Origin of the sequence: Chitinophaga sp. CCNWYY40, assembly GCF_037483205.1 — a bacterium.
Classification (GTDB): Bacteria; Bacteroidota; Bacteroidia; order Chitinophagales; family Chitinophagaceae; genus Chitinophaga; species Chitinophaga ginsengisegetis.
In genome coordinates this window covers 846,383-904,053 of record NZ_JBBHLF010000004.1, presented here as the reverse complement: position 1 = coordinate 904,053, position 57,671 = coordinate 846,383, and the positions used below count along the sequence as shown (strand labels likewise).

General features: G+C 45.4%; 50 protein-coding genes, 1 tRNA gene and 1 pseudogene (2 of these 52 running past the window's edge). 30 read left to right on the top strand and 22 right to left on the bottom strand.

The features are described from left to right. The 6 genes from V7S65_RS18405 to V7S65_RS18380 form a co-directional block, all read left to right on the top strand. Window positions 1-1,427, top strand: the 3' portion of a protein-coding gene (locus V7S65_RS18405) for an ABC transporter permease (RefSeq protein WP_336387505.1). It extends 958 nt beyond the left edge of the window; the window shows 1,427 of its 2,385 coding nt (coding positions 959-2,385); its start codon lies off the left edge, out of view; its stop codon occupies window positions 1,425-1,427. Window positions 1,428-1,491: 64 nt separating this feature from the next. Next, window positions 1,492-3,978, top strand: coding sequence for a glycoside hydrolase family 9 protein (locus tag V7S65_RS18400; RefSeq protein WP_336387504.1), 2,487 nt, complete (start codon window positions 1,492-1,494; stop codon window positions 3,976-3,978). 150 nt (window positions 3,979-4,128) lie between these two features. Continuing rightward, on the top strand, window positions 4,129-7,278 hold the full coding sequence (locus V7S65_RS18395) for a SusC/RagA family TonB-linked outer membrane protein (protein WP_336387503.1): 3,150 nt from the start codon (window positions 4,129-4,131) through the stop codon (window positions 7,276-7,278). A 19-nt stretch (window positions 7,279-7,297) separates the two neighbouring features. Next, window positions 7,298-8,608 (top strand): RagB/SusD family protein, encoded by a 1,311-nt coding sequence (locus V7S65_RS18390; protein WP_336387502.1) that lies wholly within the window; start codon window positions 7,298-7,300, stop codon window positions 8,606-8,608. A gap of 88 nt (window positions 8,609-8,696) precedes the next feature. After that, a complete protein-coding gene (locus V7S65_RS18385) occupies window positions 8,697-9,434 on the top strand; it encodes a protein phosphatase 2C domain-containing protein (RefSeq protein WP_336387501.1) in 738 nt (245 codons plus the stop codon). Window positions 9,435-9,533: 99 nt separating this feature from the next. After that, window positions 9,534-10,085: a ferritin gene (locus V7S65_RS18380; RefSeq protein WP_336387500.1), complete on the top strand. Its 552-nt coding sequence runs from the start codon at window positions 9,534-9,536 to the stop codon at window positions 10,083-10,085. 63 nt (window positions 10,086-10,148) lie between these two features. Here the strand turns inward: V7S65_RS18380 and V7S65_RS18375 are convergent, their stop codons facing one another. Together V7S65_RS18375 and V7S65_RS18370 are read right to left on the bottom strand one after the other, a co-directional pair. Then, window positions 10,149-10,784 carry a response regulator transcription factor gene (locus V7S65_RS18375; RefSeq protein WP_336387499.1) on the bottom strand — a complete coding sequence of 212 codons (636 nt, stop codon included), beginning with the start codon at window positions 10,782-10,784 and terminating at the stop codon, window positions 10,149-10,151. Next, on the bottom strand, window positions 10,765-12,720 hold the full coding sequence (locus V7S65_RS18370; RefSeq protein ID WP_336387498.1) for a sensor histidine kinase: 1,956 nt from the start codon (window positions 12,718-12,720) through the stop codon (window positions 10,765-10,767). The genes V7S65_RS18375 and V7S65_RS18370 overlap by 20 nt, the downstream gene beginning before the upstream one ends. Before the next feature lie 187 nt (window positions 12,721-12,907). Between V7S65_RS18370 and V7S65_RS18365 the strand changes: the two genes are divergently transcribed. The 3 genes from V7S65_RS18365 to gap all read left to right on the top strand — a co-directional run bounded on the left by V7S65_RS18365 (window position 12,908) and on the right by gap (window position 15,528). Continuing rightward, window positions 12,908-13,300: a hypothetical protein gene (locus V7S65_RS18365; RefSeq protein ID WP_336387497.1), complete on the top strand. Its 393-nt coding sequence runs from the start codon at window positions 12,908-12,910 to the stop codon at window positions 13,298-13,300. A 198-nt stretch (window positions 13,301-13,498) separates the two neighbouring features. Then, window positions 13,499-14,503 carry a GlxA family transcriptional regulator gene (locus V7S65_RS18360; protein WP_336387496.1) on the top strand — a complete coding sequence of 335 codons (1,005 nt, stop codon included), beginning with the start codon at window positions 13,499-13,501 and terminating at the stop codon, window positions 14,501-14,503. 20 nt (window positions 14,504-14,523) lie between these two features. Then, entirely contained in the window at window positions 14,524-15,528 is a 1,005-nt protein-coding gene (gap, locus tag V7S65_RS18355; protein WP_336387495.1) for a type I glyceraldehyde-3-phosphate dehydrogenase, read from the top strand. Between the two features lie 62 nt (window positions 15,529-15,590). On the opposite strand, the gene V7S65_RS18350 is transcribed toward gap, so the two are convergent. After that, complete coding sequence (locus V7S65_RS18350; protein ID WP_336387494.1) at window positions 15,591-16,001, bottom strand: SRPBCC family protein; 411 nt, start codon at window positions 15,999-16,001, stop codon at window positions 15,591-15,593. A gap of 115 nt (window positions 16,002-16,116) precedes the next feature. Between V7S65_RS18350 and V7S65_RS18345 the strand changes: the two genes are divergently transcribed. The 4 genes from V7S65_RS18345 to V7S65_RS18330 all read left to right on the top strand — a co-directional run bounded on the left by V7S65_RS18345 (window position 16,117) and on the right by V7S65_RS18330 (window position 21,665). Then, the gene (locus tag V7S65_RS18345; RefSeq protein ID WP_336387493.1) at window positions 16,117-17,757 is read left to right on the top strand and encodes a peptide MFS transporter; all 1,641 of its coding nucleotides are present in this window, start codon (window positions 16,117-16,119) and stop codon (window positions 17,755-17,757) included. Window positions 17,758-17,881: 124 nt separating this feature from the next. Beyond that, a complete protein-coding gene (locus V7S65_RS18340; RefSeq protein WP_336387492.1) occupies window positions 17,882-20,509 on the top strand; it encodes a sigma-54-dependent Fis family transcriptional regulator in 2,628 nt (875 codons plus the stop codon). 159 nt (window positions 20,510-20,668) lie between these two features. Then, on the top strand, window positions 20,669-21,424 hold the full coding sequence (locus V7S65_RS18335; RefSeq protein ID WP_336387491.1) for an SDR family oxidoreductase: 756 nt from the start codon (window positions 20,669-20,671) through the stop codon (window positions 21,422-21,424). 55 nt (window positions 21,425-21,479) lie between these two features. Next, window positions 21,480-21,665: a hypothetical protein gene (locus tag V7S65_RS18330; RefSeq protein ID WP_336387490.1), complete on the top strand. Its 186-nt coding sequence runs from the start codon at window positions 21,480-21,482 to the stop codon at window positions 21,663-21,665. Window positions 21,666-22,127: 462 nt separating this feature from the next. Here the strand turns inward: V7S65_RS18330 and V7S65_RS18325 are convergent, their stop codons facing one another. Further along, window positions 22,128-22,592 (bottom strand): hypothetical protein, encoded by a 465-nt coding sequence (locus tag V7S65_RS18325; RefSeq protein WP_133256106.1) that lies wholly within the window; start codon window positions 22,590-22,592, stop codon window positions 22,128-22,130. A gap of 246 nt (window positions 22,593-22,838) precedes the next feature. Between V7S65_RS18325 and V7S65_RS18320 the strand changes: the two genes are divergently transcribed. Then, on the top strand, window positions 22,839-23,885 hold the full coding sequence (locus tag V7S65_RS18320) for an SDR family oxidoreductase (protein ID WP_336387489.1): 1,047 nt from the start codon (window positions 22,839-22,841) through the stop codon (window positions 23,883-23,885). 16 nt (window positions 23,886-23,901) lie between these two features. Continuing rightward, window positions 23,902-24,735: a helix-turn-helix domain-containing protein gene (locus tag V7S65_RS18315; RefSeq protein ID WP_336387488.1), complete on the top strand. Its 834-nt coding sequence runs from the start codon at window positions 23,902-23,904 to the stop codon at window positions 24,733-24,735. 673 nt (window positions 24,736-25,408) lie between these two features. On the opposite strand, the gene V7S65_RS18310 is transcribed toward V7S65_RS18315, so the two are convergent. Further along, the gene (locus V7S65_RS18310) at window positions 25,409-26,458 is read right to left on the bottom strand and encodes a hypothetical protein (protein ID WP_336387487.1); all 1,050 of its coding nucleotides are present in this window, start codon (window positions 26,456-26,458) and stop codon (window positions 25,409-25,411) included. 124 nt (window positions 26,459-26,582) lie between these two features. Beyond that, window positions 26,583-26,906, bottom strand: coding sequence for a nuclear transport factor 2 family protein (locus V7S65_RS18305; RefSeq protein ID WP_336387486.1), 324 nt, complete (start codon window positions 26,904-26,906; stop codon window positions 26,583-26,585). 138 nt (window positions 26,907-27,044) lie between these two features. Between V7S65_RS18305 and V7S65_RS18300 the strand changes: the two genes are divergently transcribed. Beyond that, the gene (locus V7S65_RS18300; protein WP_111576840.1) at window positions 27,045-27,425 is read left to right on the top strand and encodes a winged helix-turn-helix transcriptional regulator; all 381 of its coding nucleotides are present in this window, start codon (window positions 27,045-27,047) and stop codon (window positions 27,423-27,425) included. Window positions 27,426-27,501: 76 nt separating this feature from the next. Here V7S65_RS18300 and V7S65_RS18295 read toward each other — a convergent pair whose 3' ends face one another. Together V7S65_RS18295 and V7S65_RS32245 are read right to left on the bottom strand one after the other, a co-directional pair. Further along, on the bottom strand, window positions 27,502-27,648 hold the full coding sequence (locus V7S65_RS18295; protein WP_336387485.1) for an SDR family oxidoreductase: 147 nt from the start codon (window positions 27,646-27,648) through the stop codon (window positions 27,502-27,504). 79 nt (window positions 27,649-27,727) lie between these two features. Beyond that, a pseudogene (locus tag V7S65_RS32245) lies at window positions 27,728-27,907 on the bottom strand (SDR family NAD(P)-dependent oxidoreductase); the annotation flags it as partial. Window positions 27,908-28,218: 311 nt separating this feature from the next. Here V7S65_RS32245 and V7S65_RS18290 point away from each other — a divergent pair. Then, window positions 28,219-29,127 (top strand): alpha/beta fold hydrolase, encoded by a 909-nt coding sequence (locus V7S65_RS18290; protein WP_336387484.1) that lies wholly within the window; start codon window positions 28,219-28,221, stop codon window positions 29,125-29,127. Window positions 29,128-29,248: 121 nt separating this feature from the next. Then, window positions 29,249-30,121 carry a helix-turn-helix domain-containing protein gene (locus V7S65_RS18285; protein WP_336387483.1) on the top strand — a complete coding sequence of 291 codons (873 nt, stop codon included), beginning with the start codon at window positions 29,249-29,251 and terminating at the stop codon, window positions 30,119-30,121. A gap of 665 nt (window positions 30,122-30,786) precedes the next feature. On the opposite strand, the gene V7S65_RS18280 is transcribed toward V7S65_RS18285, so the two are convergent. Beyond that, window positions 30,787-31,014: a hypothetical protein gene (locus tag V7S65_RS18280; protein WP_336387482.1), complete on the bottom strand. Its 228-nt coding sequence runs from the start codon at window positions 31,012-31,014 to the stop codon at window positions 30,787-30,789. Between the two features lie 213 nt (window positions 31,015-31,227). Between V7S65_RS18280 and V7S65_RS18275 the strand changes: the two genes are divergently transcribed. Together V7S65_RS18275 and V7S65_RS18270 are read left to right on the top strand one after the other, a co-directional pair. Further along, window positions 31,228-32,379 carry an AAA family ATPase gene (locus V7S65_RS18275; RefSeq protein ID WP_336387481.1) on the top strand — a complete coding sequence of 384 codons (1,152 nt, stop codon included), beginning with the start codon at window positions 31,228-31,230 and terminating at the stop codon, window positions 32,377-32,379. Beyond that, a complete protein-coding gene (locus V7S65_RS18270) occupies window positions 32,369-32,794 on the top strand; it encodes a hypothetical protein (RefSeq protein WP_336387480.1) in 426 nt (141 codons plus the stop codon). The genes V7S65_RS18275 and V7S65_RS18270 overlap by 11 nt, the downstream gene beginning before the upstream one ends. Before the next feature lie 278 nt (window positions 32,795-33,072). On the opposite strand, the gene V7S65_RS18265 is transcribed toward V7S65_RS18270, so the two are convergent. After that, window positions 33,073-33,146, bottom strand: a tRNA-Lys gene (locus tag V7S65_RS18265). A gap of 158 nt (window positions 33,147-33,304) precedes the next feature. Here V7S65_RS18265 and V7S65_RS18260 point away from each other — a divergent pair. After that, entirely contained in the window at window positions 33,305-34,483 is a 1,179-nt protein-coding gene (locus V7S65_RS18260) for a thiolase family protein (RefSeq protein ID WP_079469495.1), read from the top strand. A gap of 57 nt (window positions 34,484-34,540) precedes the next feature. Here V7S65_RS18260 and V7S65_RS18255 read toward each other — a convergent pair whose 3' ends face one another. Further along, window positions 34,541-34,825 (bottom strand): helix-turn-helix transcriptional regulator, encoded by a 285-nt coding sequence (locus V7S65_RS18255; RefSeq protein ID WP_336387479.1) that lies wholly within the window; start codon window positions 34,823-34,825, stop codon window positions 34,541-34,543. 630 nt (window positions 34,826-35,455) lie between these two features. Here V7S65_RS18255 and V7S65_RS18250 point away from each other — a divergent pair. From V7S65_RS18250 to V7S65_RS18235, 4 genes are all read left to right on the top strand, one after another. After that, complete coding sequence (locus tag V7S65_RS18250; protein WP_111576789.1) at window positions 35,456-37,090, top strand: DUF1800 domain-containing protein; 1,635 nt, start codon at window positions 35,456-35,458, stop codon at window positions 37,088-37,090. Window positions 37,091-37,108: 18 nt separating this feature from the next. Then, window positions 37,109-38,692 carry a DUF1501 domain-containing protein gene (locus V7S65_RS18245; RefSeq protein WP_111576788.1) on the top strand — a complete coding sequence of 528 codons (1,584 nt, stop codon included), beginning with the start codon at window positions 37,109-37,111 and terminating at the stop codon, window positions 38,690-38,692. Between the two features lie 43 nt (window positions 38,693-38,735). Beyond that, window positions 38,736-39,092, top strand: coding sequence for a hypothetical protein (locus V7S65_RS18240; protein ID WP_336387478.1), 357 nt, complete (start codon window positions 38,736-38,738; stop codon window positions 39,090-39,092). A gap of 74 nt (window positions 39,093-39,166) precedes the next feature. Next, window positions 39,167-41,623 carry a TonB-dependent receptor gene (locus V7S65_RS18235; RefSeq protein WP_336387477.1) on the top strand — a complete coding sequence of 819 codons (2,457 nt, stop codon included), beginning with the start codon at window positions 39,167-39,169 and terminating at the stop codon, window positions 41,621-41,623. A 14-nt stretch (window positions 41,624-41,637) separates the two neighbouring features. Here the strand turns inward: V7S65_RS18235 and V7S65_RS18230 are convergent, their stop codons facing one another. From V7S65_RS18230 to V7S65_RS18220, 3 genes are all read right to left on the bottom strand, one after another. Further along, on the bottom strand, window positions 41,638-42,111 hold the full coding sequence (locus V7S65_RS18230; RefSeq protein ID WP_336387476.1) for a hypothetical protein: 474 nt from the start codon (window positions 42,109-42,111) through the stop codon (window positions 41,638-41,640). Window positions 42,112-42,545: 434 nt separating this feature from the next. Continuing rightward, complete coding sequence (locus V7S65_RS18225) at window positions 42,546-42,983, bottom strand: DUF983 domain-containing protein (protein ID WP_079469488.1); 438 nt, start codon at window positions 42,981-42,983, stop codon at window positions 42,546-42,548. Window positions 42,984-43,028: 45 nt separating this feature from the next. Further along, entirely contained in the window at window positions 43,029-44,804 is a 1,776-nt protein-coding gene (locus V7S65_RS18220) for an ABC transporter ATP-binding protein (RefSeq protein ID WP_111576783.1), read from the bottom strand. Window positions 44,805-44,954: 150 nt separating this feature from the next. Between V7S65_RS18220 and V7S65_RS18215 the strand changes: the two genes are divergently transcribed. After that, window positions 44,955-47,081: an elongation factor G gene (locus V7S65_RS18215; RefSeq protein WP_111576782.1), complete on the top strand. Its 2,127-nt coding sequence runs from the start codon at window positions 44,955-44,957 to the stop codon at window positions 47,079-47,081. Between the two features lie 65 nt (window positions 47,082-47,146). Here V7S65_RS18215 and V7S65_RS18210 read toward each other — a convergent pair whose 3' ends face one another. The 8 genes from V7S65_RS18210 to ubiE all read right to left on the bottom strand — a co-directional run bounded on the left by V7S65_RS18210 (window position 47,147) and on the right by ubiE (window position 54,746). Beyond that, on the bottom strand, window positions 47,147-48,685 hold the full coding sequence (locus tag V7S65_RS18210; protein ID WP_079470058.1) for a YifB family Mg chelatase-like AAA ATPase: 1,539 nt from the start codon (window positions 48,683-48,685) through the stop codon (window positions 47,147-47,149). Window positions 48,686-48,770: 85 nt separating this feature from the next. Then, a complete protein-coding gene (locus V7S65_RS18205) occupies window positions 48,771-50,099 on the bottom strand; it encodes a MutS-related protein (protein WP_079469485.1) in 1,329 nt (442 codons plus the stop codon). Window positions 50,100-50,224: 125 nt separating this feature from the next. After that, window positions 50,225-51,568, bottom strand: coding sequence for a dihydroorotase (locus tag V7S65_RS18200; RefSeq protein ID WP_336387475.1), 1,344 nt, complete (start codon window positions 51,566-51,568; stop codon window positions 50,225-50,227). Window positions 51,569-51,638: 70 nt separating this feature from the next. Next, window positions 51,639-52,100, bottom strand: coding sequence for a hypothetical protein (locus tag V7S65_RS18195; protein ID WP_111576779.1), 462 nt, complete (start codon window positions 52,098-52,100; stop codon window positions 51,639-51,641). A 10-nt stretch (window positions 52,101-52,110) separates the two neighbouring features. Continuing rightward, window positions 52,111-52,518, bottom strand: coding sequence for a helix-turn-helix domain-containing protein (locus V7S65_RS18190; protein WP_111576778.1), 408 nt, complete (start codon window positions 52,516-52,518; stop codon window positions 52,111-52,113). A gap of 9 nt (window positions 52,519-52,527) precedes the next feature. Beyond that, the gene (locus tag V7S65_RS18185; protein WP_336387474.1) at window positions 52,528-53,022 is read right to left on the bottom strand and encodes a hypothetical protein; all 495 of its coding nucleotides are present in this window, start codon (window positions 53,020-53,022) and stop codon (window positions 52,528-52,530) included. A gap of 306 nt (window positions 53,023-53,328) precedes the next feature. Then, on the bottom strand, window positions 53,329-54,027 hold the full coding sequence (porT, locus tag V7S65_RS18180; RefSeq protein ID WP_079469483.1) for a type IX secretion/gliding motility protein PorT/SprT: 699 nt from the start codon (window positions 54,025-54,027) through the stop codon (window positions 53,329-53,331). Next, window positions 54,000-54,746 carry a bifunctional demethylmenaquinone methyltransferase/2-methoxy-6-polyprenyl-1,4-benzoquinol methylase UbiE gene (ubiE, locus tag V7S65_RS18175; RefSeq protein WP_079469482.1) on the bottom strand — a complete coding sequence of 249 codons (747 nt, stop codon included), beginning with the start codon at window positions 54,744-54,746 and terminating at the stop codon, window positions 54,000-54,002. Before ubiE ends, porT begins: the two co-directional genes overlap by 28 nt. Window positions 54,747-54,832: 86 nt before the next feature. Between ubiE and yihA the strand changes: the two genes are divergently transcribed. The 4 genes from yihA to V7S65_RS18155 form a co-directional block, all read left to right on the top strand. Further along, the gene (gene yihA / locus V7S65_RS18170; RefSeq protein WP_079470057.1) at window positions 54,833-55,441 is read left to right on the top strand and encodes a ribosome biogenesis GTP-binding protein YihA/YsxC; all 609 of its coding nucleotides are present in this window, start codon (window positions 54,833-54,835) and stop codon (window positions 55,439-55,441) included. 117 nt (window positions 55,442-55,558) lie between these two features. Further along, on the top strand, window positions 55,559-56,146 hold the full coding sequence (locus V7S65_RS18165; RefSeq protein WP_079469481.1) for an RNA polymerase sigma factor: 588 nt from the start codon (window positions 55,559-55,561) through the stop codon (window positions 56,144-56,146). A 73-nt stretch (window positions 56,147-56,219) separates the two neighbouring features. Beyond that, window positions 56,220-57,200 carry a FecR family protein gene (locus tag V7S65_RS18160; protein ID WP_336387473.1) on the top strand — a complete coding sequence of 327 codons (981 nt, stop codon included), beginning with the start codon at window positions 56,220-56,222 and terminating at the stop codon, window positions 57,198-57,200. 19 nt (window positions 57,201-57,219) lie between these two features. Then, a protein-coding gene (locus V7S65_RS18155) for a SusC/RagA family TonB-linked outer membrane protein (protein ID WP_336387472.1) crosses the window boundary here: on the top strand, window positions 57,220-57,671 show its 5' portion. It continues 2,899 nt past the right edge of the window; only the first 452 of its 3,351 coding nucleotides appear in the window; the start codon lies at window positions 57,220-57,222; the stop codon falls past the right edge of the window.

Sequence of the window (57,671 nt, the reverse complement as noted above, 5' to 3'; positions counted from 1 at the left end):
GCATCCGTAAGGCCATTGGTTCCATGCGCCGGCAGCTGATCTGGCAGTTCCTGAGCGAATCTGTGCTGGTGGCATTCTTTTCTTTTGTGTTATCCATATTGATTGTATTAATAGTGCTGCCCTGGTTTAACCAGGTAGCCAATAAACATATTGGCATCTTATGGGGCAGCCCGGTGTTCTGGCTGATTGGCCTCGGGTTTAGTTTGTTCACCGGCTTACTGGCAGGCAGCTACCCGGCGCTTTATCTATCTTCCTTTCAGCCGCTGAAAGTATTGAAAGGCACTTTCCGCGCCGGCCGTTTCGCCGCCGTGCCGCGCAAAGCGCTGATCGTAGTACAGTTCACCGTATCCATTATTTTAATCATCGGCACCATTGTTATTTACCGGCAGATCCAGTTTGCGAAAAACCGCCCGGTAGGATATACCCGCAGCGGCCTGCTTTCCATACAAATGACCACCCCGGAAATATACCGCAACTATAAAGTGATCAAGAATGAATTGTTAGGCTCTGGCCTGGTTACCGCCGTATCGGAGTCGCAGGGGCCGCTCACAGACATATGGGCCAGCGCGGGCAATTATAAATGGAGAGGGCAGCGATCTGACCAGGAAACAGGTTTTGTTGTGATTGGCGGCAGAATGGATTATGGAAAAGCGGTAGACTGGCAGTTTATTGCAGGCCGTGATTTCTCAGAGCAGTTTGCTTCTGATTCAATGGGACTTATTTTGAATGAAGCGGCTGCGAAGTACATGGGATTTGATAACCCGGTGGGTGAAATTATCCGCAAGGATAGCCTGGATTATCACGTGCTTGGCGTGGTGCATAATATGATCATGGCCTCGCCTTATGAGGAAGTAAGACCGGCTATTTATTACCTGTTGAGTGAACCCGGCAATTTTGTAAACATCCGGATCAACCCGGACGTGACCACTGGTAAAGCGATGGCTGCTATCCAGAGCGTGATGCAGAAATATAATCCGGCTGCACCTTTTGAATATAAATTTGCCGACGAAGAATATGCAAAGAAATTCAGTGAAGAAGAACGCATCGGGCAGCTCTCTACCTTCTTTGCGGTGCTGGCTATCATGATCAGCTGTTTAGGTCTATTTGGCCTCGCTTCTTATCTCGCGGAACAACGTACCAAAGAAATAGGCATCCGCAAAGTAATGGGCGCCTCCGTATACCAGTTGTGGAAAATGTTGTCGAAAGATTTCGTGATCCTGGTCACCATTTCCTGCTGTATTGCGATTCCCATAGCATGGTATTGCTTAAACAAATGGTTGTTACAATACGAATACCACACCACCATTGTATGGCAGATATTTGCCTTTACCATGATGGGCGCCCTGCTGATAGCGCTGCTCACCGTAAGCTACCAGGCTGCAAAAGCAGCACTGGCTAACCCGGTGAAGAGCCTGCGGGCAGAATAATTTTTCTTTTCCCTGTGCGGTAAAAAAGGTATTTTTATTGAATATCCTCAACCCGCATTGAATAATGAAAAACATCCGGCTGTTTGCTGCATACCTGTTATTCTTACTGTGCATAGCTGCCGGCAGCTATGCACAGGCGCCTGCTGCATGGATACGTATCAACCAGCTCGGATATCTTCCCGGTGGGGTTAAAGTAGCAGTATGGGGCAGCAAAGGAATTACACAACCCCGCACGTTTCAACTGGTGTCAGCAGCTACCGGTAAAGTTGTTTTTACAGGAAGTACAGGTACGCCTTTCGGCGCCTACGGCCCATTTGATCAAACCTGCCGGCTGGACTTTTCCGCTTATTCATCTCCCGGAAAATATTACCTGAAAACAGACAGCATCACTTCTCCTGCTTTTCGTATAGGCGATAACGTATATGCAGGCACACCCGGTTTTTTGTTGCGTTACATGCGGCAGCAGCGAAGCGGGTTTAATCCGACACTTAAAGATTCCTGTCATACGCACGACGGCTACACCATGTACGGCCCCATGCCCGACAGTACGCATATCGACGTGGTTGGCGGCTGGCATGATGCCACCGATTACCTCCAGTATGTAACTACTTCCGCCAATGCAGCCTTTCACCTGCTGGCAGCTTACCGCGATTTTCCGGGTGTTTTTGAAGATCGATATTCGGCCAATGGCCTTCCCGGTAGCAATCATATCAGCGATGTGCTGGATGAAGCAAAATGGGGCCTCGACTGGCTGTTGAAAATGCATCCGTCGGATAACGTGATGTTTAACCAGGTAGCCGACGACCGCGATCATCACGGGCTCCGCTTACCCGGTGAAGATAATTTTTATGGCAAAGGCTTTGAACGCCCCGTATATTTTTGCACCGGGAAACCGCAGGGACTCGGTAAATACAAAAACAAAAGCACCGGTGTAGCATCTACGGCAGGAAAGTTTTCCAGCGCTTTCGCACTCGGATATGATTTACTGAAAACAGCAGCGCCGGCATATGCACAGTTATTGAAAACGCGGGCACTATCCGCCTGGCAGATGGGACAAAAACAACCCGGCGTATGTCAAACGGCATCTGTATTATCGCCCTACATTTATGCAGAAGACAACTGGACCGATGACATGGAACTGGCTGCTGCACAACTGTACCACATCACCAAAGAAACGCAATACCGCCAGGCCGCCGCAGGCTATGCCGCGCAGGAAAAAGTAACGCCGTGGCTGGGCGCCGATACCGCCAACCATTACCAGTGGTATCCGTTCATCAACCTCGGGCATTATGCGTTGGCGCAGCAAAGCACCGGCGCAGAAAGGGAACGGCTTACCGGTTATTATGAAACCGGTATCCAACAGGTGTGGAATAAAGCGAAGCATAACGCATTTTATCGCGGTATACCATTTATCTGGTGCAGTAATAACCTGACCGCCGCTTTTGCCATCCAGTGTTACTGGTACCGGCAACTCAGCAATAAAAATACTTTTGCAGCACTGGAACAGGCAAACATCGACTGGCTCTTTGGCTGTAATCCCTGGGGCACCAGCATGGTTTACGGGCTGCCGGCAGATGGAGATACACCCACAGATCCACATGCCGCCTTTTCCGCTATTGGTCACTACCCGGTAGATGGCGGACTGGTAGACGGACCTGTATATACCAACATCTACAAAAATCTCATCGGCATCCGCTTGTCAAACCCGGATGAATACGCCGCGTTTCAAAGCGACCTCGCCGTGTATCACGACGATATGGGCGATTACAGCACCAATGAGCCTACAATGGATGGTACGGCCTCCCTGGTATACCTGCTGGCCGCCAAAGCGCAGGAAGGGGCCGGAAAGCGGCAATATGATCATGGAGGATTAATCCGGGGAGATAGTAGTAAAAAACAACTGACACTTGTTTTTACAGGAGATGAATATGCGGACGGCGCACAAGTAATCCGCCATACATTGCAACAACAGCACGTAAAAGCCGCATTCTTTTTTACCGGTAAGTTTTATCAGCAACCCGCTCACCAGGCGCTCATCCGGCAGCTGAAAGCAGACGGGCATTACTTAGGTGCGCACGGTGATCAGCACCTGTTGTATTGCGACTGGCAAAACAGGGATAGTTTGCTGGTTACAAAAAAACAGTTCCTCGACGATCTGCAGGCCAACTATACAAAAATGGCGGCAGCAGGGATTTCAAAAGAAGCTGCTCCCTGGTTTTTGCCTGCGTATGAATGGTATAACGACAGCATCGTGGCATGGACTACCACAGCGGGGTTACAGCTGATTAACTTTACACCCGGCACCCGTTCCAATGCTGATTATACTTATCCGGCGCTGGGAAAACAATACCGTACCTCGGCGGAAATTTATCAGTCCATTCTGCAATATGAAGCCTCCCGCCCCGCCGGTTTGAACGGCTTCCTGTTGCTGACGCATATAGGCACTGATCCCCGCAGAACGGATAAATTTTATCGCCGGCTGGGTACATTGATCATCACGCTGAAGCAGCGCGGATATCATTTCAATACATTGGAACAGGTGCTGCAATAACAATCATGGTCCTTTTGGTGACCTGCCAATTTTTAGCGAACTTAAACGGATGAATGTGAATAAAAACAAAGACAACCAAAATTAAGACGGGTAGTTAGTATACTACCCATGACTGTAATCGACCAAACTTAAACCCGCTAAATTTTTTCTATGAGCTTGTTTCTATTGAAGATGGCTAAAGGCCGGTCCTTTTTGCTATTCCTGTTCATGAACGTGCTGGCCATTGCTACCTATGCGCAGGTGAAAATTTCAGGCCAGGTAACGGATAACCAGCAATCCCCTATTCCCGGAATCACGGTGGTGGTGAAGAATACAAAACTGGGCGCCCAAACAGATGTTGATGGACGTTATACCATCAGTGGCAACCTGCAGCCGGGTAATTACACACTGGGGTATTCAGGTATTGGTTTTGCCGCCGGTGAGCGGGTGCTGGTAGTAAGTGCCGGCACCAACACCTACACGCAAAATATTCAGCTGTCTGCAGAAGTATCCAAACTGGATGAGATCGTGGTAACGGGTACCTCCGAAGGTACCACACGCCGGCAGTTGGGTAACTACATCAGCACCGTAAAAGCGGATGAGCTGAGCAAAAGCGGCTCGGGTAACGTGCTGGGAGCCCTGCAAGGCAAAACTGCCGGTGCACAGATTTCCCAGAACTCCGGGGACCCTGCGGGCGGCATCTCTGTAAAACTCCGTGGTATCAGTACGATATCGGGTTCTACAGAACCTCTGTATATCATCGACGGAGTAATCATTGATAACTCTACTACGCGCGTAACCAATGCCGATCCGAGCTACGGTGTTGGCGGAGCAGCCGATCCGGCCGGTGGTGCAGGAAACAAATTTGTAGGTAACGTAGGACAAAGCCGTATTTCTGATATTAACCCGGCAGATATTGAACGCATAGAAGTGCTGAACGGCGCAGCTGCCGCAGCTATCTATGGTTCCCGCGCCAACGCCGGCGTGGTACAGATTTTCACCAAAAGAGGCAGCGCCGGTGCGCCGGTGGTTAATTTCTCCACCACTTTTTCGGTGAACCAGCTACGCAAAAAACTGGATGTGAACCGCGCCCCGGTAAAGTTTGGCGGCTCCCCGGACGACTCTACGCAAAATATCCTGTCGCCTGCTATAGTGAGTACTACACCCGTAAACAGGTACGACTACCAGGATTATATTTTCCGTACCGGCGTAGGAACGGATAATAATATATCCGTAGCCGGTGGAAAAGACAAAACAAAATACTACGCATCCGGCAGTTACTTTTATAACCAGGGAATTATCAATAAAACAGATTTCAGCCGGTTCAGTTTCCGCTTGAACCTGGACCAGGAGCTGGCCAGCTGGGTGAGCTTCAGTGCCAGTCTAAACTATGTTTACAGCAAAGCAAATGAAAAACCCGATGGTAACACGTTCTATTCTCCCATGAATGGCGTAACCATCATCGGTAACTACTACGATATACAAAAACGGAATGCCTTAGGTCAGCTGATGAAAGTGGGAGAACGCGGCCGCGTAAACCCCGTGTCTATCATGGAAGACTTTAAACAGCAGCAACATGTAGGCAGGGTGATTGCCGGCGCCGGCATCAAGCTGCGCCCAATCAAAAATCTTACGGTTGATTACCGGCTGGGTATCGACAACTATAACCAGGAAGGTACCACCTTCATGCCTGCATTCGCCTATTTTGTAAGTCCTGGTTTTTTTGGCGGCGGCCCAGACCTGGACCCTGCACAGAATGGTTATGCCAGCGCAGGTAATAACAATTCCTTTTTGATCAACCACGACCTCAATGCTACCTACAACTGGGATATCAGCGATAAACTCAGTTCGGTAACACAGGTAGGTTACTCTGTACAGTATCAGAAAATGCACTACACCCTGGAACAGGGAAGAGGGCTGCCTCCTTTTGTACAAACAGCAGACAAAGCCACTACTATTATTCCCGGCGCGGATCAACGCACCGAGCTATCTATTTCCGGGGAATATATCCAACAGAATTTTAAATACCGTAATCAGCTGTTTATTACAGGCGCCCTGCGCGTGGATGGATCCTCCGTATTTGGGGTAGATGAAAGGAACCAGCTGTACGCCAAACTGAGTGGCAGCTATGTGATATCCGGTACAGATTTCTGGGAAAAATCGTCCGTATCCAAATGGTGGAACCTGCTGAAACTGAGAGCAGCCTATGGTGAATCCGGCAACCTTACCGGTATCCCGGCATACGGCCGTTACAATACCTATGATGCTACTGCTTTCATAGGAGCTGCTGCTTTCCAGTCGCCTTCTACTTATACAAATCCCGATGTGAAGCCTGAAAAGCAGAAGGAACTGGAAGTAGGTACGGACCTGGCATTCTGGGATAATCGTGTAGGCCTCTCCGTTAACTACTACAAAAAGCGCGTGGAAAACCTGTTGATCAGCCGTGCAGTTGCTCCCACCAAAGGCTACTCCTTTTACCAGGATAATATCGGTACCCTGGAGAACACCGGTGTGGAAGTAGTGCTGAATGTAATGCCGGTGAAGACCAAAAATTTCAACTGGAACCTGACTGCTATCTATAACCGTAACCGCAATAAAGCGGTGGATATAGGACAGTCGCTGATCCTCTATAACACCGTGGGCGGCGCTCCTGTGGGTATTGCCAACGGAGAGCCGATCGGCTTTTTCTATGGTACCTTCTTCGCCAGGGATGAAAATGGTAACCAGCTGAAAACGCCTGCCGGCATACCGGTTACAGAAGCAGGTAAACAAAATACGCCACTAACGTATACGGTTGCACGTGATCCGGCTACCGGTTTACCGCCAGCAGGTACTACGGCATTGAATAAAAAAATAGGTGATCCCAACCCCGATTGGACAGGTACCCTTACCAATGATTTCCAGTATAAAAAACTGGGTCTGCATATACAGATAGATGCTGTGCAGGGTGGAGATGTATTCAACGCCGACTGGCGGACCAGGCAAGGTGTGGATAACGGAAAAGTAGCTGAACAGGAAGATCTCGGATTGCTCCCCCGTGGTTTTATTGCGGGTAATTACAACATACAGGAATGGAGAATTGATGACGGCTCCTTTGTGAAGCTGCGGGAAGTAGCCTTTAGCTATAGCTTTGGTAAGCTGAAAGGACTCAGCGATTTAACGGTAAGCCTGGGTGGCAGGAACCTGATCTCCTGGGACAACTACAAAGGATACGATCCGGAATTAAATGCGGCCGGACAAAGTACCGTATTGCGTGGAATTGATTTTGGCGCCGTGCCGGTGCCCCGGAGTTATAACCTGTCTGTCCGCGCAAAATTTTAATCACACAAAAAGAGCTATCATGAAACGACATATGCAATATAGTATCCTCGCCATCGCTTTGTTCTGCACCTTCACCTTCACCGGGTGTAAGAAAGATTACCAGGATCCATCGGGGCCTTCATCAGAAGGGGCTTACAGCTCTCCCGCCACATTGGCGAATGTAGCAGTAGGTTTGCAAACCTGGTATACAAAGGATCGTACAGGATTGTTATATACCACGGTAACTTCCGGTAGTTTGCTGGTTGGAGAAACCTTTGTTACTAATCCGGGTAATACAGATGAAGCGCAGCTTGGCGCAGGCGGAAGTAAAGTGCTCACCACCAACGTGGTGGTTACCGGTATGTGGAACGTATCCAATAAGATCCGGTATGAAGCTGATAGTGTTATACGCCGTACCGGCGCCATTGTTACAGATAAAAGCTTTGCCAGCGGCCTCATTGCTTATACTACTATTTTTAAAGCCCTCGCTCTCGGAGTACAGGCCAACTTTTGGGAACAGGTACCGGAAAATACCAGTACGCCTGTTCTTTCATCCGGCGGAGTGAAGTTTGTTCCCGGAAAGCAGGGTTATGTAATGGCAGCCGCCGCACTGGACAATGCCATCAGTACAGTAACGGCCACGCCTATAGGAAATAGCTTTTTAGCCAATATCCCGGATAGCGTGGATATCGTAAATACCCTGTATGCGCTGAAAGCCCGGTATGCACTGTATGCCGGCGATTACCCAGGCGCCATCGCCGCCGCCGACAAAGTGAACCTGAATGTACGCTCCACACTTTCCTTTAATCCGCAGATCACCAATCCCATCTTTACATTGGTAACGGCTACCAACAACATCTATAACGTGGTAGATTCCACGATGGGATTACCAGTGCCTATACAACCGGATCTGGCCGATCAGCGGGTACCATTTTATATCGCCCGGCCTGTTAAACCTAAGTTTAATATCAGCGGTTTCTTCAGAAGTACCCAAACTTCAGTGCCTATCTACCTGCCGGGAGAAATGCTGCTGATTAAAGCAGAAGCATATGCCCGTCAGCATGATATCCTGAATGGTCTGATTTTCCTGAACAAGGTGGTTACCAAGAAAGCATCTGAAGATGCATTTGGTATTGGTGCAGCATTGCCACCAGTAGCTGCAGCTACCGAAGCGGAGTTGCTGACGTTGATCTATAAACATCGCAGAATAGAATTGTTTATGGGTGCCCAGGAACTGGCAGATAGCCGCAGGTTCGGACGCCCCGTATCAGAACGGAAGCGGAGCTATTTCCCATATCCGTTTGTAGAACGGAATGATAACCCGAACACACCGGATGATCCCGCATTTTAATAACGCAATATTCAGGTTGCCGCGACCCCGCGGCAGCCTGAATATCGTTTTGAAATAGTAGGTAAAGTTGCTATCTTGATGTTTAAGTATGGAAATATACACTACCCTCCAGATAGGCGCCTATCATGTTAACCATTGCGAAGATTATCTCTTCTTCGATCATATTGATAGTAATAAAATTATCTGTGCAGTAATGGATGGCTGCACAATGGGAAAGGATAGTTATCTTATTTCTTCGCTGACAGGTAAGCTGCTGAGAAAGATTTGTAAGTCGCTAAGCTACAAATTCTTTTATTCCAAAGAACATCCCGAAATGCCACTGGATGATTATCTTAAAATCATCTTACAGGAATTATTCTCAGAATTAAAAATCCTCAAAAATCAACTGCAACTGGAAAGAGAAGAGTTGCTGACTACGTTAATTATTTTGCTGGCAGATACCAGCGCAGATAAAGGTGTAGTGCTGGTGGTGGGAGATGGAGTAGTTAACATTAACGGCGCCATGATTACTTTTGACCAGGATAATAAACCAGATTACCTGGGCTATCATCTGTCGGAAGATTTTGATCATTGGTATGAATCTCAGTTGCAGAAAATATTTCTTCATGAATTGATTGATGTCAGTATTGCTACTGATGGTATAGAAACCTTCACCAGGGTGGCGGCGCCTGAAAACTCCGAGGTGATAAACCCCGTAGATTTCCTGTTAAATGATCAGACAGGGAGGGGGAATGAAGAAATGCTGAATAGAAAATTGAAATTGATAGAGCATAAGTTTGGGTTGAATCATACAGATGATCTGGCAGTGATAAGGATGATAAGGTGAAGTGAAGCAAACACAGGAGCAGCCCCACACCGTTATGGTGTAGTTTTTGATTTGGCCTTTCATTGTTAGCGAACTGCACTCATCCTAAAAACTACTATCATGAACAAGAACAGGCTTTCAGCCAGCTTACAGGCCGGACTCAACAATCAAATGACACAGGAAGCACTGGCAGCGCAGATCTATTTATCTTATGGCGCCTGGGCTGCAAGTGAAGGATATAGTGGAATTGCCAATTTCCTCTTCCGTCACGCCAACGAAGAGCGTAATCATATGATGAAATTCCTGGAATATATCCTGGAAAGAGGAGGAAAAGTGGAGATAACTGCTATTCCGCAGCCACCGGCAAATCCTGTCAGTGTACAAAATTGTTTCGAACAGGTATTTCAGCAGGAAATTAATAATACAGCAGGAATTTATAAGCTGGTGAAGATGAGCTTTGATGAAGGCGACTGGGCATCGTGGAATTTCCTGCAATGGTTTGTGAAAGAACAAACGGAAGAAGAAACGCTGGCATTGAATCTGTTGGATAAGATCAAAGTGGCGGGTGGTGAAAAGGCTACCGGTGAAGCATTATATGCCCTGGATCGTGACCTGGAAAAAGAACCCGATGAGGCGGAGCTGGCAGAAACAAAAACGGTAGAGAATCCGTAGTGCGCTTCCAGGAGGTGTTACAGGTGTGATGTAGGCAGACCTATAGTTAGTTTGTTAATTCAATCAGAGCAGCCCCTGGTGGCTTGCGGAGCTGATAAGCCCTGCAACGTTTTTTACCTGGAATTTCTGAAGCAGATTTTTACGATGATTTTCAACGGTGAACTTGCTTAGAAAAAGCATTTCAGCAATGCGCCTGGTGGTGATGCCGGAAGCAATAAGTTTCAGGATTTCCAGTTCCCTGGCGGTCAGTACCGGGGCGTCTTTTGTATCCTTTAATCCCGGCCGGGCGATAATTTCTTTTATGGCATGGCTAAATACGATCTGGTGTTGAAGGGCGTCGTGGATGCAGCGCACCAGTTCTTCCACAGAGGCGTTTTTTAGCAGGTAACCACTTGCGCCGTTTTCAAGCATTTTCATAATGGCGCTGCGTTGATCATGGTTGCTCAACGCCAGCACAATGGTATCGGGCGCTGTTGTTTTGATTTCCTTACACAGGTCCATCCCGTTTCCGTCCGGAAGGATAATGTCAAGCAGTACCACATGAACCGGGTTGGCATTGAAAAATTGGAGGAAGTCCCCGGTGTTGGTAAACGTACCTGCAATTTCAAATGCCTCTTCCCTGGAAAGAACATTGACCAGCCCCTGAAGCACCACCGGGTGATCATCAAGAATGGCCAGCTTATATTTCTGTTGTAACATACACTTCAATATTTATGGAAGTACCAGGTTGGTTCCCCCTGGAAAGGATCTCTATTTTACCATTCAGATAGGCCACCCGGGTTTTAATATTGATAAAGCCCATGCCCTGATTTTCATGCAGGACATCTTTATTGAAACCGGTACCATCATCTTCAACAGTAATAAAAAATCTGTTATCCCGCTGGTTGCACTGTAGCAGGATGCTTTTTGCTCCGGCATGTTTTACTGCATTGGTCAGTAACTCCTGTGCAATGCGATAAATGATCACCTGTTCTCCCTGCGGGATGTTTGGTTGAATCCCGAAGCACAGGAAACGAACGGTTGTTTTTTCGGATTCAAATGTATCGCAAAGATCTTTCAGTGCAGCTTCAAGCCCGAGTCGTAACAACATTTCGGGCATCATATTATGCGCAATCCGTCTTAGCTCTGTTACGGAGGTATCCATCTGGCCGATTATCCCTTCCAGTTCCGGGCGGTTACCGGTACTTCCACTGCCGGCAATTCTGGAAAGATTGATTTTGGTGGAAGCCAGTAAGCCTCCCAGGCTGTCGTGAAGATCCCGCGCTACCCGTTTGCGTTCTTCTTCCTGGCCTTGCAGCATGGCGTGTGAAACCTTGATCTGTTCCTGCTGGAGGGCTGTTCTCTTTTTATTTTTATAAAAGAAGTAACCCAGCAGTAAGATTATAAATAGAAGTACACTTACCAATCCCAGCAACCAGCTTAACAAGATGGTTCGTTTTAATGCGAAGTTCGCCTTGTCGTTGGATGCATTCAGTTCCGTAATTTTCCGCTGATGTTCCGCATTCCTGAATTTTATTTCCAGCGCATTGATTTTTGTTTCCAGGTTACTTTGTGCAACGCTGTCACTCAGGTAACTATAACGTTTCAACCATTGGTAGGCTTCCGGAATATTCTTCATGTCTTCATTGGTTGCTACCAGTCCATAATATAGTAAAAGCCTGTTAGCTGAAGTATTCATAAATGGCAGTTTACTGTACAGGTCGAGGGCTACACGACGGGCTTCCGGCAGATCCTTCTTATTGTATAACGCATAAAATTTTTGCAGCAGCAAACGTTGTTCGGGATATGGTTGATGCAGTTTCCGGGCTAAAGCAATACCTTTCTCTGAAACCGCAAGGGACTGGTCAAATTTTTCCGCGATGGTAAGCCGCATACTTTCGCCTGCATAGTAATCCAGCCACTCGTCTGCTTCGGGGTAAGGAGTCAGTAACACCCGCATACTATCAAGGTACAAGGCGGCTTTTGCGGAGTCGCCCGACAGTGAATAGTTCTCTGACAAGGTATGATAAGCGGTAGCCAGGTACCGGGTATTTCCTTTTTCGTTTCTTAATGTTTCAATTGCCAGCTGCAGGTATGTTTTTGCTTTGGCATATTCTTTCAGGTTTTTAAATCCGTAGGCAAGATCCAGGTAGTTCTTCCCCAGGTAGCGTTGATCGCCTGACTTTTGTGCCAATGGTATTGCCTGGGTTACAAGGAGGTTCACATAGGTTTCCGGATCATCTTTTTCAAAGTGGAATACCCGTGCGTAATCATGCCAGCACATGGAACGGAAAAGCAATGCTTCTTTGCCCGGGAATTTCTTCAGGATATTTTCTGCGTGCATAAAAACCTTAGCGGCCGAATCGGGTGCTGTTGGGGCCAGTTTCCGGGCTTCGTAGAAAAGGGATACGCCCTGCAGAAATGGATGACCTTTGCTGAATCCTTTACCCAGCTGCACATATTTTTTAGACAGCAGCGTGTCTTTATCTTCCCATTCGTCTGCCAGGAGAAAGCTCACACGCGCTTTGACACTATCATTTGTTGCTTGTTCAAGAACACGGGCGAGACTGTCCTTATCATATCTCCCGGGAGCCTGCTGCGCATAACTCCGGGTTGCCGACAGTATAAGAATAAGTACGAGTGTAAGTAGCTTCATAACAATTTGCAAGTTGTTACATATAATCGTAATAATAAAGATACATCAAGAGAATGACTGAAAACAGCTATATGCAAAATGACCATTTTACGGCATTGGCTGCCCTTGTTTTCATAAGTAATTTTGTTCCACGTACTGGCATAAAAGCCGGGTTAATTCAGCGTAGACCATTTTCAAACTATAGCATATGTACAGAAAATTATCCATTGCGAGTATCCTGTTTGCAGCAATGCTTACTGCATCCTGTTCCAAAGATAAGGATGATGATGATAACAACCCTCCCGCTACGCACAAAGTAGTGTTTAAAGCAGAAGCTTCCGGAGGTGGAACTATCGACAGAGCCTCTTACGGGGTAGATGGCGACGCCCATAGCGCTATCAATCTTAGCGGTACTTCCTGGACCAGCCCTGAGCTAACGGCTCCTGCAGGCGCATACAACGCCAATATCGTTGTAAATGGAGTGGGCACTGGTAGCACTTCCAGGCTGAAAGTAGGCATTTATGTAGATGGAGAACTAAAAAAAGAAGAATCAGCCAATCCAGGTGTGGCATTAAGCGTTATGCTCACCTACAAATTTTAATGCGGCAAAAACGGTTTTATTCAAACCTGGCTATTGCGGAAAAGATACCCTGAAAAAGGGCCGGCCAAAAAGTAAATAGTGCTTTTTGGCCGGCCCTTTTTTATTATCCGGCAACATTCAAATGGCCGGAACTGTATAATTTATGGCATTTGTGCCATCGTTAATACCCCTTACCTTTATGGCGTTTAAACATCCTTTATGCCAGGGAAGCAAAGAAGACTCATTGTTATAGTGCCTTCACCAGGTATTTTCCTGCTGGATATTGCGGGGCCTGTGGATGTATTCACGGTAGTAAACAAGATACTCAAAGAAGAGATTGCCAACGGTAAAGAAGAATATGAAATCATGATGGCATCTCCTACCAACAACCGGAAGATTAAAACAAAGAGTGAGATTGAATTTGATTGTGCGGTAACGGTTGCAGAGATCAACAGACCGGTAGATACATTGATTGTGGCAGGTTTTTCCATGCAGCAATTCCAGCCAGGTCATCCTTTCTTTCAATTGCTGAAAGATATTTACCCGAAAGTACGGCGCATTGCCTCCGTCTGTGTAGGGACTTATGCATTGGCAGAAGCGGGTATCCTGAACGGGAAAAAAGCGACTACGCACTGGGAATTCAGCCGGCAATTACAGGAAAGATATCCCACCATAAAGGTGGATAGTAATCCTTTTTATATCCGTGATGGCAATGTATATACTTCCGGTGGCGTAAGCTCTGGTATAGACCTGGCGCTGGCATTGGTAGAAGAAGATGTAGGAAGGGATCTTGCATTGAAAGCGGCGCGTAAACTTGTACTTCATCTGAAGCGTATCGGGTATCAGTCGCAATTCAGTTCCCTGTTGCAGGTATACAGCCTGGAGAATTCCATTGCAGGTAAACTGCATCCCTGGATGCTCCGTCATCTGCAGGACGATTTACAGGTAGAACATCTGGCTGCCCGCAGCAATATGAGTATACGCAATTTCAACCGTGTTTTTGTGAAAGAAACAGGCGTCACCCCTGCGAGATTCGTGGAGAAATTGCGCATAGAAGTGGCGAGGAAATACCTGGAAGATAGTGATCTGAGTATGGAACAGATTGCAGAGAAGTGCGGGTTGGGTGGATTAGTATCCATGCGGCGGACTTTCCTGCGGCATATGATGATATCTCCGAGTGAGTATCGCAGATCTTTCAGAACATCCTTACAAACAATTGAATAATTACTTAAAAATATATCACGATGAAAGTAGCTATTAATGGATTCGGGCGTATCGGCAGAATGACACTCAGGGCGCTTCAGCACAAAGCAGGCGTGGAGGTAGTCGCCATCAATGATCTGACAGACATCCAACTGTTGGCACACCTGTTTAAATATGATACTTCGCATGGGAAGTTTCCGGGCACCGTCACACAAAAAGATCAGCATATCATCGTAAATGGGCATCCTATACAACTGTTGACAGAAAAATCGCCTGAAAAGCTTCCGTGGAAAGAGTTGGGCATTGATGTAGTGATTGAATCCACCGGGCGCTTTACGCAACGGGAACTGGCACAGCAGCATATCACGGCCGGTGCAAAGAAAGTGCTGATTACTGCTCCCGCAACCGGTAACGTGAAAACAATTGTGGCTGGCGTGAATGATGACCAGATTACAGAGGACGATGAAATTCTTTCCACTGCATCCTGTACAACAAATTGTATTGCGCCGTTGTTATTTTTACTGGAAAAGGAATATGGTATTACATCCGGTTTTATGACGACCATACACGCGTTTACAATGGACCAGATGCTGCAGGATGGACCACATAAGGATTTCAGGAGAGCACGTGCGGCTACGCAGTCTATCATTCCAACTACAACCGGCGCAGCTAAAGCGATCGGCGATGTATTACCCGGAATGAAAGGAAAGCTGGATGGCTTCTCTTACCGGGTACCGGTGATAGATGGTTCTATCGCGGAGTTGTCGCTGAACCTGGAGCAAACTGCTTCGGCAGAAGAGATCAATCAATTATTCAAACACTACGCAGATAACAGTCTTAAAGGAGTGCTGGAGTATACAGAGGAACCATTGGTATCAGCAGATATATTGGGAAACACCCACTCATCTGTTATTGATGGTACCTTGACCCGTACCATCGGAAACCTGGTGAAGGTAGTGGCCTGGTATGATAATGAGGTAGGTATCTCAAACCGTTTGGCGGAGCTGACGGTAGCATTGGCGACCACCAAACCTGTTGTTGTTTAAATTGTACTTTACAATAAAGGGTTGATCAAAAAGTAAAATTTGGTCAACCTTATTTTTTAAACTTATAATTTCTCGGCTACATACTTTACTAATTGCAGTGCAGCATCCCAACCTTCGTTTGCTTCTTTAAACAGGTAATCCGTTATTTCATAATTGATTTCTTCTGTAGCGGAAAGAATGGTGCTGTCTCCATTTTTTATAAACTCATACGTTATTACAGAAAGTAGCCTGTCCTTATCTTTGAGGTCAAATAAACTATGCTTCAATAATTTTCCCGGCTCTAATTCGATAATTTTCCCGTTCGTATAAACACTGCTCTCCTTTCCTTTCCATCCAAATGAGCTGCCAACTTTCCAATCAGAAACATATTCACCACCCATTTGTTTTGTTATTGTAGGATCTGTAAAAACGCTCCATACTTTTTTTGTGGAGGCGTTTATGTCAATCGTTTTTTTAATAACTGGTTTGTCCATATGTGGTAACTGTTTTTTAGTAGCAATTAGCTTATTTTAGCGGTTTGGCGCTAACGGGTGATATCGTTTTACTGCGCTAAAATAATCTTATATCACAGATATATCATTGGCCTATATGGAAAAATCACGTAATCATCCTGCAGCACTGCCTTTCCTGTTTCTCTCCGAAATGTGGGAACGATTTGGCTTTTATCTGATTCTTGGTATTTTCCAGTTGTACCTGACAGACACCTCAAAAGGCGGCTGGGGAATGGACCGTGCCACCGCAGCAGATATCTTCGGCACCTTCATCGCTTTCGTGTACCTGACACCATTCCTGGGCGGACTGATAGCCGACCGCAAACTTGGTTACAGTAAGTCGATTATTATCGGCGGCATCCTGATGGGGATAGGATATATCGGTTTGTCGGTGCATAACCTGACCGTTTTCTACCTGTCGCTTGCACTGATTTGTGTTGGCAATGGATTCTTTAAACCCAATATCTCCACGTTACTGGGGAATGTATATAACGATGAGAAGTACCGCAGCCGTAAAGACACCGGGTATAATATTTTTTACATGGGTATTAACATCGGTGCTTTTATCTGTAACTTTTTTGCTGCCTTCCTGCGAAATACAGTAGGCTGGGGCGCGGCGTTCATCGCGGCCGGCGTAGGCATGTTCCTGGGAGTACTGATTTTCGTTATTGGGATGAAACATTACCGGCATGCGGATGTACGCAAACCCGAACAGGAAGGGGATATGCCGTTGAGCAGGATTTTCTCCGTAGTATTCCTGCCGGCAATTGGAGTAGGATTGGGCGCCTGGTTTATTCCCGGCAACGTCTTCGGATCTGATTCCACTGACGCGTTCATCTTTGCCTGTATCCCGATATTGTTCTTTTTTGTATCGCTGCTGATGAAAGCTGATGCGAAGGATCGTAAGCCTATATCCGCACTGTTGGCTATTTTTGCCGTATCCATTGTGTTTTGGGCTGTGTTTAAACAGAATGGTACTGCACTGACTACCTGGGCGCAATATTATACCGACCGGGAAATTCCTGCCGCCATCGAGCAACCTGCCCAGCGTCTTTACCTGGTGGAAACGGTGCAGAACAAACCGGATTCAGTAACCGCCTATGATGATGAATTCAGGGTAGTGCGGGATGCGGCAGGAAAGCCGGCGAAAGTATGGGATAAAGTAGCCTACTTCAAGAATGTGGCGCCGGAGAAAATGCCGGCGGAAGGAAAAAGTATCAGCTTGTATAATACGGAGCTGTTTCAATCCGTCAATCCCTTTTTTGTGATCACGCTAACGCCTTTGATTGTAGTATTCTTTGCATTGCTGCGGAAGCGGAACAGGGAGCCTTCCACACCATCGAAAATTGCATGGGGATTGCTGATATCGGCGGCGTCAACACTGATGATGGTGGGCGCGGTATATGTGTGCAGCAATGGCGCTGTAAAGGCATCGCCGTGGTGGCTGATAGGGAGTTACGGTATCATAACGGTAGGGGAATTATTCCTGAGCCCGATGGGGTTATCGCTGGTGTCCAAACTGAGCCCGGCGCGTATTACTTCGCTGATGATGGGGGGCTGGTTCCTGGCTACGTCGATTGGTAATAAACTCTCAGGCATCCTGGCCACTTTATGGGACACGTATGATAACAAGGCGAACTATTTCCTGGTGAATTTTCTGCTGCTGGGAGGAGCGGCCGCCGTGATATTTATGATGTTACGCTGGCTGAACAGGATTTTCAAAGAGTATGTGAAGTAGATAATATGTAAAAGTCCCAACCATGTTTATTGTCTGTTTAACAATAATTATCGTGGTTTTTTTAGTATCTTCTGTCAGAATTTATTTCACATCTTTTGGCGGGTAAATATTTGGTTTTTTCTATATGAAAAGAACTATTAAAAATGAGTCAGGGCTTCATGCTCCGACGAAGACAATACTTGAACAGGAAAGAAAAGTATTGCTGGATCTCGGCAACGATATTACCAAAGTGAGAGAGAAGAATGATCTTATCACACTCTTTAAAAACAGGATTAAAGGATTATTCTACTTCACTCATACTATTATTACTTTAGTAGACCATAAAGACGAAACCTACTATGCGTTTCTGCTGGATAATGAAGGATCTCCTATCAGAACTCATCCACGGTACCAGGAAATGGTAGCAGCCCGGTTTTCATTGAACGCTCCCTTTATACAGGCTGTATTGACATCAGACGAACCGGTTTCTTATATCCTGGAAGATATCATGGACGAGCCCCAAAGTCCACCTTTCCTTCGCGTGAATTATGAAGGAGGCGTGCGGGAAATCCTGATGACAAAGCTGATGAAAGAAGGGAAGCCAATGGGCTTTATTCACATGTACTCCGACCGGACAGACAGCTTTAATCCTGAGTTCAGGGGCGTAATGAAAGGTATTGCACCACAGCTGTCGGGCGCCGTTTCCAATATCATTAAAAACGAAGAATTACTGAATAAAGAGAAAGAGAAATCTTTTCTCCTCGATTTTAGCAGTAACATAGCAGCCGTAAGAACAAAGGAAGATCTCATGAGTGCTGTTCGCACCGCGCTGCATAAACTGGATCAGAAAAGTGGCTTCGTGATCAGGTGTATCAATGAAGATAAAACTACAATGAGTGCATATGTGTATGATCTTGGAGCTGCTGCTGATGAGAAGTCACTCTCCGTTCTCGTGAAAGCAAAATACCCTATTAATGATGGTTTGCAAAACCGGGTACTCAACAGTTCCATTCCTTTATTATTCAATGTAGAAAGAGAAATACAAAGAGGGATCACATCGGCCTATTTGCAATACTGGAAGAAAATGGGTTTCGAAAATTTTGTAGGTATACGACTGCGCAACGGAGAAACCAATCTGGGAATTTTACTGCTCGACATTGAAGAAATCAAAATAGAACTACTACAGGGAATTTGTGCACAGATCTCTATCGCCCTGGCTAATATTATGGCTAATGAGCAGATTAGCAAAAAACAGGAAGAACAGGCATTTCTGTTGGACTTCAGTAGCGCGCTCACTAAAATGCGTACGAAAGATGAGCTGCAGGCGGCCATCTTCGAGGTGTTGGATAAGATCATGAATACACAGCTTGCCATGATACGCGTATTGGAAGATGATGGCGTGCATTTGAGCGTATTTATGTTTGATCGCCGGTTATTTGGAAAGGCCCATGCCGATTTTGATAAATTAGCCGCCAACAAAATTAAAATAGATGAAACCTATACCGCGCAGGTACTGGCAAGCAAAGAAGGAATAGTATTTAATGTAGATGAAGAATTAAGAAACGGCAATGACTATGCAAAACTCTGGAAAACCACCGGGCTGAGAAATATGTATGGCTTGCCGTTGCGTATGGGCGATAAGATTATCGGCACCATTTGGCTGTTGGCAGATTTCCTGGGACCCTTATTACTAAAAGGTATTTGTTCGCAGATTACTGTTGCAGTGGCAAATATATTAGCCAATGAAAAATTACTGGCTTATAAAAAGCAACTGGAAATAGAAAATGATTATTTGAAAGAACAGATCAAAACGATTTACAACTTCTCTGAAATCATTGGTAGCGGCGAATCTATGCAGGAAGTATACCGCCTGATGGGACTTGTGGCTGAATCCAACACCACGGTGCTGATATTGGGAGAAACAGGTACTGGTAAAGAACTGATAGCAAGGGCTATTCACAATGCATCGCCACGAAAAGAAAACCTGATGGTGAAAGTGAATTGTGCGGCGCTGCCTGCCAACCTTATCGAAAGTGAACTATTTGGTCATGAACGGGGTGCATTTACCGGTGCAACAGATCGTCGTATCGGTAAATTTGAAATGGCAGATAACAGCACTTTATTCCTTGATGAAATAGGAGAGTTGCCACTGGAAGCACAGGCTAAGCTGCTGCGTGTAATTCAGGAACGTGAACTGGAACGTGTGGGTGGGAAACAGGTAATTAAAATCAATGTGCGCCTTGTTGCGGCTACCAACCGTAACCTGGAAGAAGAGGTGAAAGCTGGCCGTTTCCGCGCCGATCTGTATTTCAGGTTAAATGTATTTCCTATTATCCTCCCGCCTCTGCGGGACAGGTTGGAAGATATAGAAGCACTCACTCATTTCTTTGTAAAGAAATATAGCAGGAGCACCGGGCGCACTATCAGGAAGATAGCACCCAGGGTTATACAGCAATTACGTAGCTATACCTGGCCCGGTAATGTGAGGGAATTGGAACATCTTATTGAAAGAAGCATACTATTGGCTACAGACAGTACGTTGAGTGATGTTTTTATACCACGTAATGCTGACGCAGATAAACAGGAGCAGGCTTTCCTGCTGAACCGTTCCCTGGAAGAAGTGGAGCGTGGTTATATTATTGAAACGCTGAAACGCTGTGGAGGCAAGATTTCCGGCACTGGCAGCGCTGCCGAAGTATTACAAATTCCCGGAAACACATTACATTCTAAAATGAAAAAACTGGGAATTACAAAGAGCGACTATTTCTCATGATGAAAATCCCTTAATAAAGTGAGAAGCTTGATGGTTTCATTAAATACAGTGAAAAATCGATAACCCTGTTTTTATTATTTGGTTGATTTTTAATGATTTGCGAAAGATGGCATTTGGTTGGCCTGATAGATAGCATCACTAAAAACAAAAATCAAATTTATGAAAATCGTAGTAATCGGAGGCACCGGTCTCATTGGAACCAAAGTAGTAAATCAACTTCGTCAGGCGGGCCACCAGGTTATCGCTGCATCTCCTGCAACGGGTATCAACACGCTCACCGGCGAAGGACTGGCGGAAGCCATGAAGGAAACGGATATTGTTATTGACCTTGCCAACTCTCCTTCATTTGAAGATAAAGCAGTAATGGAATTTTTCCAGACAGCGGGTCATAACCTGTTAGCTGCAGAAATCAATGCAGGTGTAAAACATCATGTGGCGTTATCTATTGTAGGCGTCGATATTATGCAAAACATTGGTTACATGCGTGCGAAAAAAGTTCAGGAAGAACTGATTGAGCAGTCAGGCGTACCTTATACTATTGTTCGCAGCACGCAATTCCTTGAATTTATTGCCGGTATTGCCAACCAGGCTACTGATGGCAATGAAGTGCATCTTTCAGATGTATTGTTCCAACCTATCGCTTCTGATGATGTGGCAAAATTTGTAGCTAAATATGCACTGGCTGCTCCGTTGAATGGCAGGGTAGAAATTGCCGGACCTGAACGGTTTGAAATGTACAGAATTGTTGAGCGTTATCTGCAGCTGGCCAACGACCCACGCACGGTAGTACCAAATGGTAAACCCGCATACTTCGGCGGTGAAGTTACGCACAGCGCCCTGGTACCTGCCGGAGAAGCGGAGCAGGGTGCTATTAACTTCGAAAGCTGGTGGGCAACCCAGGCTGTAAAGGCTTAACTGCTCCCCGGGACCCGCCTGGAATCTATTGTCTGAAAAAATTAAATCTATCGTCATGAACCTTTTCTTTTCACATCCGTCTACAAAAGATCCTAAAAACGGATATCCTGAAGATATGCAGGTAGTCGCCAATGAAACACCGCATAATACCAGTGAGGGCGGTGAGTTCCTCGATGACGCAATCCGTTTGGAAGAAGATCCTTTGAGCAGCCAGGATGAAAACGCAGGACTTGAAGAATAGTAGTAACGGCGCTTTAAAGCAGCAATATGAAAAACAGCATAGCCGTCACCTAACCTCATTTGACGCCTACTTTGCGCAGGACTTACCAGCTGAAGAACGAAAGGTAATCTTCAAAACCCAGTCATGTGCCTATGGTGTCACAACCCAAACAGGTAGCTGATTTCATCACTACTGCCGCTCAAAAATTAAAATTTAAACAAAAGAAATTGCAAAAGGCTGTCCTATTGTAAATACGGGGCTGTTGCAGAGGTACGTAGAGCCGTGCCTGCGGCTTGAGGATGGATTATTGAGGGATGTTTTCGGCCATAGGCTATTTGTTCATCCCAAAATAAAAAGCTGCCTGAATCACAAGATTCAGGCAGCTTTTTATTTTTCCGTGTGGCCCTTGGTACAAATGCCGAATCAAGCGCAATCTGCTATCCTGCGCATATCTGTAAACCAGGATATCTTTTTGTTAAAGTATTATACATTCCCAATAATCTTCTTCCAGTGTGCCAACTGTGCCGGCGCTTTGGCAGTTACTTCTTTCAAAAACTGTTCGGCAACTTTCTGATAACCTTTTTTCAGATCAGACAGGGGAAAGGTTTTGTTATGCCATTTTTTGATGCCGCCACCATCTGAGATAGCCGAATCAACAATGGAAAAGGCTATCTCGTTCGGTTTGATCAATACAAATTGAAAGGCCGGTTGCCCCTGTTCTCCCTCATCATAGGTGTATTCAGTATCTTTTCCTGATTCGAAGTTGCGGACTATCGTGCCCAACACGTTGAACCACGCATTCAGGCACACATCTTCCTCTCCAAAATAGCCCATAGCAGGTACCACTTTCTCGTCGATTACGATCTGTAAGTGGCCGTGTACATGCGAGAAATGATCGGTGTTTGAAACGGGCTTACAGATGCCCAATCCCATTCTTAATTGTCCCATAGCGGTAAAAATAAATATTTATCCCGATCCTCAAAACAGAAAGTGATCCCGGCGAGGATCCCAAAAACTTAGGAGCTCCCACCCAACGCACAGGCGCGCATACCAATTTTTAGTTTTGACGGTGGATTTTTCACATACTATTGTACCGTACGAGGGCAACCTGGCCTTTTAAACAAAGCATATTGCGCCTTTTAAACAAAACAGGCTATTCTTTATTAACCGAATTTTGTTTCATCAAAATAAAAGATGATGAACATGAATTCAAATAATGAAAAATTAGTGTTGGTTACCGGAGGCTCGGGTTTTATTGCAGTGCACTGCATCCTTCAACTATTAAATGCGGGCTTCATGGTGAGGGCGACTTTGCGTTCCCTGAGCCGTGAATCCGACGTACGGTTGATGCTAAAAAATGGCGGTGCAGAAGCCGGTGACCGTCTTACCTTTATCGAGGCCGATCTTTCTTCCGATGCGCATTGGCCAGAAGCCATGAACGGTTGTACCTACGTATTGCATGTAGCATCGCCTACCCCAAAACTTGATTACAAACATGAGGATGAAATGATCATCCCGGCACGGGAAGGCGTGCTGCAGGTACTGCGTACCGCAAGAGATGCCGGTGTTAAACGCGTAGTATTAACCTCAGCCATAGGTGCGGTTGTTTATGGACATCCCAACCAAACAGCACCCTTTGATGAGGCGACCTGGACAGATACGGCCAATGCACCGGCTTATCAGAAATCCAAAACCCTGGCGGAAAAAGCGGCATGGGAGTTTATCGAAAAGGAAGGGAATGGGCTGGAACTTGCCGCCATTAACCCTGTAACAGTTATGGGGCCGGTGCTGGGGCCGGATTATTCTCATTCCATACACCTGATCAAAAATCTTCTGACTGGTAAGATGCCTGGCTGTCCGAAGATCAATTCCGGTTTTGTAGATGTACGTGATGTAGCCGATCTGCATCTGCGTGCGATGGAACATCCTGCTGCAAATGGCCAGCGTTTTATTGCCACTGCCGGAGAAAGTATCTGGTTGGTGGCTGTAGCGAGAATACTCAAGGAGCACTTGGGCACTGCTGCCGGCAAGGTAAAGGTTAAAGAGCTGCCTAATTTCTTACTTCGTATTGCAGCACTAAAGGACCCGATGGTCAGATCAATGATCCCGCTGCTGGGCAGGGTGATGAATGTCACCAGCGCCAAGGCGGTGCGCCTGTTAGGCTGGTCGCCCCGTTCTACTGAGGAGGCCGTGCTGGCTTCGGCGCAAAGCCTGATCCGATTACAACTGCTTAACCAATAATGTTAACTTTGCAGAGATGGAAGTAGCCGAAGTATTTATCGCCTGCAAGAAAGAAGCCCACTACAGCCGTGAACTCGTCCTGGCGCAACCAGCGTTGGTACATGTCGTTTCCGGTGAAATGCGTGTCGTGACCGCGGAACGCAGCTATCATTTCTTTGCAGGTGATACCGTACTGTTGCCCCGTAACCAGCTTGGCAGGATGAGTAAACTTCCATTGGACGGGGAGCCCTGCATCGCTATATCAGTGCTGTTTCGCAAGGAAAGACTCCAGCATTACTATGCAACTAATGAACATAAGTCAAAAGCGCCGCATAGCAATGAACTTAAAAAATTCGGAGCGCACCCCTTATTAAAAAGCCTCTTCAATTCGCTGCAGCCTTATTTTGAAATGGCCGATGCTTTACCTGAAGACATCGCCGCTTTTAAGATCGAAGAAGCGGTTCGTATCCTTCGTGCCATTGATCCGGATGTAGACGAATTGCTCGGCCAGTTTGAAGAACCAGGTAAACTGGACCTGACCGAATTCATGGAGCAGAATTATATGTTCAACCTACCGCTGGAAAAATTCGGTTACCTGACCGGCAGAAGCCTGACCACTTTTAAAAAAGATTTTAAGCGCATTTTTAAAAATACCCCGGGCAGGTGGCTAACGCAGAAAAGATTGGAGCTGGCCCATTACCAGATTTTCGAGCAGAAACGAAAGCCATCAGACGTTTACATAGAAAGCGGTTTTGAAGACCTTTCACACTTTTCCTTTGCCTTTAAAAAGCATTTTGGTTACAACCCAACCCATTCAGGGATCGGTTTACGAAATAAATCATTTACTCATGAAGACAAAGGGCATAACTAATCAGTAACAACACCATGACTGATAATTTCCTGTATTTACTTAAAACCCATCACAATGTGGTCAAGTATAACATTAGATGAACTATCAGACATGATTTTACAGTTTGAAACATCGGCTCTAATGCAATCTGGTATAATGATATTGAGGATGGATTCAATATTTCTAAATATGATCAGATAGGATTAATTAAAGAATATATATGCAACCAGGATGATTTGAAGTATCCGCTTAATAATCTTCTGAATCTTATAAAATCCGGAGGACAGAAATAAATATAAAACATACCAATTTTTCAATTGATATCGTGCAAAAATGAAAGGCGAGTACAAAAAATATTAATCAAATTTTTCGAAAGCCCATTAATATTTTTATACAGGCTCGAGAAAGAACAAATTGTAGCATTCTTCAGAGGATTTCAATCAGCCGCAGGAGATGATTTTGATTTGACCAATCAAATATCTACCAAACTTAGCACAGAATTCCAAATCGCCAAAAGTAACCCAGGATGGCCTGGTCAGGTTCAAGAATATGCTGATATAAAAGGCGTCGATTTCTTTAATGCAATAGTGGCCATATGTTTAGTTGCCATTTCATATCTACCACTGCGCTATTTGATGGAAAACCCAAAAATAGTATTTTGAATTATAGCAAATGCACCTAATGCGGCAGAGGATTATCCGTTGAATCCTCTGCCGCCGGGTTTAACATGCCTTTCATATAAAACAGACGAGCCAGCCTTAGCATAAAAATATTTCATGAGAGAAATCCGCGAACTGACAGTGGCAGATTTCATTGGCTCATAGATGAAGATCTCTTTCTGGTCTTCATGGATTATTATCCTGAAGGGCTGTTTCAGCCTTTTGGTAAAATGGGTAACGGTAAGGTATTCTGCAAGGTCTTCGTGCCAACTGGAGGTAGCGTACAGCGAGACGAAAGGCCCTTTTGCGGCCGATTGATAGATCTGTCGTGCAAGTACCATTGGCAGTAATCTGCCCCCGCCACGGAAGCGGCTCTGCGACGTGAGGGAATCGGTATAGCTGGGACATATACTGGTCCTGTCCACCCAGATGTTCCGGGTAAAGCTTTTTAGGTTTACCGCCATTCCAGAAGTTCCCTTGTTTTGATCCATGGCCAATATACCAAGGGAGCCATCTACCACATGCGTCGCTTCGTGCAATAGTACATAGAGTATTGCATCAAGCTTGCCTGCTTCAATGGCTATCCGAAACCCTGGAAAGTCTTTTGTAAAATAGCTCATTTCCTTTTCGGTAAGCCACTGGGATACATCCTGTTTTAGAATCTCTGCCCTGAAAGTGATGGTGAAAACAGGGAACTGGTCCTCGGGGTTTACCGTTGCAGTCAGCGCTGTATTGGGCATATTGTCCAGAAAACTGATACCCAATAGGTGTTCTTTTAGAATATGTTGGTGAAGAGGTGGAAGCATCTGAAAGGCCCTCACCACTTTAAGGCTGTCGGTTTTGCTGAGTCTGTGGAGGGTCGGGGACATGCCTGCATCGCGAAATTTTTGGATTATTTCAGGTGGGGTGTTACCGATCCGTTTGGCCAATGGTTTGGATGGATCAAGCCCGTATTTCTTTTGGACAACTGTTTCCTGCTGACTTGAATCAAGGCTTGTCGATTGTCCCTTGGTGATCAAGGGAGAAATGAAAGCTGCGCTGGATAGCATCAGTATTGTGATGTAGGTATTTATTTTAATTGACATCTGGGCAGGGGTTAAAAACAAAAATAGTAATGCTGCTGGATATGGACAATTCATATTGCAGCATTACTATGGACTGATCGGTTCGTGATTTTTGTTTTGGCAGGTTATTGACCTGAGTTAGTGTCTATCCGGTAATCTTCAGCGATCCGACCAGGCCGTGCTGAAACGTGAAATTAAAGCGCAGGACTGTCGGGCTACCGGGAAATGTTCCCGAAACCTCGGCTTCAAGTACCGAGCCATTGTCACTGTTTTTATAGCTGATCGGTTTTAGCACGCTCTGATATTCCTCATTTGATTTTTCGATCCAGTTTTGGATTGCCTCTTTTCCCGTGTGCGTCTTTCCCTCGTCGAATACTACGGCATTTTCTGAAAAGAGGGAAGCATAGGCTGCGCCATCGTGGCTGTTCTGTGCTTCAACCAGGTCGGTTATTAATTTTGGTAAGTTCATGATATTTATTTTTAGATTAACTTATTGATGTACAAATTTCGGTCGTACCTGCATAACCTGCAATAAGGGTATTACGATTCGGATAGGGAATAATTTATCCCTATTGATTGTCAGGGAGCCTACGCGTATCTTTGATACATGTATGAGAAAAAAACTTTTCCCAACCTCAACTGCGGACTGGACCTGGTCGGTGAGGTGCTTTACGGCAAGTGGAAGATCAGGCTATTGTGGTTCATCAACGAAGGCTACGTGCGTCCGAGCGAACTGCAAAGGAAGATACCAGATGCAAGCCGCCGGGTCATCAACATCCAGTTAAAGGAACTAGAGGAGCATGAGCTTGTGACCAGGATGATCTACCCGGTAATGCCTCCAAAAGTCGAGTATACACTCACCGATTTCGGCAAAACTCTGATACCCGTGCTTACCTCCATCGGACTGTGGGGAGATGAGCATCAGGACAGGTTAAAGCAGGTAATATTAAAGGGATATCCAGACCATGTTCAATCAAATGCGGTTTAATTGAAAGACCATGTGATTTAGGTTATTTCAGCGCGTATTTCATTCCCGGCAGCAGTCTGGGGTGGAAAATCAATATTTATATGGTAGGTATGGTGCCTCCGTCGGTCACAAATTCTGTTCCGCTCAGATAACCGGCCCTTGGGGATACCAGGAAGCCAACCAGTTCGGCAACTTCTTCCGGCATAGCTGCACGTCCATAGGGAATGCCCCCAAGTGAGTCCATCACGCTTTAGGTAGCTTGTAATATCCCGGTTCTCAGAAATTCGCTCCATCATTCTCTTGGAACTATCGGTCATGATCCAGCCCGGAGAAACCGTCAGCACCCTGACCTCTTTCGGGGCAACTTCGTTAGACAGACTTTTACTGTAGTTGATCAGTTCCGCCTTAGCCGCTGCATAGGGAAGCGTGCTGTCGTATAATGGCAGTTTGCCCTGGATGGAATACAAATTCAGCGATGCAACAGCAACACACAAGTACGGCATTACGATTCGGATAGGGGCTGATTTATCCCTATGCAATTCGTATTTCCAATATTGCGAAAATTGAATTGGCGCCACATATTTGCCCAAACATTTGGACAAAGGTGGACAGATGGAGTATTGCCGATCTGCTATAAATACAAGGGTTGATCGATTGAGAACTGCGGAAATGGAATGTAAATCTTAATTATGGGAAAAATGTACAAGACAGTTATTCGTATGTCCATTCTTTAGGCCCAGCATTCTCCCCACCTTTGTATTGTCAACAACAACAAATATTTAAAACCATTTAAAAAAAATAAAAAATAAAAAAAATGAAAACTCTTATTCTAATAACCAGCCTGATCATGACATTAATAACCAGCCAATCGGTATTTTCACAAACCAAAAGGGTTCCAGCTTCTGCCGGAAGAGCAGAATATGTTGAGGTTGAGCCTGGGGTAAAACTTCACGTAACAGACCTTGGAGATGGACAGCCGATTGTGTTGATCCACGGATGGCCATTGAGCGATGAAATGTACCAATACCAATACCAGTACCTGGTGAGGAAGGGCTTCAGGGTGATCGGGATTTCCCTACGTGGTTTCGGTAAATCTGACAAACCCTATGGAAAGTACAACTTTGACGTTTTTTCGGATGATATCTATGCCGTCCTTCACACGCTAAAGATTGAGAATGCCGTACTGGGTGGATTTTCAATGGGCGGAGCTGCAAGCATCCATTATGTAAACAAATATAAATCGGCTCATATTAGCAAACTGGCCCTTTTTGGAGCGGCGGCGCCATCCTGGAAACAGCGCCCCGGCTACAGCTACGGAATATCTGAGGAGAATGCTGCCGGACTGATCAAACAGACCATGACCAGCCGGGAGGATCTGATCGCAGGTCTGGGAGCAGCATTCGCGGCCGAGGGTACCACACTTCCTCCAAATACCGAAAAATGGCTGGAGAGCATCAACCTGTCGGCAAGTCCATATGCGGTTACCGAATCCATCACCTCCCTGGGAGAACTTGATCTTCGTCCGGTGCTCAAGGATATCACAATTCCCGTTGCCATATTCCAGGGTGTGAAGGATAAATTGATCGAGTATGCCCAGGCAGAACAGTTGCACAAGGGCCTGAAAAACTCCTACATCGTGAGGTTCGAGAAAAGCGGACATGCACTATTTGTGGAGGAGATGGACAAGTTCAACTCAGAACTTGAAAAATTTGCAAGGAAATAAAAGCAGGAGCTACCTGCATGTTCTCAAACTAGGGCTGCAGGTAATTTTTGTTTTAACCACAAATTGAATTTATCAACAAGAATGGTAATTTTATTTTTGGTACTTATTAACCGGCCCCATCATGAAACAGCGCATCTTTGATATAAACCTTAAGACCATTGGCATGGTTCATATCGATTCGGACAGTGTTGAAGATATCAATTCTGAAACCTATAAATCCTATATCAAGGTGCTCTACCTCAATGAGGGGTTTGAGATAAAGGTGGACTTCAAGATATACAGCACAGACGGTCCTACGCTATTCTTCATAAGCCCAAACCAGGTTCTCAGCATTGATCAACTGGGCGGACAGCCGGGACTTCTTGTGTTCTACAACCGTGACTTTTATTGCATCCAGCTGCACGATGAGGAGGTTGCCTGTGACGGGCTGCTGTTCAATAACATCAATAACATGCCCATGACAACCATACCCGGGCAGGATGCCAGTTTCATTGAGTACCTCTTCTCCAGGATACAGGATGAGTTTGAACTGAGGGACAGCTCGCTGGAAGAAATGATAAGGACCTATCTCAAACAGCTCTTGATCAAGTCGACACGGTTATGGAAGGTGCAGCACCTGAACGGGACAATGGCCTCAAGGCCCAGCACCGACCTTGAATTCTTCAGGAAGTTTACCCAACTCGTTGAAGCGAACTACAAGGAAAAGCACAATGTTGCCGACTACGCTGACATGCTTTTTCTTGCGCCAAAAACCCTCACGCACAGGTTCAAACGACTAAGTCTCCCCCAGCCAAATGATATTATCAAGAACAGGATCATCCTGGAGGCAAAGCGACTATTGGTACATACCGACTGGACGGCAAAAGAGATTGCCCATGCCCTGGGCTACGACGATCCCGCCTACTTCAGCAGACTATTTTTTATAAAGACCGGCGAGCCACCTTCCGGCTTCAGGAAAAAATATCTAAGTGCAATTGAGCCGGATCAGGCTTAATCTTTTATAACGTTATCATGTTATCTGATAGAAACAATGCGCTCTTGCCGGGCATTGCGGCACATTCACCTTATAGTCAACCATTGGGTAGCCCTGGAGGGAGGCAGCTGGATTTGGAGTTCATCTCTTCGTTTCTACTGGATGCTGCCGTTTCTTATCCTAATTGTTTGGTACAGGGCGGTCTGGGAAGTCTTTTTGTGGCAAAAAAAGGGACATTCTGAATTGGCCGCTCCGGAGTACAGTAAGGTTCGGGCTTTTTTAATAAGAATAAAATCGCTCCACCAAGTTTCGAAAAGTGCAATTCAGGCAATGATCCATTTGAAGCTTGGACACTGGACGATCAGCATTTTTATAACGAGCCGGCAAAAATTTATCCGGACATCAGGAAGAATTTTGATTCGATGTTATTTGGGATTGATCCTGATAATCCTAACCCGCAGACTTAAAGGGGGCTTAAAACAAAAAATGTGATACATTCTTTTTAAAGAATTGTATCACATTTAGTGACCCCTTCGGTACGTTTTTCGAACTTTTTTATGGAAGATTTAAAGAGGCTCGCAAGCATGGCTGTTTAGTAAACCGCCTGCCTGCGGGCCTTTTCTGTATCATTTGTGAACCTGAAAATTGTATTACATGATTAGAATATATATTAGTTGTGACGTTGGCTATTGCCAAACTATACAATTCAAACCTGCTTCATCGACACTTTTTGAAAACTCCTGGGCAGTGTTTAAATCCGGGAATTCCACTTCAACAGTATTTCCTGCCCATACATTGTCCACAATTGCGCGGGCGTCTGCAAATGACATCTTTTTATACTTCAGTAACAATTGTAGTAAGAGGATAAACGGCCATTTACCTTCTCTGTATCCACTAATATGAACCTGATACATCTTCTTCAGCTTTTTATTGGTTTATGGCAAAGGTACTTTCAAGTTAGATGGATTACCTGCATGAAAACTGAATTGACATTAAATTTAAAAATTGCCATTTTTTGGTAATTTTTAAATTTAATGTCGTAAATTTGCTAGACATTAACCATTGATATGCTAATAGAATTCAAATTTCGTAACCTATTATCTTTTAAGGATGAAGTAAATTTTCTGATGACTCCAGTTAAGTCGTTTAAGGAATTAGTAAAAACCAATATTATCAAAACCAATAAAGACCTAAATTTACTTAAGGTTGCGGCTATTTATGGCGCAAATGGAAGTGGGAAAAGCAACTTCATAAAGGCTTATGGTTTTTTTTGCAACTTTATCTTCAACTCATTTCGGGATTCACTGAATAAAGAAACTGAACGAAAAATTCGTAACAATCATTTTAGACTAAATACGGTATCTGATAAGGAAAATACCATGTTTGAAGTGTCTTTCCTGCATGGAAAGTACATTTACCGGTATGGATATGAACTTTTTGGAAATGTTGTGAAAAGAGAATGGCTTTATCGTAAACTTGATAGAGAAAACCTATTATTTAGTCGTGCGGAGCAACATTTTGAAATAAACCAAGAGTCTTTTGCCGAAGGTTTAAAGTATCATGAGGAGGTAAACGAAAATGTATTGTTACTGAGCCACCTTGGACAGTATAATCAACCCGTTACCAAAGAAATACTTTCATGGTTTATGACTACGGCGTCGATAGATGGCATAGATGAAAACCACTATTCTAGATATACCATAGATCTGTTAAGATCAAATATCAAATTTAAAGAGTGGGCAACGATTGTTCTAAAGTATTTGGAGATTTCAAACATAGAGGCGGGAGAAAAAGATGGTGAAATCATTACATATCATAGAAAATATGACGAAAACAATTTAATCGTTGAGGCGATTCCATTTAACACATTTATGGAATCGGATGGAACACGAAAATTGATTCATCTTTTGGGCCCGATATATTACACGCTTCGTTTTGGAGGGGTGTTGTTTATCGATGAATTTGACTGTAAGCTGCATCCTAACCTTTCTAAAAAACTTTTGGCGCTATTTCAAAAATTCAATAGAAGAAATGCGCAGTTCATATTTACTGCCCAAGATACCAGCTTGTTAGATAAAAAGCTATTGAGGAGAGATCAAATTTGGTTTACTAATAAAGACCAATTCGGTGCGTCATCTATTTATTCATTATCTGAATTTAACGCCAAAACAGTAAGGAACACATCGGATTTTGCAAAAAAATACCTTGATAACACCTTTGGTGCCGCAGATACTTTAGAGATTACTGGCAAATTAACTGATCTCTTGTATGGCGAATAAGAAGGAAAAGAAAGTGCCTGCTTATCAAAGGGAACAGGGTAACAAAGGGCCTCAACCGAAAAAGAAACGAAAACTCCTTTTTTCTCTGGAATATTTCATTGATAACACCGTAGTAGGCCAGACCAGCGCAGAATGGCAAAGATTGGGCTTTCTTGCGTCAATGATCGAAATGATGCGTCATTTAAATAAATATACCTGTGAAGAAGCATTACGTGATGGAAGTATCAAACAGTATGGCAAATGGCCCGAACATTCAGAGTTTACAGAGCCCATACATTTACCACATAAAAATTGGGGTTCAATGCACATCACTAAAAAAAGCAAAGAAGTTGTTGCTGGCTTTTTTGAAGAGGATGTTTTTTATATTGTATTCCTTGACAAGGATCATGTATTTTATCCCACAGCTGATAAATAATTTACCCCAATGGCACTTTTCTTATTTAGAAATAGTAGATACAAAGCTTCACATAAAGAGTTAAAAATTGCAAGAATGTTGCCTGACAGGACATCGCCAGAATATTATGGGGTGTAATATTGACATCTATCAAAGCCAATATGAGACGAGGCTATAAATTTCAATCCACAAAATTTTAACTTGATTCAAAGCCAGATCTTCATTAGGTCTTAACACAGATGTGATGAACAATTTATCCAAACAAAAAACCCAACTTCTATTTGAAGCTGGGTTTCAAGTGACCCCCCTGGGGCTCGAACCCAGGACCTACTGATTAAGAGTCAGTAGCTCTAACCAACTGAGCTAGGGAGTCTTTCCACCGTCTTTGTTAAAAAACGTGAGCGCAAATTTAACGGATCTTCTGAATATTTGTGTACTTTATTTAATTAAATTTGATAATAAGGACGAAATGTGGATAAATACCCATTATGTTGATAATCTAACCGTTAGCTCATTATAAAATTTTTTTTCATGCAAGAAGCGTACATAGTAGCCGGATACCGCACTGCGGTGGGAAAATCCAAAAGAGGCGGATTTCGCTTTTACAGACCAGATGATCTGGCTGTAGACGTAATCACCGGATTGCTGAAATCCTTGCCACAGCTGGATCCTAAGCGGGTAGATGATCTGATTGTAGGAAATGCGGTACCGGAGGCAGAACAGGGTTTACAGATTGGCCGTATGATCTCTGTACGGGCTTTAGGCATTGATGTACCGGGAATGACGGTGAACCGCTATTGCGCTTCCGGCCTGGAAACAATTGCGATTGCCACCGCCAAAATACAAACCGGTATGGCCGATTGTATTATTGCCGGCGGTACAGAAAGTATGAGCCTGGTGCCGGTAGCAGGTTGGAAAACAGTACCCAACTACACCGTGGCCAGCACCAATCCCGATTATTATATTGGCATGGGACTCACCGCTGAAGCAGTGGCTAATGAATTCAAGGTAAGCCGCCAGGACCAGGATGAGTTCTCTTATAAATCACATCAGAAAGCGTTAAACGCTATTCAGAACGGCTATTTCAAACCGGGCATACTCCCGGTGTCTGTTGAAGAAGTATATGTAGATGAGAAGGGAAAGAAACAGAAACGTTCCTATATCGTAGATACCGATGAAGGACCGCGTGCAGATACTTCACTGGAGGCGCTTGCAAAGTTGAAACCTGTTTTCGCTGCCGGTGGTTCCGTTACAGCGGGCAACTCTTCACAAACTTCCGACGGCGCTGCCTTTGTGGTGGTGATGAGCGAGCGGATGGTGAATGAGCTGGGACTGAAGCCTATCGGGCGTTTGGTAGGTTGTGTTTCTGCAGGGGTGCATCCCCGTATCATGGGAGTAGGGCCTGTAGCTGCCATACCAAAAGTGTTACAGCGTACCGGAAAATCGCTGCAGGATATCGACCTGGTTGAATTGAACGAGGCATTTGCTTCACAGTCTATCGCGGTTATCCGCGAGCTGGGCATCAATCCGGATATCGTAAATATCAATGGCGGCGCTATTGCATTAGGACATCCGCTGGGATGTACCGGCGCAAAATTAACGGTGCAGATATTAGGCGATTTAAAAAGACTGAATAAAAAATATGGCATTGTCACGGCCTGTGTTGGCGGCGGACAAGGCATTGCAGGTATCATTGAAAATATCAACTGATAATACCGGTCAACTCACCTTTATACTAAAAAAGGAGCCATTGGCTCCTTTCTTTTTTTATTCCTCTTCTATTTCCAGCTCACTCAAATACTGGTATACCGGCTGCGCAATTTTACTCGTATCTGTAAATACTATACGACGCAAATCCTCCGGCTGTCGCAGATCAATACCAAATTCCGTCAGCATTCTCTCAAAAAAGAAAGTGCGCTTTCCTTTTGATCTTCCATTTTCATAAGTAACATAGCAGGCGCGCGACACACCTAATAAATTGCCCATTTCCTGTTGGGTGAGTTTTAGCGATTTACGGATTATTTTGATAGCCCGTTTATTATATAATAGCATTGGGTAATTTTAAAAATGTTACAAAAATGTGCCACTGTAACAATTATTAACTATATTTGTATCATAATGTATAAATCGCTGATCCTAATAGTGTTGAATTGAGATGAGCAGCGAATTTTTGATAAATAGATTTTCATTATGAACATAAAACACCCGTTACCGGCGTACCGGTAAAAAAGTGGTGGAGATGCAATCATTTTAATAGTGGATACTAACAGCTGTTAAAATAGTCAGATGAAGAAGCAGGAAGAAGAAGGGGAGGGAAAACTGATTGATGTAACAAATGGCCAATCGCCGGATCTCTAAAAAAATCCATCATAAAACTTTTTTGTTGTAAGACAAAAACCAAAGGAGCTGTCTTTCTTTCGAGGAACGGGCAGCTCTCTTTTGGCTATATACACTTTTCAAATGTAGTGGATTTTAGTGCAGCAAACAAATAAATTGTTTTATAAGTAGTTGATATTAAAATGAATAGATATTATTAAAATGATAATTTATATATCAGGATGATATGAAAAATATCATTTTGATACTTCTTATTAAGATAATATCACTTTCTTTTTAATTAGATTAAACTTTTTGTTAATTTGGCGCTATAATCGGCCCCTAAGCCATCAACCATATCGCCTTATGGATCGCAGACAATTCCTAACCTTATCATCTGACCGCCAGCAATCGCGGACTGCCACCGCTATCGCCCGTACCGCCACCGGCATAACGCCGTACACCGGCGCCTGGGACACGCTACAACGCATTCACCTGCTGAAACGCACCCTGTTCGGGGTTACACCCGCAAACATCAATGCCTTCAACAGCCTGAATATGCAGCAGGCGGTAGATACCTTGCTCACCGCGCAGCCGGATCCCGCACCTCCCGTCAACAACTACGGCATCGATGACACCGGCGTTACACCCGGCGCCACATGGGTAAAAGCCCCGCTCGGCGATGAAATGCTGGAAAGGAAAAGGATCGCCTCCTATAAGGCATGGTGGACAGGTCAAATGATTAACCAACAGTCAAGCATACACGAAAAAATGGTGCTCTTCTGGCACAATCATTTCGTTACAGAAACAGGCATGGTAGGAGATAGCCGGTTTATCTACCAATATAACCTCACCCTGCGTAAACATGCTCTCGGTAATTTTAAAGACCTTACCAAAGCAATAACGCTGGATCCCGCCATGCTGGTGTATCTCAACGGATACCTCAACTCCAAAGGCGCTGCTGATGAAAACTATGCAAGAGAACTGCACGAACTTTTTACAGTAGGAAAAGGCCCCGATTCCCATTATACAGAAGATGATGTAAGAGCCACCGCACGTGTACTCACCGGCTTCCGGGTAGATAGAACCAACATCGTCAGCTTATTCGATACCACGCAACACGATCTTACCAATAAAGAATTTTCAGGATTCTATCTCAATAAAGTAATCTCCGGAAAAACAGGCCAGGATGGCGCTAAAGAGCTGGACGAACTCCTGTCGATCATCTTCCTGCAACCGGAAGTCGCAAAATTTATCTGCCGTAAACTATACCGCTTCTTTGTGTATTATGATATTGATGCAGCTACAGAACAAAACGTAATTACACCATTGGCAGATATTTTCCGCAGCAGCGGCTATGATATTAAAGTCACGCTCAACGCCCTGTTTACCAGCGAACATTTCTTCGATCCGCTTAACATGGCCTGCCTGATTAAAAGTCCGGCCGACTTCTGCATCGGTATCTGCCGCGAATACGGCATCACCATCCCTACAGATTATACCAATCAATATAAAGCATGGGCTGTAGTCCACGACAGGGCCGCTTCCATGTTGCAAAACCTTGGTGATCCCCCGCTGGTTGCCGGATGGGACGCATACTACCAGGCGCCTTCGTTTCATGAACTGTGGATCAATACAGATACGCTGCCCAAACGTAACCGCTTCAGCGATGGCCTCGTCAGCAGCGGCGGTTTCAACGGCCTCCGCATTGATACCCTCGCTTTTGCCAGCCGCCTTCCTCATCCGGAAGACCCGGTGGCACTGGTCAACGACTCACTGGATATCCTATATCGTGTAGGCGTTTCCGATACTGTGAAAGGATTCCTGAAAAATAAGATCCTCCTGAGCGACCAAAGCCCCGATAGCAACTACTACTGGACGCAAGCCTGGAACGCATGGAAAGCATCGCCCACAGATGCTACCCTGAAAGATAATGTGGAAAGCCGCCTCCAGGCCCTGTATAAATACATTATGGACTTGTCTGAATATCAATTATCCTGATAGCAGAAAAACCTTTTTATGAAAAGAAGAGACTTCCTGAAATATACAGCGCCAGCTGCTATCCTGCCAACTTTAATCAATGGCTTCTCTATTAAAGCCTTCGGTTCATCTCCGATGCTGGACGCATTAAGCACCGCCTCGGCAGACAATGATCATGTACTCGTCATGATACAAATGACCGGCGGTAACGATGGTCTTAACATGGTCATCCCACTGGATGTATACGGTAAATACCAGGCCGCACGCGCCAATATCGCTATCCAGGAAGGAAAAGTACTCCGCCTCGATAATTATATTAAATCGGGCCTGCACCCTGCCATGACAGGGATACAGAAATTGTATAACGATGGAAAAGTAAGTATCGTGCAAAGCGTAGGATACCCTTCACCCAACTTCTCGCATTTCCGTGCTACCGACATCTGGCTCACCGGGTCTAATTCCAACGAGGTGCTTACTACCGGTTGGGCAGGCCGCTACCTGGATACGCAATACGACGGTTTCCCGGATGGATACCCCAATGCAGAGAACCCAGATCCGCTGGCAGTACAGATAGGTTCTATCGTATCGCCCGCCTTCCAGGGACCCAATGCCAGCATGGGTATCGCCATCACCAGCGCCACCGATTTCTATAACCTGATCGATGGTGTAACGGATCCCGTTCCCAATACCAAATGGGGCAAAGAACTGGAGTATATCCGCCTCATCGCCAAACAAACCAACAGCTACGAACAGGCTATTACCGCTGCCGCGAAAAAAGTGACCTCACAGGGCGCTTACCCGGCCAATAACAGCCTGGCGGAGCAACTGAAGATAGTAGCCCGCCTGGTAGCCGGCGGACTGAAAACAAAGCTCTATATGGTGAGCACCGGCGGTTTTGATACACATGCCAACCAAACAGAAGGCGGCGATACCAGTAAAGGCGGTCACGCTAACCTGCTGGGAGGCGTTTCCGATGCCATCAAAGCTTTTATGGACGACCTGAAAGGATTGCACGCTTCCCGCAGGGTGGTAGGCATGACTTTCTCCGAATTTGGCCGCCGCATCAAATCAAACTACAGCATGGGTACGGATCACGGCGCTGCAGCTCCCATTATCATTTTTGGAGATTATGTGAACCAGGGCGTGCTCGGAAATTCTCCCGCACTGCCGGACGCTTCCTCCGTAATTGATAATATCCCCATGCAGTACGACTTCCGCTCTATCTACGCATCTATCCTGGAACAATGGTTTTGCGTGGACCAAACCGTGCTGAAAACTATTCTCCGGGAAGACTACCAGCGCCTGCCCCTCATCAGTGGCGTGGCCTGTGGCACCATTACCGGTTTGCCCGACCTGAATACTGACGATAAGAAACTGATTACCAACTCTCCAAATCCATTTTCAAACTATACCACCATTACCTATATCACCGGCAGCGGCAACACATTGGTACAGATCTTTGATACCACCGGCCGCCTCGTTAGCGTACCAGTCAATAAAGTACATACCCCCGGCACCTATACGTTCACTTTTGACGCGCATAGTTTGCCCAATGGTATTTACTATGCCCGCTTCCAGAATGGCCCCGTGCAACAGGTAAGACCTATGCTCAAAGTAAACTGACCTTATAATTTAATTAATATTCGTGCAACGCCGTTGCAAATAGATGGATTTTGCTACCTTTGCCTCCGTGTACAAGAGCTATCTGCATAAAATATTAGCTATTATTCTCCTGGGTGTATTTTCTATAAATACCATCCCGAGAGAATTTATACACGAATTTGCCGGTCACCACGATACGGCAGATGTCCTTCATCAACACGATGGACTCACCATATCCGAACATCACCGGCACTGTGATTTTTTGCAGATAGGTGTAGAACCTTACGAGTCATTTGTTACTTTATATATAGCGCCGGTTCAAAAAGTAATCTGGGTATTTTCTCCGCTTACGTTGCCGGAAACCACGCACGTCCCTTATTTTAACCTCACCCCCAGAGCGCCGCCTACACAGCAGGTATAACTTCATTTTTATTGCAGCGTGCACCATCTGTACACGTTGTTTATTCTTTATTACTGATTCTATATTTTTCAGATATGCATTATTTGCGTGTATTTATACTCGGGCTTTGGAGTGTAATGTTACTGGCATTACCTGCCGCCTATGCCGGCACTAACCCCGAAGAAGGGGAATACTCAAACTCATTAACCGGTAAAGTGGTGGATAAATTAACCCATACACCGTTACCCGGCGCCACTGTTTACCTGCCGGATCTCCGCGTAGGCGCTGCTGCAGATGCACAGGGAAATTATATCATCAAAAATCTTCCAAAAGGAAAATATGTGGTAGATGTACACTACATCGGTTATGCCGCATTCAGCGCTCCGGTAGCTATTTCCGGCGCTACCACCCGGGATTTTGAACTCGGGGAAACACTGATAGAAAAAAATGAAATCGTGATCACCGGCGCCAACCTGGCAACATCCGCCAGGAAAACACCTACGCCCATCAGCGTGATCCGCCGCGACTATCTCGATGATAATATCTCTACCAATATCATAGATGCCATTGCAAAAGTGCCCGGTGTTACACAACTCTCTACCGGTCCGGCTATCTCCAAACCTTTTATCCGCGGACTTGGCTACAACCGCGTGGTAGTAGTGGGCGACGGTGTGCGCCAGGAAGGCCAGCAATGGGGCGATGAACACGGCATTGAAATCGACGACTATAATGTAAGCAGGATAGAAGTGCTGAAAGGCCCTGCCTCCCTCATTTACGGTTCAGACGCATTGGCCGGTGTGGTGAACATTGTTCCGCCTGCACCACTGCCTTTGGGAAAAATAAAAGGCAACGTGGAAGCCAACTATCAAACCAACAACGGACTGATGGCCTATCACGCTGATATTGCCGGTAATAACAACGGCTTTAGCTGGGGCGCTTTCGTAACACAAAAACAAGCGCACGATTACAAAAATAAATACGACGACTACGTATTTAACTCCCGCTTTAATAACACCAACTTTGGCGCTAACATTGGCATCAATAAACAATGGGGATACTCTCACCTGAGCTTCAGCTCCTTTAACCAGCACCTCGGGCTGGTAGAAGGTGACCGCGACAGCAACGGCGATTTCCTGAAACTGATCAACAACAACGGCACGGAAGAAGAAGTACCCGCCACCAGCAGCGATAATAAATCGTATAGCATGACGGTCCCCAAACAACAGATCAATCACCAGAAAATAGTATGGGACAACAGCCTGTATCTGCATAATGGTGGCCGTATTGGTCTTACACTGGGCTATCAGCTGAACCAACGCCGCGAATTCGGTAACGTGCTGGAACCTTCCACACCGGAATTGTACCTGCACCTGCAAACCTTCAACTACGCACTGAAATATTACCTGCCTGAAATGAACGGCTGGCAAACAACCGTAGGCGTGAACGGGATGCAGCAAACCAATCAGAATAAAGGAGAAGAGTTCCTGATCCCTGCATACGATCTGTTCGACTTTGGCGCGTTTGCAGTAACCAGCAAAACCTTCAACAAACTCACACTAAGCGGTGGGCTGCGTTTTGATAACCGCTCCATGAACTCCAAATCATTGTTCCTGGATGCAGATGGCAAGCCGGCCAATACCGGCGACTCAAAATTTGATGCCTTCAAACGCAACTTCAACAATGTATCCGGTAGTGTAGGACTCAGCTACGAAGCCAGCGAGCAGGTAGTGCTGAAACTCAATGTAGCAAGAGGTTTCCGGGCGCCAAATATCGCAGAGTTATCTGCTAACGGCGTGCATGAAGGAACCATCAAATATGAATACGGTAACCAGGAGCTGAAACCGGAAGTAAGTACACAGGTGGATGCAGGCGTGGATTTCAACACCCAGCACGTTTCATTGTCGGCCAGCCTGTTTTACAATCATATCAATAACTTCATTTTCTCCCGTAAGCTGTTCAATGCTGCCGGTACAGACTCTATCCCTGCTACGGATAATGATGAAGGATATGCCGCATTTAAATACCAGCAAACGGATGCCAACCTGTACGGCGGAGAGTTGATGGTGGATATTCACCCGCATCCGATCGACTGGCTCCATTTTGAAAATACATTCTCGTATGTAAGGGCCACTACCAGTAACGGTAGCGACTCTACGAAATATCTGCCCAATATTCCGGCGGCACACTGGTTGTCTGAATTGAAAGGAAGATTTAAAAAAGTAGGAAAAAGTCCGTTGCAGAATGCTTACATCGGCGTGCAAATGGATCTGAACTTTGCGCAGAATGATGTGTTTTCTGCTTATGAAACAGAAACGGCTACTCCCGGTTATACCTTGTTTAACGCGGGATTAGGCAGTGATTTTGTGAATAAGAAAAATAAAACATTGTTCTCTCTGCATTTCGCTGTCAATAACTTAACAGATGTGGCTTACCAGAATCACCTGAGCAGGTTGAAATATGCGCCCATCAATGAAGTAACCGGCAGATCAGGCGTATATAACGTTGGCCGGAATTTCAGCGTGAAGCTTGCAATTCCGATTGATTTCAAATAGTGTGGATGTTTCTTTTATAAGGCTCCTGCGTCAGCAGGGGCTTTTTTTATGGTATCAGGCGCCGTTTCTTTTGAGGAGTTTCCCGTTTTGATATAGGTTGCCTTGTTGTTTTTTATTTTGAAGAAGATGTTCCGGGCGGCTGCGGGTGCTGTACTCAATCCAACCACAGTATCCGTTCCCGTTATAATCAGCTGAGGCACCGGTATAGCCTTAGCTGTAGAATCAATTGCCCGCATATAATTGATCAGCCGTTTGCCCTCCCGGGTAATATGAATGGTTTGCATGCCTGTTCCCGAATTGGCGATGACGGCAGTAATACCGGCTGCCTCAAACACGGCGCTGTCGCTGTTTATGTTTCCGCTTATAACGGTAAAGGGTACTGGTACTGCCTGGGTTTCGGTAACGGAAGCAGCTTCCTGCGGGGTTTTGGTGGCCGGCTGCTTGCAGCTCAGTATTAAAACAGGGAGCAGTAATAAGGTTCTTTGCACGATGAATAGCTGTTTGAAAAGATAAAGCTATTAAATTTTATGGAACTGATCATGATCCGCGGTTAATATATACATGTTACTTATATATTATTTATAGTAATAACGTTATAGTATTTTCTAATTTATATAAATTTGTTGTACCGGCGGTAAACCCGGTACAGGCGGGCTTGATAAGTAAAATCGTTTTTACAGTACAAATACACGCTGGTTTTACCATTGATGTAAATATTTAATTGAAATATTGATAGATTTTGTAGTTTAGGGGATCGTTAGTTATGTAAGTGTAAGATTGAATGTCCTGCCAGGAGGAACAGTTCCCTCAGTTTTCAAAAATTGGTTTTTGTAATTAAGACTTTTCTGACCACCATTGGTTCAGATTTTGGTTGAAAAAGAAAGGGGCTGTCTTTACAGCCCCATATTTTTTCAGTTATTTTTTAATGTTGATGTGTGGTCTTTTCCAGCTTCGCCGTATCCTCATCATAATACACAAAGAAATAAAGATAAATGGCCCTCGACAGCCGCATCAGCCATGGTTGTATCAATACCAGCAGCACGCCATTCACGGCAAGCCAGATAAAAATGCTGTTATCTCTCCAGGTTAATCCAAAAAATAACCAGAACCAGATCAGGTTAAACACACTGAATGCTACTGATAAAGCATAACTCACATAGCCTGTTCCAAACCAGAAGCCGGTTTCCAACTCATATTTTTGTCCGCATACAGGGCAGTTATCATACATGTTGAAGATCTTCGAAAACCTGAGATGAAACGGATTCTGATCTCTGAACATATCTCCTTTCCTGCATCTTGGACATTTCATAGTCAGCATGCTGACAAAATAGTTAGGGCGCCTGGGCTTCTGTGTACTCATCTTACAAAATTAATCAATTACTTTTTAGCAACCGAAAGCGGTGGCTTACACGGCTTCCGTTTTACGCTCGCCGATCTGTTGTCTCCACATCGCGTAGTAAAGCCCTTTTTCAGCTACCAGGTCCGCATGTCTGCCCATTTCCACGATCTGGCCTTTTTCCAGTACGTAAATACGGTCGGCATGCATAATAGTGCTCAAACGGTGGGCAATCATCACGGTAATATGTTGTTTGCTGGCCGTTACTTCGCGCACGGTTTTAGTAATTTCTTCTTCTGTAATTGAGTCCAGTGCAGATGTAGCTTCATCAAATACCAGTAAGCGCGGCCTGCGGAGCAACGCCCTGGCAATGGATAAACGTTGTTTCTCCCCACCGGAAATTTTAATACCGCCTTCACCAATCACTGTTTCAAGACCTTTGTCGGCCCTGGCCAGTAATGAATAGCACGACGCTTTATCCAGCGCTTCCATTACATCCGCATCACTGGCGCCGGGATTTACAAACAGCAGGTTTTCACGGATGGTGCCCGAAAAGAGCTGGGTATCCTGTGTAACAAAACCTACCTGGTGACGCAGATCTTCCATATCCACCTCGTTGGCATCAATGCCATTGTAGTAGATATGTCCTTCATTGGGTTTGTATAATCCTACGAGTAGCTTTACCAGCGTGGTTTTGCCAGAACCCGATGGTCCTACAAAAGCAATGGTTTCCCCTACATTTACGGAGAAGTTCACTTTATCAAGTGCTTTGGTGGCTGCTGTGAGGTGCTTGAACCCTACCTGTTTAAACTGCAGTTCATCGATATGCGTTACCTTGATAGGATTAGCGGGCATTTCCTCTACCGGCGTATTCAGGATGCTCTGGAAATTTAACAGCGACACCTGCGCTTCGCGGTAATTCAGGATAATGTTACCAAGCTCCTGTAATGGTCCGAAAATGAAGAAGGAATACAGCTGTAAGGTCATCAGCTGTCCGATGCTCACTACATCGCGGTAAATGTAAAACAGCAGCAGGAACAGGATGGCAGAGCGCATGAGGTTCACAAAAGTACCCTGCACAAAACTGATACTGCGGATGCTCCGCACTTTTTTCAGTTCCAGCAGCAGGATCTTCATGGTAGTGGAGTTTAAACGCCTGATTTCCTGGTTGGATAAGCCCAAACTCTTTACCAGCTCAATGTTCCGGAGAGATTCTGTAGTAGATCCTGCCAGTGCGGTGGTTTCTTTTACGATCGTCTTCTGTATCACCTTAATTTTCCTGCTCAGTAAACTCATCAGGATAGTCAGTAAAATACACCCGGTAAGATACACAAAGGGAAGGCTCCAGTGTACGGTGGTGGCATATACCATCACAAACAACACACCGATCAATGATACAAAAAGCACGTTCACAAAGGCGGTGATGAATTTTTCACAGTCAACCCGCACTTTCTGGAGAATAGCCAGCGTTTCACCGCTGCGCTGGTCTTCAAATTGCTGGTAAGGCAGCCGGAGCGAGTGTTTAAGGCCATCTGTATACACCTGCGCGCCAAATTTCTGAACAATTACGTTCACAAAATAGTCCTGGAACGCTTTGGCGATCCTGGATACCATCGCTACGCCTATCGCAGCGCCAACCAGCAGCAGTACCCCCGTGAGGTACTCGTTCTCCGGCCGGAATATAGTGCCACCCTTAAAAGTTTTTGGATGAGAAGCGAACCTGTCAATGATCCATCCGAAGATCATAGGGTCCATCAGTGAGAAAAGCTGGTTAATACTGGCCAGAGCCATTGCTAATACGACCAACCATTTATATCTCTTCAAATAATGCAGTAATAGTTTCATATGTCCGTTTTCCTGAGGTGCAAAGTTACTGTATGTTGCCACATATTCCGGGGAAAAGTACTGGCTATTTTAGTCAAAAAACGTTAACTTAATAGTAAGTTCTTTGTAAAGACACAGGTGAGTATCTATTATCTAAATAAATCTCCACATATGAAGACGTATGATGAAAAACACATCAAAAACATCGTACTGTTAGGTGCACCCAAAAGCGGCAAAACTACCCTCTCTGAAACCATGTTATTTGAAGCCGGCATCATCAGTAAACGAGGCTCAATTGAAGAGAAAAATACCGTGTCCGACTACCACGATATTGAGCATGAGCGGGGAAACTCCGTATATGCCACCCTGATGCACACCGAATGGAAAGATTATAAGATCAATATTATAGACACACCCGGACTGGAAGATTTTATCGGGGAAGTAATTGCCGCCATCCGTGTATCCGACACCGCTGTTCTCCTGCTCAATGCCCAATATGGAGTGGAAGTAGGTACAGAACTGGTATGGGATTATGTGGATAAATACCAAAAACCTACCATATTAGCCGTTAACCAGCTGGACGCCGAACTGGCCAATTTTAATAAAACAGTGGAAGATGCAAAACGGGTATTCGGTCAGCCCGTTACTATTATGCAGTACCCGGTAAACGCCGGCCCCGGATTCAATGCCATCATCGATCTCCTGAAAATGACCATGTACCGTTTTCCCGAAAACGGAGGTAAACCTGAAAAACTTCCCATCCCCGACAGTGAAAAGGAAAGAGCCGACCAGCTCCACAACGAACTGGTGGAAAAAGCCGCAGAAAATGATGATACCCTCATGGAGCTGTATTTTGAAAAAGGCAGCCTGGATGAAGATGAGCTCCGGCAAGGCATCAAAATAGGGATGCTCAATCACCATGTGTTCCCCCTGTTCTGCTTATCCGCCAAAAATAATATGGGCAGTGGCCGCCTGATGGGATTTATCGATAATGTAGCTCCCGGCGCAGCGGAAATGCCCGCCGAAGTTACCACCGGAGGCAAACCTGTTCCCTGTAATCCTGCTGGTCCGGCAGGATTATTTGTTTTTAAAACTTTACAGGAGCCGCATATTGGCAGGCTCACTTATTTTAAGGTAATGTCGGGAGAAGTAAAAGGCGGTATGGAGTTTATCAACGAACAGGGCAACACCACTGAGCGTATCAGCCAGCTGTTTATCGCAGACGGGAAAAACCGCAATAATATAGAACGCCTGCAGGCCGGGGATATCGGCTGCACACTTAAAATGAAAAGTACCCTCACCAATCAGACCCTGGCAGAAAAGAATTTCCCCGGGCAAATAGCCCCCATCGATTTTCCCGCCCCCAAAGTAAGAGTAGCCATTGAAGCAAAGAACAAAGGCGACGATGAAAAACTCAGCGAAGTGCTCGCGGAAATCCATATGGAAGATCCTACCCTCATCGTGGAGTTCAACCGCGAACTGAAACAGGTGATCCTCCACGGACAGGGAGAACTGCACCTGCTGGTTACCAAATGGCGGCTCGAAAATATTTATAAAATGCAGGTGGCTTTTCACGCCGCCAAAATTCCTTACCGCGAAACCATCCAGAAGCCTGCCCAGGCTTCCTATCGCCACAAAAAACAATCCGGTGGCGCCGGGCAGTTCGGCGAGGTATACATGAAAATAGAACCCTGGTATGAGGGAATGCCGCCCTATAAGGAACATACCGTGCGCGAATCGGAAGAAATAGCGCTGAACTGGGGCGGCAAACTGGTATTCAACAATTGTATCGTAGGCGGCGCTATCGACAACCGTTTCCTGCCATCTATCCTTAAAGGAGTGATGGAAAAAATGCAGGAAGGCCCGCTAACCGGATCATACGTACGCGATATACGTGTAAGCGTATACGATGGTAAAATGCACCCGGTAGACAGTAACGACATCTCCTTCAAAATAGCCGGTATGATGGCTTTCCGCGAGGCGTTCCACCAGGCCGCCCCGCAGCTGCTGGAGCCGGTGTACGACCTGGAAGCAGTAGCCCCCGATGTAATGATGGGCGATATCATGAGCGAACTCCAGACCCATCGCAGCATCATAACGGGAATGGATACACTGAATGGCTACCAGGTGATCAAAGCACGCACCCCACAGGCTGAAATAGATAAGCTGTTTGCCGCGCTGCGCAATGTTACCCAGGGCAAAGCCAAGCTGAAATCACAGTTTGCGGAATACGCCCCCGTTCCTGCAGAGATGCAGCGGAAACTGAGCGAAAGTTATAAGGAAGACCTGGGCGTTTAACGGAAGAAGTGTGTTTTCAGCACAACCGTTGCTGCCAGAGTGCCAAGCCTGGCATTGCTCCATGTTCAGTTCCCCCAGTTTTCCCTGTCGAGGCTCCTGAACTGAATAGCCTCCGCCATGTGCGCCGGTTCTACACTATGACTCCCTTCCAGGTCGGCAATAGTTCTGCTTACCTTCAGTATCCGGTCGTATGCACGGGCAGAGAGCTTTAATTTTTGCATGGCCTGCCCCAGTTGTTCCCTGCACTTATCACTGATAACGCATACGGTAGCCAGTAGCCGGCTATGCATTTGTGCGTTGCAATACACCCCGTCGTGACCGGCAAACCTCCTGGCCTGGATGGCTCTTGCAGCAATCACACGGTCACGTATATACGTACTTTTCTCCGCTGCGCCGGTAGAAGACAGGTCCGCAAATTTTACCGGCGTTACCTCTACGTGCAGGTCTATACGATCCAGCAACGGACCAGACACCTTATTCAGGTATTCCTGTACCTGCCCCGGCGCGCAGGAGCATTCCTTCTCCGGATGATTGAAATACCCGCAGGGGCACGGATTCATAGACGCCAGCAACATAAAGCTGGCAGGGAAATCGATGGCGGTTCTGGCGCGGGAAATGGTCACTCTTCTTTCTTCCACCGGCTGCCGCATTACCTCCAGCACTTTGCGTTTAAACTCCGGGAGTTCATCCAGGAATAATACGCCGTGATGCGCCAGCGAAATTTCTCCCGGTTGCGGAATGCTGCCACCACCCACCAGCGCGGCATCACTGATGGTATGATGTGGAGAGCGGAACGGGCGGTGCGTGATCAGCGAAGTATGCTCCGGCAACTTCCCGGCCACAGAATGGATTTTAGTGGTTTCCAGCGCTTCCTGCAATGTAAGCGGCGGAAGGATGGTGGGCAAACGTTTTGCCAGCATGGTTTTCCCTGCGCCCGGCGGCCCGATCAATATAGCATTATGCCCGCCGGCAGCGGCTATTTCAAGGGCCCGCTTAATATGCTGCTGCCCTTTTACTTCGCTGAAATCAATCCCCCAGTTGTCCTGCGTGGAATAGAATTCATCGCGGGCGGCGGTAACAGGTGTGAGGCTATCCGGATCATTTAAAAAGTTGATGGCTTCTGAAATGTGAGAGATGCCATAGACTTTCAAACTATTTACCATCGCGGCTTCCAGGGCATTCTGTCTGGGGAGTATAAAGCCCCGGAAACCATCTTTCAGCGCCTGCATAGCCATTGGTAATGCACCTTTGATAGGCTGGATGGTACCATCCAGCGACAGCTCTCCCATCATGAGATAATGCTCAAGATGAATGGGAGACGCCTGGCCGGAAGCGGCAATAATACCGGCGGCAATGGGCAGGTCGTATGCGGCTCCGGCCTTGCGGATAGCGGCGGGCGCCATGTTTACCACGGTGCGTGTTCTTGGCATGCGTAATCCCATGCATTGGATGGTGGATTCAATACGCCGTTCGCTTTCCTTTACCGCATTGTCCGGTAGTCCTACTATGAATAATTTGTTGCCTTTGGAAGATACATTTACCTCTATGGTAATGGTGATGGCATTTACGCCGAGGATGGCGCTGCCGTAGGTTTTAACAATCATATCGATATCTGGGTTAACAGATACGAATATAAGCATTTAACTGCTGGAAACATCGTTACATGGCCCGCAGTTAAATGCTTCCCGCTTATTTTATCTGCGTAAGCAGATCCAGTACCTTTTCTCTTTTCAGGATCAGGTAACCTATTTTTTCTTTGGCAATTCCATCTTTAAGTAAGTAGGTGAAATGCAGGTCATCGTCAATAACGGTCGACTCAAAATATTTAAACTGGATACGTTTCTCTGAACTCAGTTCATCTGCTACTTCATAGAGGTGAGTGGAGAGAATAAACAAGCAGTTGGTACTTTGCAGAAATCCCCTGATCACAGCCAGGGAACAGTTTCTGGCGTCTTCCACATTGGTGCCTTTAAACATTTCATCGATCAGCACCAGCCAGTTTTTACCATTACTGATTTGCAGGATGGTATTTTTGATACGCTGTACTTCACTGTAGAAATAACTTTCTCCCTTAAATATATTATCCTGTACCTGGATGTTACTGAAGATGCCGTGAAAGAAGCTCAGCTCCATATTTTCAGCGGGTACGCCCATGCCTATATGCGACAGGAATACGGCCACACCCACCGCCTTGATAAAGGTGGTTTTGCCAGCCATATTGGCGCCGGTAAGGAACATGAAATGAGCTGCTTCATCCAGTTGAACATCGTAAGCCACCGGCTCAGAAAGAATGATATGATAGAGTTGTTTGGCTTTAATAACAGGTCTGTTGCTGCCGGAGAAAACCGGGAACTGCAGGTTGTAATGCTTTATGGCTTTAGCCATTGCATAGTATGCATCCAGCTGCTGATAAAGGACTACCAGCTCCTGGATCACCTTCCGGTGCCGTTTCCTGATATAATTATCATAACGGAGGATCTCCACAAAATTCAGTTTCCCTTCTTCATCTGCTTTTAAAATTTCGTAGAATTCCTTTTTGGTAAGTAGCTGTTGCGCCCTGTCCAGCAACACTTTCAGCACCATTGGGGTTTCGTCTGAATTGAAGGCATTGATAAACGTACGGAACCCCTTCAGTAATATCACCAGTTGTGTAAACGAAAATTTGATATAGCCATAATCAGGCGCATACAAAGTTTTATTGAGTGCCGCATGAAGATACAGGGCAAGTCCTTCGGTACTGGAAATCGGCTCAATCTGGGCATCCATGTAATTCTCCACCACTACGATAGTACCATTGGAAATAATGGAAGGCCAGTTGGCTTCCTGTTCCAGGATATATTGTAAGGCACGCTGTCTGTTTTTAATGGTATTGATATCAGATAAAGGATTGCTGTATAGCTGGCGGAGATACTCGCGGCCACCGGCAGTGGTGGTGAAGTCGAGGCGGTGGAACAGGGAAAATTCTTCGTCGCGGTTAAAAATAGACAGGTCGTAGTAGGATGTTTTGTCCAGTTGCATGCAGCATCTTTTTTGGTGAATATACGGTGGAAGATGCAAGGATAGAAAAATTCCATAAGAATTGAAAGGCTGTGCCGGCATTTCCGTAAATGCAGCAGGAGCCGCTGCATTTACGGAAACAAAAACTATCGGCTGAAAGCCAGTCGCTGGCCCAATACGTTCTCATTAAAAACACCGTCGGCATAAGCGACATGGCCGCTTACAAAGGTATGCGTAACTGCCGCCGGGAAGGTATGGCCTTCAAAAGGGCTCCAGGCGCATTTATAATGAATATTTTCTTTATTTACATTCGTCTGGTGCTGCAGATCCACTATTACGCAGTCGGCATAATACCCTTCTCTCAAAAATCCTCTTTCCTTTATCTGGAAACAGATAGCGGGAGCATGGCTCATCTTCTCCACTACTTTTTCCAGGGTAATGTTTCCCTTCTTTACATATTCGAGCATCAGCAGCAGGCTGTGTTGCACCAGCGGAACGCCGGATGGGGCCTGCAGGTAGGGTAGTTGTTTTTCTTCCCAGGTGTGTGGGGCGTGATCAGTGGCAATGATATCCAGCCGGTCGTCCAGGAGTCCCTGCCAGAGTGCGGTTTTATTTTCCGGCGCTTTAATGGCCGGGTTGCACTTGATCAGGTTGCCGTATTGCGCATAATCGTCTGCCGTGAAATGAAGGTGGTGTACACATACTTCTGCCGTAATCCTTTTTTCCGCCAGCGGCAGCATATTGCTGAACAGCTGTAACTCCCTCGCCGTGGAGATGTGGAGAATATGCAGGCGGGCATTGTGTTTCTGTGCAAACTGTATAGCCACCAGCGAAGATTCAAAGCAGGCTTCTACATCGCGTATCAGCGGGTGATCCGCAGCAGTGAGGCGATCCCCTTTTTCCCGTTGAAAGGCTTCCATATTGGCGCGGATGATCTTTTCATCTTCACAATGTGTGGCAATCAGCAGCTCACTGTTGGAAAACACGGTTTCCAGGGTGAGATAGTTATCTACCAGCATATTCCCGGTAGAAGATCCCATGAATATTTTTACGCCGCAAACACTTTCCTTTTTGGCGTTTGTTTTCAGTATTTCTTCCACATTATCATTGGCAGCCCCCATAAAGAAGGAGTAATTGGCCAGTGAGTGGTGTTGTGCGATGGTATATTTGTCTTCGAGGAGTTCCTGGGTGAGCGCGGCTGGTTTGGTATTGGGCATTTCCATAAAGCTGGTGGTACCGCCGGCTACTGCGGCGCGTGCTTCTGAATAGATGGTGGCTTTATGGGTTAGTCCCGGTTCCCGGAAGTGGACCTGGTCGTCTATAACGCCCGGAAGCAGGTGTTTGCCTTCCCCGTTAATTTCCGTGTAATTACCGCTGATAGTGATATTGGGCGCTATTTTTTCAATGCGGTGGTCTTTGATCCATACATCCTGTACCGTGGTGCGCCCTTCGTTTACCACGGCTATATTCCTGATGAGGTAATTTTGCATGCCGCAAAGGTAAAAAAATCGGCGTAATCGAGGTGAATCAGTGTGATCCTGAAAAAGGTATTGCAGAGGATCAGTCTTTATTTTTCTCCTTTCCCGCCTTCCTGGCGATGTTGACCCTGGTAATATCTGCGGGATCAACAACCGGCAGAATAATCTTGCCAACGATATGATTTTTACCTCTTTCCCGCAAAAGCCCTCTTAGTGAATCGTACGATACCCCGATTAAAAAGGAATCCAATCTCTGATCTATTGCATATTTATTGCCGTCTTTTTTAACGAATTTGTCCCACACCAATAAATTAAATATGGTTTGACTTACAATATATCCTACGTTAATTAAATCTTTAGATTCATTTTGAATAAACAAGGTTGCTTTTAATTCTATTGTAACCTGTTTTTCTTTGGCGCCGATATTCACTCCGGCTTCGAGGGTTATTTTACCATGATAGGTAGTCGCCTTCTTTAAATTTTCGGGGTCAGCAGCATGATAATCCAGTATTTTTAAATCAGCAATTCTTATTCCTGTGTCCATATCGTAATGATCAAATCTCTAATGAGAAGCTAAATCTATTAATAATTATATTTTTATGAGATGCAAGTTCTTTTGGTGAGATAGGAGAGCCTCCCTGTAATTTTGCATCAAAATATACCTCCTTTATTGAAGCAGGGTCACTTTCAACGGGGTATACTGCTTTGGGAACCTGTAAAATTGTTTCACCAAGTACCAATTCGATTTTGGAAATAGTTTCCAATGTAAAATTGTGAGTACCTTTCATCCATTTACAGATCTCCGACTCTTTTTTACCCATCAGCCGGGCAAAATCTTTCTGAGTCATCCCTTTTTCATCGAGTATGTTCAATATCCTTTCAGTAACATCAAAAGATTTGGAAACCATTAAACTGGTTTCAGCCGGGACTTCATTTAATAGCTTTTCAAATTTAGTAGCCATAAGTATAAATTATTCGCAATTACCAATTTCAAAATATAATTCACCAACGAGTTTCTGCTTTCCGTTCGTCTCCAGCCAAACAATGTCTCCGGATCTGATGCGGTCCTGTATCTTAGCATCCAATTGTATTAAAAATTCCCAATGTGGTCTGCAATTTGGGCAGTCCTGCACCCTGAGCGCTTTTTTTACACCACCGTTTCCTATAATTATGGTATTTCTTCTATAGGGCACACAGTAAAGTCTAAGTTCGTTATTACCCGGAGGTATAGCGTCAATAGGTCCTTCTCCTTTTTTTCTGAAAAATCTCCAGTGATCTATTCCTCTTTTGGTAAGTTCTTTTATCGCCGCCAGTATTATATTTAAATCATTCCGATAAACAGCGTCTGTTTCAAACTTGCCAATGAACTGATCAAATAAGCACTCCTCTCCTTTGGGCTTAAAAGTGTAGATAGTCAATTCAGGCGTCTCTAAATATTCTATTAACCTTCCTTTGTAACAATTCACTTTTAAGTTAATTCAAAGTTATTAATATTCCTGATCATTCTTTCAGAATTAGTGTAAATCTGGCAATCCTTCAGATAGCTCAATGAAAGAATGGATTCCATTGATATAGTTTACAATAATTAATATATTGCAATTAATGCGAAGGCATAACAGGAGAAGACTTTATGCTAAACAAGCCGGTGGGTACCGGCCTGCACAATTTAAATACACCGGTAGCAGAAGAAAGTACCAGGTATCTCAAATTTATTTCCGTGAGAATGTTGGGAAAATAATGTTCACTTTAAACTTAAAAGGGTTGATCCACCCTTACCCTTCCAAATGAATCGAAAACACAATCATCCTCGATTGTAATTTCTCTACCACATTGGAATACCGCAGGTTCGGATCTTTCACATGCACATTGCCAAAACCATTACTGATCTTGAATTCCGGGGCAAAAATGAAGCTCTCGAAATAGAATTCAAACCCGGCGCCGGCTTCATAGCCGTAGTCGCTCTTTTTGATCTTTACAAGGTCTTCTGCTCTGCGCAGACGGGCATTGGAGGCAAGGTCGTAGTCGTATTTAAGGCCGGCGATGGTATAAACGCGCATGTTGCCGATGCGGTCCGATTTAAATTTAATCTGCAGGGGGAAGCTCAGTAATATCGACTCGATCTTTTTTTCTGTATCCTGTGGTTTGGGATAGGTATCGCGGTAGTAGAGGTTCTTAGAGGCAAAAATGAGCTGCGGGTTAAAGCGCAGGTCAAAATGCTCACTGAGCCTGGCATTGGCCAGCAGTCCCAGGTTAAATCCCATGGTTTTCAGCGGTTCCGCTACCATAATAGAGTCATCGGCCAGGAAGGCAGGAGAATGCTCCAGTTTGAAATACGACTGATTTGCGGCCAGCGTAATACCAAAATAATAGGGTTTTGCATCGTGTTCCAACATATTCATCTGGGTTTGCGCCCGTGCGGGAAGTACCCCGAATACGATGAATATCAGCGCGTAGCGCAGTAAATGGAACATATGCCGAATGTTAGCGTTTTGCATGTAACGGCCTGGAAACGGGTGTTGGTTAAAATAGTTCGCATTGCTTCACCCTGCGGAAACGCTTTCACAGATTCCGGCAGATAACTATAGGCCGCCTGGCTTTTGGCTATCCATTTCCCGATCAGAGGTGTGATATAACGAAAATACGAATTATATAATTGTTTAATAGGAAAAACTGTGGGATTCGAAAATTCAAGGATCACCAATTTACCCCCGGGCTTCAACACACGATACATCTCAGACAGCCCCTTTTCCAGGTTTTCAAAATTGCGCACACCGAATGCCACCGTTATGGCATCAAACGTTTGGTCGGGAAAACTTATTGTCTCACTATCGCCGGATTGCAGGGTAATTTTGTCGCTTAACCCCGCTTTCTGAATCTTTTCCCGGCCATGACTCAGCATCCCTTCAGAAATATCAATGCCCACAATTTTGTCGGGATGAAGACGCTTTTCTGCCATTATAGCAAAGTCGCCCGTGCCGGTAGCCACGTCCAACATGAGTTTGGGCTGAAGCGATTTCAAATACCCCAGGGCTTTTTTACGCCATATGATGTCGATTCCCAGCGACATAAAGTGATTAAGAAAGTCGTAGCGGTAAGCAATATCATCAAACATGGTCGCTATCTGCTCCTTCTTGCTTAATTTTGACCCTTCAAAGGGAACGATCTTCTGAACATTTGCATTTTCTGACATAGTGCGCAAAGTTAAAGAAATGTAGTCATGTGACAGTATGCAAAAACAGGGATACGGGATTTTTAATGGAACAAAGCAATATCATTATGGTTATTAAGTCAGCAGAATATCTTATCAGTAGTCCCGATTGGGAAAAATGCCCCAATCCCATATGGCCGGAATATGCGTTCATCGGCCGGTCTAACGTAGGTAAGTCTTCTTTGATCAATATTCTGGCTAATAATGAAAAATTAGCCAAAACTTCCGGTACCCCCGGTAAAACACAGCTGATTAATCATTTTGCCATCAATAACGCCTGGTACCTGGTAGATCTGCCCGGCTACGGATTCGCTAAAAGAAGCCTGTCGCAGCGCCGCCAGTGGGAACAGATGATAGAAAACTACCTGCGCAAACGGCCCAACCTCGTCAGCGTATTTGTGCTCATCGACAGCCGCCACCAGCCACAGAAAATCGACATCGATTTTATCACAAAACTGGGAGAATGGAATGTTCCTTTCAGCCTGGTATTCACCAAAGCAGATAAAAGCACCCAGGCAGAGGTCAGCAAAAACGTAAAAGCTTTTCTCAACAAAATGAGAGAAACCTGGCAATTCCTGCCCCCCAACTTCGTTACCTCCACTGTAAAGAAATCCGGCCGGGATGCGATCCTCACCTATATCGATGAACTGAATGCACAATTCCGCGCCATCGCCTGATCACCTGAATCTTCTTTTATACACATTATTATTACCTCAGTAATCTGAGGTAATTTTTTATTTTTATTTGTTTATCTTAATCAGTGATGGTATTTTTTTACTCAAATACTTGTTGGAATGCCGGATGCAACAGATGAAATACTGTGTAAAAAGATAATAGCGCAGGATGAGGAAGCGTTCCGGGTACTGTATGAAAAATACCGGGATCATATTTATGGCTATACCCTGAAACTCTGCGGCCTGCCGGAAGTAGCATCCGACGCGGTGCAGGAAGTATTTATGAAGATATGGGTAAAAAGGGAAACCCTGAATCCCGGATTATCGGTCAAAGCTTACCTGTATACCACCACCCGCAACTATGTATTCGATTACCTCAGAAAAGCGGTACACGACCAGAAATTCCGCGAATATTTTCTGCAGATGTATACAGAAGATACCGGCGCTATGGACGACATACTCTACACCAGGCAGCTGGAAACCATTAAAATGAATGCCATCGCCCAATTGCCGGCGCAACGGCAGCTGATCTTCAGAATGAGTAAAGTACAGGGCTGCTCCAACCAGGAAATAGCCGATCAGCTGGGCATCTCCGTCAATACCGTGAGAGACCAGCTGGTAAAAGCTTCCCGCTTTGTAAGGCATTACCTCTATCAACATGCCGATATCTCCATTATTATTGCCGCCTTTTGCCATATCCTCCGCTGAGGAAAAAATATTTTTAGGTCCGGTCGTCTTTTAGGTTCGCCCGATCGTACTATTGTCATGTCAACCAGGAATAATGGAAGAAAATAAGGAACGGATCACTTCTCTCTTTATTAAATTAACGGAAAGGAAATGTACACAGGAAGAGCGTTTGGAGCTCCTCGCCTGGTTACAGGAAAACCCGTTGCCGGAATATTTACCTGCGGTGGAAGATTTGCTGCAGCAGCAACCCTGGCCAGCCATGCCGGCAGATACTGCCGGTCAGATTTTTACGGCCATCCTGCAGCATACACCATCCAAACCGGTGATCCCGCTATGGAAAAGAACCGGTTTCAGGGTGGCAGCAGCCCTGGTACCACTTATTGGCCTGGCTACTTTGTTATTGTTTTTTTACAGAGATAAAAATGATAAGCGCCATTTTGTAAACAACACCCGCCAGGTACAAACCTTCCGGCTGGAAGATGGTACGGTGATCAGTCTCAATCAACGCAGCAGCCTCACCGTAAACACATCTCCCCATAAAAACCGGCCCAGGGAAGCATGGCTGAAAGGAGAAGCTTTTTTTACAGTGATCCACCAGGCAGCAAATCCTTTTGTTGTACACACCGGCAACGGCGTGGATGTAAACGTACTGGGTACCGCTTTTAATGTGAACACAGCTAATGGCCACGCAGTGGTAGTGCTGAACGAAGGCCGCGTGAAAATCAATACCGGCGCCGGTCACGCCCTGACGCTGAATCCCGGCGAAATGGCCAGTTACAATGCAGACACTAAAATGCTCACCAGGCAAAAGGTGGATACGCTGTTCCAGACATCCTGGAAATATAACCTGCTCGCATTCAAAGAAGAACCATTAAAAATAGTGATGCAAAAACTCGGCGAACAATATGATTATGAAATAGTATTCGATCAGGAAGGAACAGGAGAACTGCTGTTTACAGGATATCTTCCGTCCGATAACCTGCAGCAGGCCATTATTACAATAGAACAGTCCTTTAATTTAAAATTCATTTTACAACACAAGACTATTCGGGTGAACAACAAAAAAATCCTTTAGAGACAACCAAAATTTAGTTATGAAAAAAGTTAAATCAATCAGTACCCAACTGATAATGGTTACTGCTTTGCTATGCTGTTTGCAATGGTCAAAAGCACAGATACTAAAAGCATCAACCCGCGAAAACAAGGTAACTGCCGTACCACTTATTTCAGTGATCAACGAACTGGAAGCAAAGTTCGATGTACGCTTCAGTTACAACACCAACCTGCTGAAAGGGAAAAATATTCTCCTGCCGAATACGGCCATCTTTCAGGCAGATAACATTGAGAGTAATCTCAACAAATGTATTGCACCATTAGGATTGGTATGCCGGAAAATCAACGGAAAGCTTTACGTGGTAAAAGCAGAAGATGCCGCCGATACCAGGTCGGTGGTAGCTGCCGGCAGTAACATCGCACCACAGCAAAATGTGAAAGGCTCGGTAAAGGATTCTACAGGTAATGCATTACCAGGTGTAATTGTGCAGGT

Excerpts from the sequence above, each read along its gene's own strand:
- V7S65_RS18400 (WP_336387504.1), top strand. The coding sequence starts at position 1,492 with ATGAAAAACATCCGGCTGTTTGCTGCATACCTGTTATTCTTACTGTGC.
- V7S65_RS18395 (WP_336387503.1), top strand. The coding sequence starts at position 4,129 with ATGAGCTTGTTTCTATTGAAGATGGCTAAAGGCCGGTCCTTTTTGCTA.
- V7S65_RS18390 (WP_336387502.1), top strand. The coding sequence starts at position 7,298 with ATGAAACGACATATGCAATATAGTATCCTCGCCATCGCTTTGTTCTGC.
- V7S65_RS18385 (WP_336387501.1), top strand. The coding sequence starts at position 8,697 with ATGGAAATATACACTACCCTCCAGATAGGCGCCTATCATGTTAACCAT.
- V7S65_RS18380 (WP_336387500.1), top strand. The coding sequence starts at position 9,534 with ATGAACAAGAACAGGCTTTCAGCCAGCTTACAGGCCGGACTCAACAAT.
- V7S65_RS18375 (WP_336387499.1), bottom strand. The coding sequence starts at position 10,784 with ATGTTACAACAGAAATATAAGCTGGCCATTCTTGATGATCACCCGGTG.
- V7S65_RS18370 (WP_336387498.1), bottom strand. The coding sequence starts at position 12,720 with ATGAAGCTACTTACACTCGTACTTATTCTTATACTGTCGGCAACCCGG.
- V7S65_RS18365 (WP_336387497.1), top strand. The coding sequence starts at position 12,908 with ATGTACAGAAAATTATCCATTGCGAGTATCCTGTTTGCAGCAATGCTT.
- V7S65_RS18360 (WP_336387496.1), top strand. The coding sequence starts at position 13,499 with ATGCCAGGGAAGCAAAGAAGACTCATTGTTATAGTGCCTTCACCAGGT.
- gap (WP_336387495.1), top strand. The coding sequence starts at position 14,524 with ATGAAAGTAGCTATTAATGGATTCGGGCGTATCGGCAGAATGACACTC.
- V7S65_RS18350 (WP_336387494.1), bottom strand. The coding sequence starts at position 16,001 with ATGGACAAACCAGTTATTAAAAAAACGATTGACATAAACGCCTCCACA.
- V7S65_RS18345 (WP_336387493.1), top strand. The coding sequence starts at position 16,117 with ATGGAAAAATCACGTAATCATCCTGCAGCACTGCCTTTCCTGTTTCTC.
- V7S65_RS18340 (WP_336387492.1), top strand. The coding sequence starts at position 17,882 with ATGAAAAGAACTATTAAAAATGAGTCAGGGCTTCATGCTCCGACGAAG.
- V7S65_RS18335 (WP_336387491.1), top strand. The coding sequence starts at position 20,669 with ATGAAAATCGTAGTAATCGGAGGCACCGGTCTCATTGGAACCAAAGTA.
- V7S65_RS18330 (WP_336387490.1), top strand. The coding sequence starts at position 21,480 with ATGAACCTTTTCTTTTCACATCCGTCTACAAAAGATCCTAAAAACGGA.
- V7S65_RS18325 (WP_133256106.1), bottom strand. The coding sequence starts at position 22,592 with ATGGGACAATTAAGAATGGGATTGGGCATCTGTAAGCCCGTTTCAAAC.
- V7S65_RS18320 (WP_336387489.1), top strand. The coding sequence starts at position 22,839 with ATGATGAACATGAATTCAAATAATGAAAAATTAGTGTTGGTTACCGGA.
- V7S65_RS18315 (WP_336387488.1), top strand. The coding sequence starts at position 23,902 with ATGGAAGTAGCCGAAGTATTTATCGCCTGCAAGAAAGAAGCCCACTAC.
- V7S65_RS18310 (WP_336387487.1), bottom strand. The coding sequence starts at position 26,458 with ATGTCAATTAAAATAAATACCTACATCACAATACTGATGCTATCCAGC.
- V7S65_RS18305 (WP_336387486.1), bottom strand. The coding sequence starts at position 26,906 with ATGAACTTACCAAAATTAATAACCGACCTGGTTGAAGCACAGAACAGC.
- V7S65_RS18300 (WP_111576840.1), top strand. The coding sequence starts at position 27,045 with ATGTATGAGAAAAAAACTTTTCCCAACCTCAACTGCGGACTGGACCTG.
- V7S65_RS18295 (WP_336387485.1), bottom strand. The coding sequence starts at position 27,648 with ATGGACTCACTTGGGGGCATTCCCTATGGACGTGCAGCTATGCCGGAA.
- V7S65_RS18290 (WP_336387484.1), top strand. The coding sequence starts at position 28,219 with ATGAAAACTCTTATTCTAATAACCAGCCTGATCATGACATTAATAACC.
- V7S65_RS18285 (WP_336387483.1), top strand. The coding sequence starts at position 29,249 with ATGAAACAGCGCATCTTTGATATAAACCTTAAGACCATTGGCATGGTT.
- V7S65_RS18280 (WP_336387482.1), bottom strand. The coding sequence starts at position 31,014 with ATGTATCAGGTTCATATTAGTGGATACAGAGAAGGTAAATGGCCGTTT.
- V7S65_RS18275 (WP_336387481.1), top strand. The coding sequence starts at position 31,228 with ATGACTCCAGTTAAGTCGTTTAAGGAATTAGTAAAAACCAATATTATC.
- V7S65_RS18270 (WP_336387480.1), top strand. The coding sequence starts at position 32,369 with ATGGCGAATAAGAAGGAAAAGAAAGTGCCTGCTTATCAAAGGGAACAG.
- V7S65_RS18260 (WP_079469495.1), top strand. The coding sequence starts at position 33,305 with ATGCAAGAAGCGTACATAGTAGCCGGATACCGCACTGCGGTGGGAAAA.
- V7S65_RS18255 (WP_336387479.1), bottom strand. The coding sequence starts at position 34,825 with ATGCTATTATATAATAAACGGGCTATCAAAATAATCCGTAAATCGCTA.
- V7S65_RS18250 (WP_111576789.1), top strand. The coding sequence starts at position 35,456 with ATGGATCGCAGACAATTCCTAACCTTATCATCTGACCGCCAGCAATCG.
- V7S65_RS18245 (WP_111576788.1), top strand. The coding sequence starts at position 37,109 with ATGAAAAGAAGAGACTTCCTGAAATATACAGCGCCAGCTGCTATCCTG.
- V7S65_RS18240 (WP_336387478.1), top strand. The coding sequence starts at position 38,736 with ATGGATTTTGCTACCTTTGCCTCCGTGTACAAGAGCTATCTGCATAAA.
- V7S65_RS18235 (WP_336387477.1), top strand. The coding sequence starts at position 39,167 with ATGCATTATTTGCGTGTATTTATACTCGGGCTTTGGAGTGTAATGTTA.
- V7S65_RS18225 (WP_079469488.1), bottom strand. The coding sequence starts at position 42,983 with ATGAGTACACAGAAGCCCAGGCGCCCTAACTATTTTGTCAGCATGCTG.
- V7S65_RS18220 (WP_111576783.1), bottom strand. The coding sequence starts at position 44,804 with ATGAAACTATTACTGCATTATTTGAAGAGATATAAATGGTTGGTCGTA.
- V7S65_RS18215 (WP_111576782.1), top strand. The coding sequence starts at position 44,955 with ATGAAGACGTATGATGAAAAACACATCAAAAACATCGTACTGTTAGGT.
- V7S65_RS18210 (WP_079470058.1), bottom strand. The coding sequence starts at position 48,685 with ATGATTGTTAAAACCTACGGCAGCGCCATCCTCGGCGTAAATGCCATC.
- V7S65_RS18205 (WP_079469485.1), bottom strand. The coding sequence starts at position 50,099 with ATGCAACTGGACAAAACATCCTACTACGACCTGTCTATTTTTAACCGC.
- V7S65_RS18200 (WP_336387475.1), bottom strand. The coding sequence starts at position 51,568 with ATGCAAAATTACCTCATCAGGAATATAGCCGTGGTAAACGAAGGGCGC.
- V7S65_RS18195 (WP_111576779.1), bottom strand. The coding sequence starts at position 52,100 with ATGGACACAGGAATAAGAATTGCTGATTTAAAAATACTGGATTATCAT.
- V7S65_RS18190 (WP_111576778.1), bottom strand. The coding sequence starts at position 52,518 with ATGGCTACTAAATTTGAAAAGCTATTAAATGAAGTCCCGGCTGAAACC.
- porT (WP_079469483.1), bottom strand. The coding sequence starts at position 54,027 with ATGTTCCATTTACTGCGCTACGCGCTGATATTCATCGTATTCGGGGTA.
- ubiE (WP_079469482.1), bottom strand. The coding sequence starts at position 54,746 with ATGTCAGAAAATGCAAATGTTCAGAAGATCGTTCCCTTTGAAGGGTCA.
- yihA (WP_079470057.1), top strand. The coding sequence starts at position 54,833 with ATGGTTATTAAGTCAGCAGAATATCTTATCAGTAGTCCCGATTGGGAA.
- V7S65_RS18165 (WP_079469481.1), top strand. The coding sequence starts at position 55,559 with ATGCCGGATGCAACAGATGAAATACTGTGTAAAAAGATAATAGCGCAG.
- V7S65_RS18160 (WP_336387473.1), top strand. The coding sequence starts at position 56,220 with ATGGAAGAAAATAAGGAACGGATCACTTCTCTCTTTATTAAATTAACG.